Origin of the sequence: Vibrio sp. OPT20 (assembly GCF_963889365.1) — a bacterium.
Taxonomy (GTDB): domain Bacteria; phylum Pseudomonadota; class Gammaproteobacteria; order Enterobacterales; family Vibrionaceae; genus Vibrio; species Vibrio splendidus.
Genome location: NZ_CAWPOA010000058.1, coordinates 13,476 through 71,146 on the forward strand (window position 1 = coordinate 13,476; position 57,671 = coordinate 71,146).

44 protein-coding genes are annotated in these 57,671 nt (G+C 44.8%); 18 read left to right on the top strand and 26 right to left on the bottom strand.

Features of this window, described 5'->3' with window-relative positions; genetic code table 11:
• From AACR09_RS12270 to AACR09_RS12290, 5 genes are all read right to left on the bottom strand, one after another.
• On the bottom strand, positions 1-562 hold a 562-nt coding region (locus AACR09_RS12270; RefSeq protein WP_228010563.1), incomplete at its 3' end, for an ABC transporter ATP-binding protein.
• Entirely contained in the window at positions 562-1,347 is a 786-nt protein-coding gene (locus AACR09_RS12275; protein WP_004732591.1) for an ABC transporter permease, read from the bottom strand. The genes AACR09_RS12275 and AACR09_RS12270, both read right to left, overlap by 1 nt.
• Complete coding sequence (locus AACR09_RS12280) at positions 1,347-2,240, bottom strand: ABC transporter permease (RefSeq protein WP_193835062.1); 894 nt, start codon at positions 2,238-2,240, stop codon at positions 1,347-1,349. Before AACR09_RS12280 ends, AACR09_RS12275 begins: the two co-directional genes overlap by 1 nt.
• Positions 2,237-3,163, bottom strand: a complete 927-nt coding sequence (locus AACR09_RS12285) for an alkaline phosphatase family protein (protein ID WP_193835063.1) — start codon at positions 3,161-3,163, stop codon at positions 2,237-2,239. Before AACR09_RS12285 ends, AACR09_RS12280 begins: the two co-directional genes overlap by 4 nt.
• Positions 3,164-3,224: 61 nt before the next feature.
• The gene (locus AACR09_RS12290) at positions 3,225-4,349 is read right to left on the bottom strand and encodes an ABC transporter substrate-binding protein (protein WP_193835064.1); all 1,125 of its coding nucleotides are present in this window, start codon (positions 4,347-4,349) and stop codon (positions 3,225-3,227) included.
• Between the two features lie 211 nt (positions 4,350-4,560).
• Between AACR09_RS12290 and AACR09_RS12295 the strand changes: the two genes are divergently transcribed.
• The gene (locus tag AACR09_RS12295; RefSeq protein WP_102572349.1) at positions 4,561-5,289 is read left to right on the top strand and encodes a UTRA domain-containing protein; all 729 of its coding nucleotides are present in this window, start codon (positions 4,561-4,563) and stop codon (positions 5,287-5,289) included.
• Between the two features lie 130 nt (positions 5,290-5,419).
• On the opposite strand, the gene AACR09_RS12300 is transcribed toward AACR09_RS12295, so the two are convergent.
• Positions 5,420-7,849, bottom strand: a complete 2,430-nt coding sequence (locus AACR09_RS12300) for a response regulator (RefSeq protein WP_193835065.1) — start codon at positions 7,847-7,849, stop codon at positions 5,420-5,422.
• 88 nt (positions 7,850-7,937) lie between these two features.
• On the opposite strand from AACR09_RS12300, the gene AACR09_RS12305 reads away from it, so the two are divergent.
• Positions 7,938-8,696 (top strand): substrate-binding periplasmic protein, encoded by a 759-nt coding sequence (locus AACR09_RS12305; protein ID WP_193835066.1) that lies wholly within the window; start codon positions 7,938-7,940, stop codon positions 8,694-8,696.
• A 172-nt stretch (positions 8,697-8,868) separates the two neighbouring features.
• Here AACR09_RS12305 and AACR09_RS12310 read toward each other — a convergent pair whose 3' ends face one another.
• The gene (locus AACR09_RS12310; protein ID WP_004732576.1) at positions 8,869-9,354 is read right to left on the bottom strand and encodes an NADAR family protein; all 486 of its coding nucleotides are present in this window, start codon (positions 9,352-9,354) and stop codon (positions 8,869-8,871) included.
• Positions 9,355-9,619: 265 nt separating this feature from the next.
• Positions 9,620-9,814 carry a PA3496 family putative envelope integrity protein gene (locus AACR09_RS12315; RefSeq protein ID WP_004732575.1) on the bottom strand — a complete coding sequence of 65 codons (195 nt, stop codon included), beginning with the start codon at positions 9,812-9,814 and terminating at the stop codon, positions 9,620-9,622.
• A 362-nt stretch (positions 9,815-10,176) separates the two neighbouring features.
• Between AACR09_RS12315 and AACR09_RS12320 the strand changes: the two genes are divergently transcribed.
• From AACR09_RS12320 to AACR09_RS12330, 3 genes are read left to right on the top strand one after another with little or no spacing between them, the layout of a single operon-like run.
• Positions 10,177-11,001 carry an ABC transporter ATP-binding protein gene (locus AACR09_RS12320; RefSeq protein WP_004732572.1) on the top strand — a complete coding sequence of 275 codons (825 nt, stop codon included), beginning with the start codon at positions 10,177-10,179 and terminating at the stop codon, positions 10,999-11,001.
• A gap of 9 nt (positions 11,002-11,010) precedes the next feature.
• Positions 11,011-11,943 carry an ATP-binding cassette domain-containing protein gene (locus tag AACR09_RS12325; RefSeq protein WP_102561816.1) on the top strand — a complete coding sequence of 311 codons (933 nt, stop codon included), beginning with the start codon at positions 11,011-11,013 and terminating at the stop codon, positions 11,941-11,943.
• A complete protein-coding gene (locus tag AACR09_RS12330; protein WP_102561815.1) occupies positions 11,940-12,485 on the top strand; it encodes a transcriptional regulator in 546 nt (181 codons plus the stop codon). Before AACR09_RS12325 ends, AACR09_RS12330 begins: the two co-directional genes overlap by 4 nt.
• Before the next feature lie 445 nt (positions 12,486-12,930).
• On the opposite strand, the gene AACR09_RS12335 is transcribed toward AACR09_RS12330, so the two are convergent.
• Positions 12,931-14,910, bottom strand: a complete 1,980-nt coding sequence (locus AACR09_RS12335) for a replication initiator protein RctB domain-containing protein (protein WP_193835067.1) — start codon at positions 14,908-14,910, stop codon at positions 12,931-12,933.
• Positions 14,911-16,170: 1,260 nt separating this feature from the next.
• On the opposite strand from AACR09_RS12335, the gene AACR09_RS12340 reads away from it, so the two are divergent.
• The 4 genes from AACR09_RS12340 to AACR09_RS12355 all read left to right on the top strand — a co-directional run bounded on the left by AACR09_RS12340 (position 16,171) and on the right by AACR09_RS12355 (position 22,651).
• On the top strand, positions 16,171-17,388 hold the full coding sequence (locus tag AACR09_RS12340; protein ID WP_004732566.1) for a ParA family protein: 1,218 nt from the start codon (positions 16,171-16,173) through the stop codon (positions 17,386-17,388).
• Between the two features lie 5 nt (positions 17,389-17,393).
• Positions 17,394-18,368 carry a ParB/RepB/Spo0J family partition protein gene (locus AACR09_RS12345; RefSeq protein ID WP_004732564.1) on the top strand — a complete coding sequence of 325 codons (975 nt, stop codon included), beginning with the start codon at positions 17,394-17,396 and terminating at the stop codon, positions 18,366-18,368.
• 93 nt (positions 18,369-18,461) lie between these two features.
• A complete protein-coding gene (locus AACR09_RS12350) occupies positions 18,462-20,561 on the top strand; it encodes a GNAT family N-acetyltransferase (protein ID WP_193835068.1) in 2,100 nt (699 codons plus the stop codon).
• 419 nt (positions 20,562-20,980) lie between these two features.
• Positions 20,981-22,651: a DUF342 domain-containing protein gene (locus tag AACR09_RS12355; protein ID WP_054542858.1), complete on the top strand. Its 1,671-nt coding sequence runs from the start codon at positions 20,981-20,983 to the stop codon at positions 22,649-22,651.
• Positions 22,652-22,801: 150 nt separating this feature from the next.
• On the opposite strand, the gene AACR09_RS12360 is transcribed toward AACR09_RS12355, so the two are convergent.
• The 6 genes from AACR09_RS12360 to AACR09_RS12385 form a co-directional block, all read right to left on the bottom strand.
• A complete protein-coding gene (locus tag AACR09_RS12360; protein ID WP_017084947.1) occupies positions 22,802-24,916 on the bottom strand; it encodes a type I secretion system permease/ATPase in 2,115 nt (704 codons plus the stop codon).
• 18 nt (positions 24,917-24,934) lie between these two features.
• Positions 24,935-26,845, bottom strand: a complete 1,911-nt coding sequence (locus AACR09_RS12365) for a bifunctional diguanylate cyclase/phosphodiesterase (protein WP_193835069.1) — start codon at positions 26,843-26,845, stop codon at positions 24,935-24,937.
• Positions 26,846-26,850: 5 nt separating this feature from the next.
• Positions 26,851-27,519 carry a transglutaminase-like cysteine peptidase gene (locus AACR09_RS12370; protein WP_181258301.1) on the bottom strand — a complete coding sequence of 223 codons (669 nt, stop codon included), beginning with the start codon at positions 27,517-27,519 and terminating at the stop codon, positions 26,851-26,853.
• Between the two features lie 59 nt (positions 27,520-27,578).
• Positions 27,579-28,970 carry an HlyD family type I secretion periplasmic adaptor subunit gene (locus AACR09_RS12375; RefSeq protein ID WP_017082895.1) on the bottom strand — a complete coding sequence of 464 codons (1,392 nt, stop codon included), beginning with the start codon at positions 28,968-28,970 and terminating at the stop codon, positions 27,579-27,581.
• Positions 28,971-29,082: 112 nt separating this feature from the next.
• The gene (locus AACR09_RS12380; RefSeq protein ID WP_193835364.1) at positions 29,083-30,378 is read right to left on the bottom strand and encodes a sigma-54-dependent transcriptional regulator; all 1,296 of its coding nucleotides are present in this window, start codon (positions 30,376-30,378) and stop codon (positions 29,083-29,085) included.
• Positions 30,379-30,476: 98 nt separating this feature from the next.
• Positions 30,477-32,399: a sensor histidine kinase gene (locus tag AACR09_RS12385; protein WP_193835365.1), complete on the bottom strand. Its 1,923-nt coding sequence runs from the start codon at positions 32,397-32,399 to the stop codon at positions 30,477-30,479.
• A gap of 166 nt (positions 32,400-32,565) precedes the next feature.
• Between AACR09_RS12385 and pdxH the strand changes: the two genes are divergently transcribed.
• Entirely contained in the window at positions 32,566-33,201 is a 636-nt protein-coding gene (gene pdxH / locus AACR09_RS12390) for a pyridoxamine 5'-phosphate oxidase (RefSeq protein WP_004732548.1), read from the top strand.
• 133 nt (positions 33,202-33,334) lie between these two features.
• On the opposite strand, the gene AACR09_RS12395 is transcribed toward pdxH, so the two are convergent.
• The 3 genes from AACR09_RS12395 to AACR09_RS12405 all read right to left on the bottom strand — a co-directional run bounded on the left by AACR09_RS12395 (position 33,335) and on the right by AACR09_RS12405 (position 37,633).
• Positions 33,335-34,120, bottom strand: a complete 786-nt coding sequence (locus AACR09_RS12395) for a helix-turn-helix transcriptional regulator (protein ID WP_193835070.1) — start codon at positions 34,118-34,120, stop codon at positions 33,335-33,337.
• Between the two features lie 375 nt (positions 34,121-34,495).
• On the bottom strand, positions 34,496-36,325 hold the full coding sequence (locus AACR09_RS12400) for a formylglycine-generating enzyme family protein (protein WP_102489510.1): 1,830 nt from the start codon (positions 36,323-36,325) through the stop codon (positions 34,496-34,498).
• 204 nt (positions 36,326-36,529) lie between these two features.
• Positions 36,530-37,633, bottom strand: coding sequence for a PEGA domain-containing protein (locus AACR09_RS12405; protein WP_114634445.1), 1,104 nt, complete (start codon positions 37,631-37,633; stop codon positions 36,530-36,532).
• A 482-nt stretch (positions 37,634-38,115) separates the two neighbouring features.
• On the opposite strand from AACR09_RS12405, the gene AACR09_RS12410 reads away from it, so the two are divergent.
• The 6 genes from AACR09_RS12410 (at position 38,116) to AACR09_RS12435 (ending at position 46,808) form a co-directional block, all read left to right on the top strand.
• Positions 38,116-38,940 carry an AraC family transcriptional regulator gene (locus AACR09_RS12410; RefSeq protein WP_017075637.1) on the top strand — a complete coding sequence of 275 codons (825 nt, stop codon included), beginning with the start codon at positions 38,116-38,118 and terminating at the stop codon, positions 38,938-38,940.
• Positions 38,941-39,121: 181 nt separating this feature from the next.
• A complete protein-coding gene (gene putA / locus AACR09_RS12415) occupies positions 39,122-42,259 on the top strand; it encodes a bifunctional proline dehydrogenase/L-glutamate gamma-semialdehyde dehydrogenase PutA (protein WP_193835071.1) in 3,138 nt (1,045 codons plus the stop codon).
• An 11-nt stretch (positions 42,260-42,270) separates the two neighbouring features.
• Positions 42,271-42,975: a 1-pyrroline-5-carboxylate dehydrogenase gene (locus tag AACR09_RS12420; protein ID WP_017091972.1), complete on the top strand. Its 705-nt coding sequence runs from the start codon at positions 42,271-42,273 to the stop codon at positions 42,973-42,975.
• Between the two features lie 186 nt (positions 42,976-43,161).
• Positions 43,162-44,652: a sodium/proline symporter PutP gene (gene putP, locus AACR09_RS12425; RefSeq protein WP_026012326.1), complete on the top strand. Its 1,491-nt coding sequence runs from the start codon at positions 43,162-43,164 to the stop codon at positions 44,650-44,652.
• Positions 44,653-44,940: 288 nt separating this feature from the next.
• Positions 44,941-45,831, top strand: a complete 891-nt coding sequence (locus AACR09_RS12430) for a helix-turn-helix domain-containing protein (protein WP_193835072.1) — start codon at positions 44,941-44,943, stop codon at positions 45,829-45,831.
• A gap of 122 nt (positions 45,832-45,953) precedes the next feature.
• A complete protein-coding gene (locus AACR09_RS12435; RefSeq protein ID WP_193835073.1) occupies positions 45,954-46,808 on the top strand; it encodes a nuclear transport factor 2 family protein in 855 nt (284 codons plus the stop codon).
• 616 nt (positions 46,809-47,424) lie between these two features.
• Here the strand turns inward: AACR09_RS12435 and AACR09_RS12445 are convergent.
• Positions 47,425-47,595 carry a hypothetical protein gene (locus tag AACR09_RS12445; protein WP_017078425.1) on the bottom strand — a complete coding sequence of 57 codons (171 nt, stop codon included), beginning with the start codon at positions 47,593-47,595 and terminating at the stop codon, positions 47,425-47,427.
• Positions 47,596-47,874: 279 nt separating this feature from the next.
• On the opposite strand from AACR09_RS12445, the gene AACR09_RS12450 reads away from it, so the two are divergent.
• Positions 47,875-48,363 carry an Lrp/AsnC family transcriptional regulator gene (locus tag AACR09_RS12450; RefSeq protein WP_017089360.1) on the top strand — a complete coding sequence of 163 codons (489 nt, stop codon included), beginning with the start codon at positions 47,875-47,877 and terminating at the stop codon, positions 48,361-48,363.
• Between the two features lie 135 nt (positions 48,364-48,498).
• Here AACR09_RS12450 and AACR09_RS12455 read toward each other — a convergent pair whose 3' ends face one another.
• Positions 48,499-49,203, bottom strand: coding sequence for a DUF445 domain-containing protein (locus AACR09_RS12455; RefSeq protein WP_102547641.1), 705 nt, complete (start codon positions 49,201-49,203; stop codon positions 48,499-48,501).
• 297 nt (positions 49,204-49,500) lie between these two features.
• Positions 49,501-51,351 (bottom strand): ABC transporter ATP-binding protein, encoded by a 1,851-nt coding sequence (locus tag AACR09_RS12460; protein ID WP_017078427.1) that lies wholly within the window; start codon positions 51,349-51,351, stop codon positions 49,501-49,503.
• 646 nt (positions 51,352-51,997) lie between these two features.
• On the opposite strand from AACR09_RS12460, the gene AACR09_RS12465 reads away from it, so the two are divergent.
• A complete protein-coding gene (locus tag AACR09_RS12465; protein WP_004732521.1) occupies positions 51,998-52,972 on the top strand; it encodes an arginine deiminase-related protein in 975 nt (324 codons plus the stop codon).
• 129 nt (positions 52,973-53,101) lie between these two features.
• Here AACR09_RS12465 and AACR09_RS12470 read toward each other — a convergent pair whose 3' ends face one another.
• From AACR09_RS12470 to AACR09_RS12490, 5 genes are all read right to left on the bottom strand, one after another.
• Positions 53,102-53,734 carry an esterase/lipase family protein gene (locus AACR09_RS12470; protein WP_004732520.1) on the bottom strand — a complete coding sequence of 211 codons (633 nt, stop codon included), beginning with the start codon at positions 53,732-53,734 and terminating at the stop codon, positions 53,102-53,104.
• A 188-nt stretch (positions 53,735-53,922) separates the two neighbouring features.
• Complete coding sequence (locus tag AACR09_RS12475) at positions 53,923-54,762, bottom strand: helix-turn-helix domain-containing protein (RefSeq protein WP_108150581.1); 840 nt, start codon at positions 54,760-54,762, stop codon at positions 53,923-53,925.
• 121 nt (positions 54,763-54,883) lie between these two features.
• A complete protein-coding gene (locus AACR09_RS12480; RefSeq protein ID WP_193835074.1) occupies positions 54,884-55,729 on the bottom strand; it encodes a GNAT family N-acetyltransferase in 846 nt (281 codons plus the stop codon).
• A 265-nt stretch (positions 55,730-55,994) separates the two neighbouring features.
• A complete protein-coding gene (locus AACR09_RS12485; protein WP_004732514.1) occupies positions 55,995-56,570 on the bottom strand; it encodes a mechanosensitive ion channel family protein in 576 nt (191 codons plus the stop codon).
• Positions 56,570-57,505 carry a CorA family divalent cation transporter gene (locus tag AACR09_RS12490; protein WP_108209038.1) on the bottom strand — a complete coding sequence of 312 codons (936 nt, stop codon included), beginning with the start codon at positions 57,503-57,505 and terminating at the stop codon, positions 56,570-56,572. Before AACR09_RS12490 ends, AACR09_RS12485 begins: the two co-directional genes overlap by 1 nt.
• Between the last annotated feature and the right edge of the window lie 166 nt (positions 57,506-57,671).

Below are 57,671 nucleotides of genomic sequence, written 5' to 3' on the forward strand. Positions count from 1 at the left end.
TCGTGGTCAGGTTCATCTCTTTTTGAATATCTCGGATCTGTTGGCGAAGGTGTTTACGGATCTTCGCATCCAACGCAGAAAGCGGCTCATCCAACAACAAAATACGCGGCTTGACCACCAAGGCTCTTGCCAAGGCCACACGCTGGCGTTGACCGCCCGATAACTGATGCGGGTAGAACTTTTCTTTGCCCGTTAAGTCCACCAGCCCAATCACTTTCGCGACTTCGCGCTTAATCTCATCGGCGGCAAGCTTTTTCATCTTAAGGCCAAACGCAATGTTGCCTTCAACCGTCATGTTTGGGAACAGCGCATAAGATTGAAACACCATGCCGATACCACGCTGTTGTGGCACTTGGTGAGTAATCTCTTCACCGTTGACCCAGATCTCGCCACCATCGACAGGATTCAGGCCAGCCAAGCTGCGCAGCAGAGTCGATTTACCACAGCCACTCGGGCCAAGCAGAGTAATGAATTCGCCCTTCTCGATGGAAAATTCAATGTCTTCAAACACTGTGTTGTCACCAAAGCGCTTGGTGAGGTTTTTCGCATTTACATAGCTCATTATTTTGTTCCCTGGCTGAAACGACTTGCCAACCAAGTCAGTAAGAAAATAAACAGGAAGTACGTCATCACAAGGGCTGACGTGAAGTGGCCGCTGGTTTGACGCATGTTGTATAGGTAGATTTGCAGTGTCTCGTAGCGTGTTCCTACCAAGATGTTGGCGAACACGAACTCGCCCAATAGGAACGAGAACGACAAGAACAGTGACGCCATTAAGCCTTTCTTAAGGTTTGGCAAAATAATCAGCAAGAATGCCTTGGTGGTACTCGCGCCAAGCAGGTGTGCCGCGTCCATCAAGTCATGCAAGTTAATTGCTTCAAAGCTGTTGGCAATCGCACGATACATGAATGGCAGTGCGATGGTGAAGTAGGTGCCAATCAAAATCCACGGCGTGCCTATCAGTGAGATTTCACTGTCTGCATACAATTGAAGTAAACCAACTGATGACACTACTGGCGGTACAGCGAATGGCAATAAGATCAGAATATTCATTACCTTGTCGAGTTTCGGGAAATAGTAAAACACCACGAAAATCGCAGGCAGAACCAACACCACACTCAATGACAGTGCCGCCACGCAGATAAACAGTGAACGACCAAAGGCTTGCAAGAAGCGAGGATCCGTCAGCAGGTTGATGTACCAATCTAACGTGAAGCCATCCGGCAGGATAGTGGCGCCCCAACGCGAGGAGATCGAGTAGATAAAGGTCGCTAAGATCGGGATCATCATGATGCCGACAATCGAATAGACAACCGTTTTATGAAAGCGAGTATTTACGGTGTTCATTACTTTCTCTTCCCTGCGTAGCTTTTGCTGATCAGCCATTGGTTAATCACGGTGATGAAGGCCAGCATCGCCATCAGAATCACGGAAATTGCGGCGGCTAGGTTTGGTTCTAGGAACAGGTCGCCCGATACCAAGCTCGCAATTCGAATCGTAATCACGTTGTAGTTGCCCGAGGTCAACGCATACACGCTCGCATACGCACCAATCGCATTGGCAATCAAGATGATGAAGGTGCCGAACAAAGCCGGAGATAGCACAGGCAGCGCGATTTTGGTCCAGTACTGCCAAGTTTTCGCGCCAAGCAGTGCCGAAGCTGCTTGCCAGTCGTCACTCAGAGCATCAAACGCTGGATACAGCAACAACACCGCTAATGGGATCTGGAAGTAGATGTAAATCGCCAACAAACCCCACTTGCCGTACAAGTCAAAATCTCCCAATAGCCCGTACTGCTTGAGCAATAAGGTGATCGCACCATTGGTGCCCAAGATGATGATGAAGGCGAACGACAAAGGTACGCCAGAGAAGTTGCTGCTCATGTTGGTGAAGGCAATCACCGCATCGCGGATTTTAGAATCAACGCGGCGCAATGATGAGACCAACAGAGTCGCGATCGCTAAACCAACAATACTCGACCAAATCGACAACCATAAACTGTTGCCAAAAGCCTGCATCATGAAGGCAGAATCGAAGACTTCAGAATAGTTTTCTAGAGAGAGCTCATCGTCATAGAAGAAGCTGTTGATCAGCACCCAAACCATGGGAGCCAGTTGGAACAGATAGAAAAACAGGGCGAAAGGCGCAAGCCACAAAGCGGGCTTGAGGCGTTGAAACAAAGATTTGGTTTTGGGTTGAAGCGCAGAGCCATCGCTCTGCGTGATTACAGAACTGCTCATAGGGCCAACAATTCCTGAGTGTAAGATTTATCGTGTTCAAGGTTGAGTAACTGACACACGCAGCCGCAGATGTCGGTCTGTTTCACTGAACACTCTTGGTGTGTGAACTTATCGCCAATCACAAAGAAAGGCACTTCACGCTCTTCAGGCAGAATGCCACCATGAGACAAGTCATTGTTCATACCGTGGTCACTGGTGATGATCACCTGATAACCATCGTCTACCCATTTCTCAAGATAGTTTGATAGGTAGATATCCGCGCCACGTGCACTATTGCGGTACTGGCGAGAATCCAACCCATGCTTATGTCCCATATCGTCAATGTTCATTGGGTGAATCAGTAAAAAATCAGGCTGATGAGTCACGCGCAGGTGCTCGGCATCCAAGAACAAGGCTTCATCTGGGTAGTGATCCCAGTGGTAGAAACAGCCATGTTGAATGTTCATGGTCTCATCGTTGGTAAAGCGGTCACGCACAGCATCAAATGGCGCTCGGTTATATAACTCGCTCACCCAATGATATGCCGCTGCAGCCGTCACTTTGCCCTGCGATTTAGCCAAGCTAAATATCGACTCGTGATTCGATAAACGCACGATTTGATTGTTAACGATGCCACTCTCGACAGGGCGAACACCGGTCAGAATGCACTCATACAGTGGACGGGACATAGATGGCAGCTCACACTGCACAGGGTAAAGCGTGGCGCGCAGCTTGTTTTTTTGCGTGCTCATGATTTGCAAGTTGCTCTGTTTATTACGCAAATCGCCTTGGTTATTGTGCGAATCGCCCTGTTTTTCATGCATATCGCCCTGTTTTGTCTGCATATCACTTAGTTCTAGAAGACCGTTCAGATAGCCCATGCAATCACGGGCTACCTGATAGTTCAGTCCATCTAGAACAACAAGGATAACCTTATTGCTCATGGTCTAATCTCTATTGCTTGTTTCTATAAGCCACCCGTTACAGGTGGCGTGTTAAGCGGGGTTATTGCTGGTGAATCAATACGCTTTCTTGCCATTGACGTGGCAGGCGACGTGCTGATTTTTCCCATGCTGAGAAGTCAGTCACTGGGTGAACATTGCTGTATTGCTCGTTTGAGATCAGCTTGTCTTGAACTGATTGAGGTAGCGTAATGTTGCTACGGATTGGACGTGCGTAACCTTCTGCTAGGTTGATTTGGCCTTGGTCGCTGAAGATGTATTCACGAGCCAACTTCGCCGCGTTCGGGTTTTGTGCGTATTTATTAATGATGGTGGTGTAACCAGAAATCACTGAGCCATCTTGTGGAATGCTGACGGTAAAGCGCTCACGGTCAATCTTGTCGCGGTAGTTCAGTGCGTTGAAGTCCCACATGATTGCCACTTCCACTTCGCCTTTTTCAAGGTTAGCGATGCTTGGGTCGGTGTAAGACAGACGGCCTTGCTTCGCTAGCTCACCAAAGAATTTAATCGCCGGTTTTAGGTTTGACTCGTCACCACCGTTAGCAAATGCAGCCGCTAAAATCGCGTTGTTTGCTTGCGCTGCTACGCCGACATCACCGACTGTGACTTTGTAGTCACCTTCTAGTAAGTCACTCCAAGTTTTCGGCGCATCTTCAACAAGGTTGTTGTTGGAAATGAAAGAGATGGTGCCAGTGTAAGCCAGAGCCCAATGACCATCTTTGTCTTTTGCCCAGTCTGGAATGTCATTCCAAGTGGTTGGTTTGTATGGCTGAGTGACGTTTTTCTTTACGGCCACACGTGCGAATGCGAAACCCACATCACCAATATCAGCGGTTGCGTTTTTCTTCTCTGCTTCAAATTTCGAGATCTCTTGCGCCGAGCTCATATCGGTATCCTGATGCTTCAAACCGTAGTTTGCTTTCAGGTCAGTCCATGTGCCTTTCCAGTTTGCCCAACTGTCTGGCATACCCACACTGTAAACTGCACCCTCTTTTTGAGCGGCTTCAATCAGTGACTCAAGATCAGCATCCTTCGCCATCGCTGGCATTGAAAGTGTTGCCGTAAGTCCTGTTACACCAATCAATTTAGCGGTTGTGCCTATCAATTTTGCAGGTGAACCGATTAATTTAGCTGGCGATACAGTTGAACGGCTAAGCAAAGTTTTCATTGTCTCTATCCTTCTGGACTAGGTCAGTAAGTTCGTTTTGTATGCTATAGCCGGAATGTGACGGTTTGCCGTAAGTTATTTGACAGTTCGAGTGCATTTACGTGGCAGTTATATTTCACTCATATGACAATAAGCCATTGTTTACTGTCACATTCCTGTTAACTCCATGGTTTACCTTATTAAGCACACGAACTTATGGACTAGATCAGTAATGAGAACATTGGGCACCGGGCAATCAGGGACACAGTTAGGAAGAATTAAGGCGAGTATTCGAGAGCAGCTTCAATCAGGTATCTTCATTGAAGGGCAAAAACTGCCATCAGAAAGAAACCTTAGCGAACTGTTTTCCACCACACGAATCACGCTCAAAGATGCGTTGGTGTCTCTGGAAACAGAAGGTTTGATATACCGAGAAGAGCGCCGTGGCTGGTATGTGTCACCCGAACGTATCCGCTACAACCCGCTGTCTCGCTCTCACTTTCATCAAATGATTCGCGAACAACATCGTATTGCAGAAACCAAGTTGCTCAGCACCCGCACAGAAATGGCCGCAGGCGATTACGCCAAAGCATTAGAAATAGAACAGATAACCCCGATACACGTGATTGAGCGATTACGCTTTATTGATGGCAGAGCGGTGCTGTTTGTTGAAAACGTCTTAAAAGCGCCGTTGTTTGAGAAGGTGTTGTCAGAAAACCTCACCATGTCGCTGACAGGCATCTACCGAGAAAAATACGGCTACGAGACCAAACGATCGCGCTTTGATGTGATACCCACCTCTGCCCCTGCGCATGTCGCCAAGGCATTAAATTTGGCAGAAGGGCAGCCCGTTCTAAAGATCTGCCGGGTGAACTACAAACAGGACGGTGAACTAATGGATTGCGAGTTGGAATACTGGCGACCCGATTCTGTGGTGATTCATATTGATAGTATTGGTTAGCGTCACGTAACCATTTGCCTAGGCTTAGGCTTAAGCTTTGGCTTAGGAAGAAAAAGCGAGCACATACAAAAACTCCGACTGATTCAGTCGGAGTTTTTATTTTCAACGATTACGTTTAATGAGGCACTAACTAAACAATCTTTTGCTCATCTTCTTCTTTGGTCGAATCACTTTCCTTAGATAAAAAACTGGCTACGATCTCTCTCAGCTTTCCTTGATTAACCGGTTTTGGTAAAAACTCATCCATACCTACATCGAAGCACAAATGCTTGTCTCGTTGTACGACGTTGGCCGTGAGTGCGACGATTGGAATATGTTGTGAAGAGCCCTCTTCTAACGCTCGGATCTGTTTAGTGGCTTCGAAGCCATCAAGAACTGGCATCTGGCAATCCATAAAAATCATCTCGTATTCGTTGGCCTGGAATTTCTCGACACCAATTTCCCCGTTATCGGCAATATCAACCTCAAACCCAAGCTTCTTGAGCATCATCTTGGCAACTTGCTGGTTTACTCGAGAGTCTTCAACGACCAATACTTTGCCACTAAACGAAGCGGCCACTGGTTTTGGCTCTTCTTTGATTGGAGCTTGTTTGTCTGTTTGTGTGGTTGTGACAGAAGCCGTTGGTGTAGCTTCAACAGACCTCGTTGGTTTGGTTAATGGTACTGGTTCATTGTCTTTGAACGCGACCTCACCTCTGTTTGGATAGGTAAAGTTTGAGGTATCCGCTGCTCTCGCGAGAACTTCACTCAACGTCCATTTAAGTTGGTTATCTTGATAAGGGCGAGCTATGTAGGCAACAAAACCCACTTGTTTAGCGCGCGCTTCATCTTGCTTGCGTGGGTCGGCAGAGATCATCACCAGCTTAGGACACGCTTTGTCAAAACGCTCAATCAAACTTCTTGCTAACTGGAATCCATCAATAGACGGCATCACTTTATCAATCAGCACCAGATCATAAGGCGATGACTTCGCCACAGACTCCGAAACAAGCTCTAACGCTTGGGTGGCGGTTTCACAACACTCTGACTTAACGCCGAATGATTGAAGCTGTGTTGAGGTAATACGCATATTCAGCTGACTATCATCAACCAGAAGCACCGAGACTTTATTAAAATCGATATTGCTTTCGTCAACGTCCAGGCTCGGGTCAAAGTCAGCGGTAAAGTAGAATGTACTCCCCTTGCCTACGACACTGGTTAGCTCAAGCTTGCTGCCCATTAAGGTCACGATCTTATCGCATATCGTTAGACCAAGCCCGGTGCCTCCGTAAATACGGGTGGTGCTGCCGTCGGCTTGTTGAAACTTATCGAACACCGATTGTTGCTTGTCTTCAGCAATACCAATACCACTGTCAGTCACCTCAAATTTCACTCTGAGCTTTTGTTCTGGTTCTATGACTTCTTCCAAGCGAAGTGAGAGTGTGACATGACCATGCTCGGTAAATTTGATGGCGTTGCCGACCAGGTTATTCAGCACTTGTCTTAGCTGGGTGCCATCGCCAATCACCATGGTTGGGATCTTAGGATCAATCGCCAGTTGGAATCTGAGCCCTTTCTGCTCGGCTTTAACTCTAAACGTCGATTCAACATCGGCAGCAATACCCATCATCTTCATTGGTTCTTGTTGCAGTTCTAGACGACCCGCTTCTATCTTCGAGTAGTCGAGAATGTCATTGATTAAGTCGAGTAGAGTAAGCGAAGAGGTATTGAGCATATCGACATACTCTTTTTGCTCTTTCGGCATATCCATTTCAGAGAGCAGAGACGACAGTCCGATAATCCCGTTCATCGGGGTGCGGATCTCGTGGCTCATGTTGGCAAGAAATTCACTTTTGTTGCGGTTGGCAACCTCAGCGACATCTTTGGCTTTTTCCAGTTCTTGGTATTGTTGACGAATACGTTCAACCGACTGGTTATAGCTACTCTCTAGTGTCGAGATCTCGTCTTTGTAAGTAGAATCGGTTGGCGTTATGAAGCGTGGTTTGTTGTCTTCGACCTGTTGCTGGTTGATCTGGGACGACATAGTCATTAAGCGTTTCACCACGAGACGATAGACGATCGTTAAACAAACCAGAGACAATAAGAAGATTTTAACGGCTTCGAAGGCGAGCAATAGTAGAACTCGTTCTTCAAAGTCGTTGAGGATCATGCTCAAATCAGATTGCACCGTGAGCGTCGCTAATGGGAAATCTGTCCCCCCCATCTGGTGCACCATTTCCCAAGACTGGGAATAAGACTGACCTGAGGTCTTTTGACCTAATTCTAGAATTTTTTCATCGGGACTTTCGATAAGAAGGTAACTAACCGAAGGTAGGCGGGAGATACCTTCGGCTTGCACAAACAGTTGCTCTCGATCTTCAACCCACAAACTGGACGTTAAACCCGAAAGATAGCCTGCCTTAACCTGTTCGATCTGAGAACTGATAAAAGAAACTCGACTTTGGTACTCCACATACAACCCTAGACCTGTCACTATAACTGTGAATAAGGTGCTGATTGCTATGATAGTCCCGATCAACTGTCGGGAGAGTCCAATATAGCGTTTTCCTTTTGTCACCATACACAAATTACCATTATTGTTATCCTAGCAAACTACAATTACTCAACTAGTATAATAGTAGTCATTCATCAAATAACTAGGGAAGGTTATGAAAAAACATCTTATATTTGCATCCATAGTCAGTTTGTTTTCAAGCAGTTATGCTTTTGCAAGCGAACCTGTTCACTACTACATTATTGCGAGCCAAGCGCAACCTTTTCAGATCGAAACTGACGGGTCATCTCACAGAGGAATGGTTTCGGATATTGTTGAGGCCGTATTTGATGACAGCCAATACGAGATCGATTACCACACCTACCCTTTCAACCGCATGATTGACAAGCTCGACGCGAGAGAGAATCCAAACTGGGTAACCTACGGCAGTCCTAGTTGGGGAAATATCCAATCTGTAAACCTGTCTAAAGATCCGATTTACAATGTAAAACACGTGTTACTCAGCAGTGGCAAGGAACCATTTGAGTTCAATACTATCGACGATTTAAACGGAAAAGCGGTGGTCTTGCTGGTGGGGTTCGAATATCCAAACCTAGAGCCTTACATCAAACAAGGTAAGCTCAACGAGATTCGAGTTAAAGATTACAGCGCGGCTTTTCGTGTATTAAACCGAACGCCTGGTGATACCGTTTTTGTTGAGATGGAATCGAGAATCAAATACAACCTAAACGAGCAGAAGTTAAGTATTGATGATTACCAGATGCAAGAGTTTGGTTCAGTGATCAATAACTACCCTATCCATTTGGCGTTTGACCCTGAGATGGATCCTAAGCTGCAAAGCTTCATCAACCAACGTCTCGACCAAATGAAAGACGATGGTCAGCTCAATGACATCGTGCAAGGGTACTTATAGATCCTTCGTTTATCTGTAATAGCGCCTAGTTGACGTTGTAGAGCACTTTTCTACTCTTAGTCACCTTAGCTCGACTTGCAACGAAAAGGCCGCTCTGCTTAATACTAAATTGCAGAGCGGCCTTTAAAATTTAACGTTTAGGGAAACTATCTTTGAACTTGTACTCGATAGGTTAGTGCGAAGCAATCAAATGTAGTTGTTGATTACGAAGCTGTTGTCGCACCGCCATCAAAATTTCACCTAAACGGTTCTCACCAGTTCCATCACCACCATCGCCCCAAAAATGGTCTTTATGAGAATGCTCTTTGATCACCGAATCTCCGGTGTTAGTCAGAAACAGCGCAAACTGCGGGTTCTGTCTGAACTTCTCAGTCACAATGAACTGCATCACTTCAACACGAATGTCATACCAATCTTCTCGAACTTGGTCTTCATAATCACGACTTAAAGAGAACGCTTCAGCAGGGGTACTGGCTTCCAAAATAGTATTGCGTAACGCTTCAGAAGCAAATTTCATCGCTTGATAATAATGTTCGCTGGTTGCCCAAACTTGATCGTTAACCTTAATGGGACAAGCTGCAAAATTTGACAGGTATCCGTTTGGATCTTCAGGTTCATAAAACAGCACTTCTTTGGCTTTCGCCACAGAATTAGACATAGCCTTCTCCTTACCAACGACATCTCATATTTTTGCTTTAACTTTAAAATTAGTGGCGTTGCATATTACTGTCAAACAACTTAGTTCAAGAGTATGCCATGAGCATGTTTTTAGTCGGGAACAAGCAATGTAAAGGCGGGACAATGGATTTAAATGGTGGGAGACAAGGAGCATGGTTTACTTATAAAAAACTCATAGCCCTGTTAAAAAGTTATATAAATCAAAGGGTGGCGGTGCGCCACCCTCTTAAATGCAATAGGGGTCCTTAGTGAATAAGACCTAGTTCCCTCGCTTCTTCCAGACTAAAACCGCTTTCTCTAATTTCTCTTAGAGCTTCAATACGACGACGAGCTTCAGCGGACTTCATTTTCTTTTCTGGTTTGAAAGATACTTCTTCTTCAGCATCCCACTTGTTTGCAATATTTGTCATTTCATCATGGTTGATAGAATTAATGGACATGTTTTCCTCCGAAAAGCACCATGTAATGGACAGGTAATCTGTAGCAAATGCTATTTCACTTGTTAAGACATTCTGTACTGAAATGTGATGATTCCGACGCTTCACAAAGCTAATTAATAAATGCCTCATTTAAACTTTGCCAAAGCCATTTTCTGCAATTACATTTACAAGATTCCCCATAAGAAATGTGGTTTGATCCACCTCTCATTTTCCCCGTTCTCATTTCTTGTTTCCCACTGAAACTTCGTGAAATAACCCAAGATAAATTTCGAGGCACTTCATTCTTTTTGTGCTCATCGCTTTCACTAAATTCACTTCATGTTAATGATAATAGTTATCAATATCATAACTGAGGATTTATCATGTCTAGGGAAAATTCAGATAAACCACTTCTCGAAGTGAAGAATCTATGTGTCGATTACATCACCGATGACGGCGATTTTAATGCTGTAAAATCCGTAAGCTTTAGCATAGGCCAAGGCGAGATTTTTGGTTTGGCTGGCGAATCAGGGTGCGGAAAAAGTACCATCGCGTTTGCCATTAACCGTTTACACAAGCCGCCTGCTTTCATCTCTGGAGGGAAGATATTGTTCAACGGGCAAGATCTGCTCGGTTTATCTGACGACCACTTGAACACCTTGCGTTGGAGCGAAATCGCCATGGTATTCCAAAGTGCAATGAACTCACTCAATCCCGTACTGACCATTGAAGAGCAGTTCGCTGATGTTTTACGTCACCACAAAGGAATGACCAACGAACAAGCTAAAGACCGCGCAGAGAAGCTCCTCGACCTTGTAAACATTCCTCGTAACCGCCTCACCGAATATCCGCATCAGTTCAGCGGAGGGATGCGTCAACGCTTAGTCATCGCCATCGCGCTCGCCCTCAATCCCAAATTGATCATCATGGACGAGCCGACAACGGCGCTTGATGTGGTTGTACAACGCGAAATTCTGCAGCAAATACACCAACTCAGAGAAGAGTTTGGGTTTTCGATATTGTTCATCACCCATGACCTGGCACTAATGAGCCAGCTATGTGACCGCATTGCCATCATGCGCCACGGCCAGATCGTTGAAATCAACCAAGCCTATGAGATTCGTAACAACCCTCAGCACTCCTACACCCAAAAGCTATGGAGTTCTTTCCCTAACATTCACGAACATGCGCACGCGACTACGTGCTAGGAGAGCTCTATGTCACAACCTATTTTTCAAGTGAAAAACCTCGTTAAAGAGTTCACCGTTGGCGGTGGACTCGGCAAAGAAGCGATCTTTAGAGCCCTACATGGGGTGAGTTTTGATTTGCATGCCGGTAAAACATTGGCGCTGGTTGGAGAATCAGGCTGCGGGAAAAGCACCTGCGCCCGATTGATGACCAAGGTTTACCCACCGACAGAGGGAGAGATACTGTTCAATGGCAGAGACATCTCTACCCTAAAAAGCCGCAAAGATATCTTGGATTACCGCAGCCGTGTACAAATGATATTTCAAGACCCATTTGGCTCACTTAATCCAACTCACACCATTGAGCACCACTTAACGCGCCCGCTTAAAATCCATAAGCAAGTTGCCACGAAACAGGCTCTCACAGAGCGTCTCAAAGAGTTATTAACGCTGGTGGAGTTACCCATTGAAACTCTCGCCAAATACCCTCATGAGCTCAGTGGTGGCCAAAGACAGCGGGTTAATTTAGCAAGAGCGCTCGCAGTAGGTGCAGAGGTTATCCTTGCCGATGAACCTACCTCGATGTTGGATGTTTCAATACGACTTGGTGTATTAAACCTGATGCAAAAAATGAAGAAAGAGTTGGGGATTGGCTTTTTGTACATAACTCACGATCTTGCGACGGCACACTACATCGCAGAAGAGACGGCGGTAATGTACAAAGGGCAGATCGTCGAATGGGGATCAACACAGTCGATCTTAACCAATCCACAACATCCGTACACTAAACTGTTGATCTCTGCCGTTCCCGATCCCGATCTGCCATTTGGCGAACTCGTCAAAAATGAGCCAAACTATTCAATAAACGCAGATCGAATTCGAGAGCAGAGCTGTGAAATACAGCATGAAATCAAGCAAGTTGCTGATAATCACTTTGTAAAACAGTGGGATAACGTTGCATGAATGAACTAGACACTTGGTTAGAGCGGATCGGAGATTGGTACAAAGACCGAAAGCATGATCAAGTGGACCGGTTAGAACCTTTGATCTTAACGCCTCCAGACGCGCTCTGGGGGCCATTGATCACGGATGAGCAGAGCAAAGGCATCGCATGTTGGCTAGACGGATGCCTGAGAATCTTTACGTTTTATCGGCATAAAGGCGTAACGCTGACGACATCGACAAAGTTTGCAGCACCAAGCGTATCATCGCTCTCAAACGAGGCTGGTGGTTCGCACAATCAAGAAAAGGCCTATCAATACCTGATGTTTGCCTATAGCAAGCTGCAGGCCGTGTCATGCGACCCAAAATCAGAGCCTGACTTGCAAGAGTGGTGTACGCAGCGGCTCCAGCATTTATGTGTACTGGCTTTGGAATTTACTAACCAACAACAAGAACCTCGCTGGAAAGAAGAATCAGAAAAATTGATCGAATCGCATGTGCGTTTTATGGCAAGCCAACACCAGAACGATGATCAAGGTGCAGCTCTACATCAACTCCACTGATCTACTCCACGGTTTAACCCTGATCGATCAAACACCAAAGCAGAATTCCTTCACAAATAAGATCCGTAGAAAGCATGATCTAACCTTGATCATGCTTCAGGGCTAGCAGTTACAATTAATATGTAAATTATTGAATTTTAATGATTATACGAATTTCAGGCAAAAAAAAGCGAGTCCCTTAGGAACTCGCAAAAATCTATTCAGTATGATGTAACAAAATATGAGCCAATCTATTAATCATAAGAAAGGACAAAGGTTGTCTATTCGGGATAAATAATAATCAACTGGATGCGTTACATTGTCAGAACTTTGTCAGCGTTAGGTGCGGTTTTAATCAGCACCTAATGTGTTCAAACTATCCATTCATCGACCATAAATACGGGCTTCTTGATACTGGGTATTTCTACTGCAAAAATCAGCTCGAAAGATCAACACGCCCTAGTGATTAATGGCCAATCGCCATTTCATCGAGCGCCAGAAACACATTCTCGTCCAAATGACCTTCGTGAACTTGTTTACACACTTTACGACGCACAGCCAAACCAGAAATCAAACGTTCAATGGACAGGTGTCGATTGCTGGTGCTGTCACGGTCGTTGTACAGCTCAATTAAGCGACTCAGTGTTTCGTATGGGATAACATCCTCCCCTACTCTCAACCAATCAAGCTTCTCAATGAGCTCTGAGCACTCTTCTTTGATTGAGGCATGTGAGTGCCCGGTCATAGCAGATAAAGCCGTTATACTGCGTTCTAGAGCCTCTGTGGAGGTATATTTAGAGAGAGTAATCATGATCTCATCAGCGTTGATCTCAACAGAGTGTTTACGCTGTTTAACTCGACGTCCCAATTTGCCTCTTGGCGACGGAGCTTTGCGCTGAATTGGTTCAAACTCACCATCGATAATCTCAGACAGCTCTTCCAGCTTCTGCTTAGACACCATCTCGTTACGCAGCGGGTTCGGTAACGTCGGTGCCATATTACGCTTACCGGCGTTGGTGGTACGCGCTCTTGAATAACGCAACACCTCTTCGACATTACATTTGATATCAACCTGATAATCGGTGGTTTTTCCTTTTTCGATCAACGCCGTGATCGTCAAGTGATAACCCCAAAGATTTACCAGGAAAGTATCTTCTTGATCCCCTACTTCGCCCAATTTTCTGAGTTCGCGGATCAAATCCATCGAGAAGCGACGCCAATCGATATTACGAGCCAACTTCTGGTTCAGCTCGCTCAGTAACATACAATCTGAGTGGCGACGTGCCATACGGCTTCTAAAGTACGAATACATTTGGAAGACCAAGGTATGTTGTTTCAGGATTTCTGGCGGAAATAGGAAGAAATAATCACGCGTCAGCAGCTCTTCGTAGAACGAAGGTTCCCAGACAAGGATATACAGGTTCGGTTTAATGCGAATTTCGCCATCAGAGCCCTCTGTAGGCGCTTCTTCCGATGCCGTAATGGTTCTAGCTAAGAATCGGAAACGATCACTCTTGAAGCCTTCTGGCATGTTCTCGCTAAGCCAACGGCCCGTGAGCTCGTGCAGTTGGAAATCCGTAAATTCGATACGATCAATACTGTCACGGATCGAATCGCGTGCAGGACCGCTGTCTTTCTTGCCACGCAAAGACAAAATATCAGTGATGTAGAGTGGTGTTTTGTTCGGTGTGTGTTTCGCGTCGAGATGATAATCATCTTGGTGGTGATCATGATATTGAACAGTAAGCGTGAATAACGCGAACAGCGTCATTAGATCGTCAACCGTCATGATGTTTTTAGAAGATCTTGTCTCGATCACCGCTCGAGTGCCAGAGATCGAAACCATAGATTTCTGGTAGCTCTTACGTGTTCTAGGTGGCGCCAAAGCTTGATCAATAATCCCCGCCCAATTGGTTGGAGAAACAATGAATTGATCCGCTTCGTCTTTCATCGTCGGTGGTGTATTCAGTCCGTGTTCATTCAGTAAGCGCTTGTTTACTTTGGTTTGAGCTAGTGCTTTAGAACGCTTCTGCTTTTCATTTTGCTTGACGCTTTCTGTCACTAAACTGGAAGCACCCAGTACCGATATCAATTGGTTTGGGTTCACAAAGCGATGCAACATGGTTTTACCCGCGAGGCCTTCTTCAAAACGAACTGGGATTTGTTTGAAAAGACCAATACTTACAGCGGCTCTCAGCCTTTGTTGCAAGGCGGCGCGAGTCACTTGACCATCAGTTGATTCAATAATCTCGGTGGTGGAGACGTATCCATCTTTGCTGCTAAACCCACGTAGTGAAATTAGGTTAAGAAGCTCAACGATGCTTTTGGTGACCCCTTTGAAGTGTTGATATTGTTCTATCCATTCAACGGCTGTTTCAGATACCTCAAATAAATGACCATCTTTGTGGCTTCGTGCCTTAATTAACAATTTCTCTTCTGGTTTCATTTTTGATCCGTATCACACTAACCGTAATTTCACTATAGTTCCTGAATGATAAAGAAAGAATGATCATAAATAAAGAGAATTTATTGGCTTTTAAATAACTGATCTTTTTGATTAATATGATCTTAAATGATTAAGTGATCTAATGATCTGGCGGTGAATTTACTTTTAAGCATCTGAATTATAAGTGTTAAAAAAAATCCGATTGGAAAGCATGATCATAAAGAACCCGAAACGATGATCATTAAATTAAAGAAAGCATGATCACAGAACCTCAGAACGATGATCATTAAGTCATTGTAAGCATGATCATTATCGGTTCGAAAGCATGATCATTATGCTTATACAGCTTATCCACAGTCCGTAATTGATCAAGTTGTATTAAGCGGCTTCTAAGTCACCTATGTGGATATTTTTGACAGCCAATTCATCGGAACAATGATCAAGTAATGCGCCTTTTACATCGTTCTTCCCCTTTAGTGTTTAAAATTCAATCGGTAGTGGTTACATAATCACTGGTTGGGGGCTTTTAGCTCGATACACCATAAATCAGGAAGCATGATCATGAAATTGTCATGTTTCTGTATTTGTAATCCGTGTCGATTGAATTTCCAAGCAATGAGGCCTTATAGAGCTTGAATCCCCATTGCAAAAGCATTTGTCCGTAAGTTAGCTCTATATTTATATGCTTCCGGAACGATATTTACTTGATCATTTTTCCGTGAGTTGATCATTTCTAACATGCACTTACTCCGATCAATATTGGTGAGTTTAGGCCTTGATCATGCTTCATAATTTGGCCTTATCAATTATCTAACTGTTGATGTGCTCCATGATCATTCTTCCGGATAGGTTCCAATCCTCTTTCGTTTTATGGCACTCGATTTTTACTTCGACTTTGAATTTTTTGTCTATTTAGTCTGTTTGGTTATTTTTTATTGAAAATCTGCCAAATTCGAATGAAAATCACACCAACCGTAATCTATGGTTGTATTTCAATCGTTCCGAAGTTTATTTGTTGTAATTACATTTACATTGTAAATAAGTGACGATGTAACATTTTAAATGTAAGCCGGAAATAGAACCGGTTAGCGGTGATAAAAATAGAAGTTTTTGTGTTCATCTAAGCCTATTTTTCATCAAGCTGTAAAAATACAGTCTATTTTATGTGATTTTACTCATAAATGTATGTTCATGTTTTTGTTGTGTTTGTTGTTAATCGCTGTACAATTTGTTCTAGGTTAATCATTACGGAAACTGGCAATGAAAAGAGAACAAACGATTGATAAGCTCTATCAGCTAGCCGAACAAACTCAACAAGTTCAGGCTGACCGAATTGAGATTATTCTGGAAGAGCGAAGTGATGAACATTTCCCTCCAATGTCTAAAGCTATGATGGAGACGCGTTCAGGCTTAACTCGTCGAAAATTGGATGAGGCTATCAACAAGCTTGAAGCGGATGGTCATCAGTTTACAAAGAACAACGCCAATCATTACTCGATTTCATTGACTGAAGCTCACATGCTGATGGACGCAGCTGAAGTGCCGAAGTTTCACCAACGTAAGCAGCATGTAGACAATAAGCCATGGGTTATTAACGTACAGAACCAAAAGGGCGGTACGGGTAAATCAATGACTGCGGTTCACCTAGCGGCTTGTCTGTCTTTGAACTTAGATAAGCGCTACCGTATCTGCTTAATTGACTTGGATCCACAAGGTTCTTTGCGTCTGTTCTTGAACCCACAAATTAGTGGTGCAGAGCACGACAGTATCTATTCTGCTGTTGATATCATGTTGGACAACGTGCCAGAAGGCCAAGATGTTGATCTTGAATTCTTGCGTAAGAACGTACTTTTACCAACACAGTATCCGAATCTAAAGACGATTTCGGCGTTCCCAGAAGACGCGATGTTTAACGCTGAAGCGTGGCAAAGCCTATCTCAAGATCAGTCACTTGATATTGTTCGTCTTTTAAAAGAGAAGCTTATCGACAAAATTGCTGATGATTTTGATGTGATTATGATTGATACCGGCCCGCACGTAGACCCTCTAGTGTGGAACGCAATGTACGCATCGAACGCTCTTCTGATTCCATGTGCAGCCAAGCGTTTGGATTGGGCTTCAACGGTTAACTTCTTCCAGCACTTACCAACCGTGTACGAGATGTTCCCGGACGACTGGAAAGGGCTCGAATTTGTTCGTCTAATGCCAACCATGTTTGAAGACGACAACAAGAAGCAGGTATCAGTATTAACTGAGATGAACTACCTGTTGAATGACCAAGTAATGATGGCCACTATTCCAAGAAGCCGCGCTTTTGAAACCTGTGCAGATACTTACAGCACGGTTTTCGATCTAACGGTTAGCGACTTTGAGGGCGGTAAGAAAACTCTGGCTGTCGCTCAAGACGCAGTACAAAAAAGTGCTCTAGAATTAGAGCGTGTATTACATAGCAACTGGCCTTCACTTAATCAGGGATAACAAGAATGGCAATTAAAACATCTGACTTAAATGCAAAGCTATTTGGTAAAGCAAACAAACGTCGCGTAGCTACGCCACAAGAAGCTCAAACAGCGGCTAAAGAACAGGCTCAAGTGATCGAGCTTTCTGTTGCAGGCGAAGAATTGGTTTCATTTGAACTAGTTCGAATCCCGGCGGCTGACGTAGCAACTCAAACGGTTGTTTTCGAAGAAAATGCTCGTGAGCAATCTTTCTTAAACGAGCACGCGCTTTCTGATGTTCTTACAACATTGAAAGAACGTGGCCAGCAATACCCAGCGGTTGGTCGTAAAAACAAAGACGGTAAGATTGAAGTTCTTGATGGTAGCCGTCGTCGCATGTCGTGTATTTTGGCTGACAAAGAGTTCCTTATCTATGTTGCTGAAAACATCAACGGCGAACACGCTAAGTTCCTATCTGATGTCGCTAACGCTCATAAACCGCTTTCTCTGTATGAGAAGGGTAAAGAGATGCAAGCGAAGCTAGATAAAGGCGAAGCTGAAGACCAGAAAGCACTAGCGAAAATGTTCCAGTGCAGTGAAGCTTTGGTGAGTGGCGCGTTGAAAGCGGCGGCTTTGCCTCTTGAACTGCTACAAGCTTACCCAAATGTGAGCGATCTTGGTCGACCAACCATTGTTAAGCTGCACAAACAATTTGGTGGCCTGACTGGCGAACAGCAGCAAACATTACTGACTAAGTGTGATGCTTCTGAAGGTTTTGTATGGCAGCGTAGCGAAGCACAAGGTGTTACGCGTTTAACTAAAGACGTTACTGAAACTTTGGAAGGTTGGATTCTTGAATTGGCGCCAGCGCCAGCGAAGAAAGCTTCTCCAAAAGTTGAGCTTATTAAAGGCCGCGCTTCATACAGCCGTAAGGGTTCAAACTTGGCGTTGAACCTTAAGAAAGTGGATGATGCGACAATGGAAGAGATTTTAGCCTTCGTTCAATCGAAGCTCGACTAAGTCGACAACTTTCCATTACGACTCTAAAGCCGCATTATGCGGCTTTTTATTTGGCTGTGATAAACTGTGTCTAGATGAATCTGGACGCTAACTATGACAAACCCAACCAACACTTTTCTGCATACACTTTCTGATGTTGCTCAATACAATGATCACCGTTACGGCGTGGTTTTTAACGGTGATGTCGATTGGCAAAACACGGCTATTTCAACTTTCCTTCAAGATAAGAACGTTAAATCCATTTTTCAGATTGGCGGTGTCCCATTCGACGATGTGACGCATGCACCGGTCAAGAAGGGGCAGCAACTTCTGGGTCGTGAATGCCAGATTCTTGTTTGTGATTTTAGAGAGCAGTTTGACGCGAATGGTTTCAGTGCAGCACTGGGGTCGTTAGTGGGTGGCGGTTTGTTGTTGGTGTTGCCGCCAAACGTCAATGAAGCTGAAGAGGGTGGAAGTTCCGGCTTTGGTCAACGTTGGTTAAAACGTCATTTCGATAAACTGATTTCTGTTTCACAACACAATGAAGCCGGCGATGTAGTTCAAGCAACTCACGCTCTTCCTCAGATGCAAAGCGCCCAAAACGGATTGGACAAATTTGAACAGCAAAACACGGCTGTTGAATTAGTTAAAAAGGTAGTGTCTGGGCATCGCAAACGCCCTTTGATTCTCACCGCAGATAGAGGCCGCGGTAAAAGCTCGACGTTGGGCATTGCCGCAGAGCAGCTTCTGGTTGAACGTCATGGATTAGATATTATTGTGACTGCGCCTTCTGTGAAAGCAATCGAGCCTGTATTTTCCCATGCAATACAGCGACTCGAAGTCATCGAAGTGGTTAACGCTACTCACATTCGCCATCAAGGGGGAAGTTTAAGATTCGTGGCTCCGGACGACTTACTTAAATCTAAGCCTGATTGCGACCTGCTATTGGTTGATGAAGCGGCTGCTATTCCAATCCCTATGCTCAAGTCCATGGTCGGCATTTATCATCGCATGGTTTTTTCAACCACGGTACACGGTTACGAGGGCAGTGGACGAGGGTTTGGGATTAAGTTTGAATCTTGGCTTTCTGTACACCGCCCTGGTTGGAAAGGCTTTAAGCTTGAACAACCGATTCGTTGGAACAACAACGACCCACTAGAAGCTTGGTTGTTTGATTGCTTCCTGCTTGGTAACGATGCGTCGCTAAGTGACTCGGCGATTCATGAGTTAGATAACTTTTCTGATCAGACAATCAACCAATTAAATTTAGTTGAACTATCGAAAGCAGATTGCTTGGCTAATCCACACAAGTTACAACGATGTTTTTCTCTACTTGTCGATGCTCATTATCAGACGTCACCCAACGATTTAATGCAGTTCCTCAACAATTCAGCAATCCGTTTGTACGCCGCCTGGCAGCAAGATGAATGCTTAGGTTGTATGTTGGTTACTGAAGAGGGTGGTTTAGATAAAGATTTGATCGCTCAGATTCAAATTGGAAAACGCAGGCCTCAAGGACACCTTGCACCTGTGTTACTGGCAAACCAACTTGGCTGTACAGAAGCGGCGACCAGTCGCTGCCTTCGAGTGATGCGCATTGCAGTTTCAACGCCTCATCAAGGTTTGGGCATTGGCGGTTGGATGTTGGCTAAGTTATCAGAGCAAACTAGCCAAGCGGATTATCTGGCAACAAGCTTCGGTGCGACTAGTGAGTTGATTTCATTCTGGCGCTATAACGATTTTGTACCTGTCCATATTGGCCACCAGCGCGATCAGGCAAGTGGCTGCCACTCGGTACTGATGGTTAAGACGCTTACCTCAAACTCCCAAAGCTGGATTAACCAAGCTCTAAGTCACTTCGAGCGTAGCTACTGCTTTCTTGTTTCAGGTTCTTTAGTTTCACTTGAAACCGAAATGGTGCGCGTACTGCTGCCAAAGAGTGTCAATACCGTTAGCGAGTTTGAAACTCAGTTAGTTAGAAATTACGTGAACGGTGGCAACAGTTACGATGCGATTAGCTTCAGCGTACTGAACTTGATTCTACTTGGTAACGATCGAAACATAGGTATTTCTGACTTACTCATCGCAAAGGTCGTTCAGCAGAAAGAGTGGGGGACTTGTGTTGAACAGTCTAATTTTGTTGGTCGCAAACAAGCAGAGATTCAGTTTCGTAAAGACGTCGATGTTTTGCTAGCAAATTTACAGTGTAAATAGACAAGCCATCATTTAAATAGACTGACCGTTACAAATTAGATTTACAGTGTAAATTAGAATCTTGGATTTACACTGTAAACTGAAGCTCCATATTGAAATCCGTTTTTACCCTGATTATCAGCTTCATCACTTCTGTTCCACCTCTCCACAACAGCCTTTAATCATCTAAAGCTATTCGCCTTTACTATCTTGCTCTAATATCGAATAGACATTCAATCACACGAAATATTCTGAAAAATTTCCCTATGTATTTGTAAAGGCGAAGTAGATCATAAAATGTGTAAGTCTTATTTATGAGTCATGTTTGCAGAATCGAAAGTAAGTGATGTGACGCTGATTATTCTAATAATGTGATACTCAGCGCAGAACGAATTATATAGACTGAATAACAACTGAGTCATTAGGGATACTCAATTCGAATGTGGGATAACATTGTTACATTGTCAGAAGACAAGCAACAAGTGATGGCATGTCTGCCGTCGGGGTTTGTGGTTGAAGCAAGCTTTGATAACACGACGTTGCCACCAACCTTGGAAGCTTTGGACGCATCAAACTATTTTCTTTTTGAAGAAGAGGTGTTGCGCTTCGTCACTCTTGCCAAAGAAGGTAAAGGGGAAGCTTACGAAGGAGTCTTGATTGCCGAAGTTCGTAACGCAAGCGTTGCCGTCGAACTGTCTGATGACGAGATGCTCGCGAGTCTGGTGGTGACAGGACCACATCATGGTCACGCACTGCGCGGGAGCGACATCATTCACTGTTTAGCCCAAGCCCACATAACAAAGGGAATTAATAAGTTAGCGCTCAGAAAAGTGCTGATGATGAGTAACAAGCTTAAACCCGGTGAAAAGTTTACTCAACCCGTCGCGAAAGGGACGCAGCCAGTAAAGGGCAAAGATGCTAAGTTTGCCGCCTTGGTTGAAGACATTACTCGCCAAGTCTTGAAGCCTCGCAGTAAAGACGAAGGCAAGATTGATATGCGAGACTTGGGGCAAACCATTACTGTTGGTCAAAATGATCACTTGATGAAGCGTACTCCCGCGACCAAAGGCATCGCTGGCTTTACCGTCCAAGGTCGAATTATCCCACCGCTTCCTGGACAAGACAGTTTAATTAAGCCTGGAAAGGGCACCTACATCTCCCCTGACGACCCCAATTTATTACTCGCTTCCTTTCCTGGATTACCCATAATCAAAGATAGAACTATTGAAGTAGATGACGCCTTGTGTGTTAGCAACGTAGATGTATCAACCGGACACGTTAAATTCAAAGGCAATGTCTTTGTCTCTGGGAACATTGAACCGGGAATGATCGTTAAAGCGACAGGAAGTGTCACGGTTGGTGGCTTTATTGAATCGGCAGAAGTCCAAGCACAGGGTGACATAAAAGTCGCGAAGGGGATTATCGGTCATACGACTAAAGAGGGTGAGCCGAAAAGCTGCAAGGTGTTTAGCAAAGGTTCTATCACAGCAAGCTACGCGCAGAACGCCGAACTCCAAACCGCCACCGACCTTCGACTGGGTGTGCACAGCATGAGTAATGATATTCGTTGTGGTAACAACCTTATCGTGATGGACAGTTTGAAGAAGCACGGTACGCTCAGTGGCGGCGAAGCTAGAGTCGGTGGGAAAGTGGAGTGTGTCTTTTTAGGCGTAGAAGGAGATACTGCAACCAAGGTACACGGATTTGCACGTTACGATGGTTACCGACAAAAGATAGCTGAGCTGAAAGAAACTTATAAGCATGCTCAAGAGCAGACCATGGATGTGATTCGCCAAGAGCTCGAATTTAAGAAGCGACCAAAAGCGGAACGCAGCGAAGAGCAAGCACTAGAAATTGAGCAGCAAAGAGAAAAAAATAATCTTGCGATCGAAAACACTAAGTCGCAGTTGGATACACTCGAAGCTGAGTTTGAAACCAACCTTGCCGAGTGCACAGTTGAGGCGCATGAAAAGGTGTATACGCGAGTGACGATTCAATTTGGTGATGAGACAGTCACCACCAAGCGAACCCATGGCGGCAGTGTTTTCTCGTTCAACCAATACGAGATTCAATGTTCATTCAAAATGGAACAAGAAGATATCTCGTTGTAATTGAAATACTTTGAAATTGACCGACTCTGAATAGAGCGGTTCGAGCTATTTTCTACTCATTAGAAAAAACAAAAAAAAGGGTGAGCTGATGCTCCCCCTTTGCTTTTGCTGATATTGATTTAGTTAGATTCTTTAAGTCACATGAGCGCTTTAACTTGCTGCTCTTACCTTGCCTTGCTTCAAGTCTGACAGAACTTGTGCTTTCGGGCCGTCGGCAATAATGCTGCCTCTCTCCATCACAATCACTCTATCTACAATATCCAACATCGATGTTTTGTGGGTGATAAGAATCAATGTCTCGCTTGGCAATAACTGGTTGAGTTGATGTTTGATGTGCATCTCTGAGCGATTATCCATCGCACTGGTCGGTTCATCCATCAAAAGCACGGGTGGACGTCCTAAGAAGGCTCTCGCTATGGCAATCGACTGACGTTGACCACCAGATAGCAAAGCACCACCTTCGCCCACTTGGCGTTCTAAGCCTGCTGGATCTTGCTGAGTAAAAGCGGTCACGCCTGCACGGTTGGCTGCGTCCATCACATCACGGTCATCGACCAACGGGCGACCTAAGGTAATGTTGTCTCTTACTGAGCCGTAGAACAGGTTACTGTCTTGCGGTACACAGCCTATATTGCGTCGTACGTCGACATGATGCAGTTGTTCCATGTCAGTGTCATCAATGCGCACATGACCTTCTGTGGGCTTGTATAGGCCCATAATCAAACGTTCTAGCGTGGTCTTGCCTGAACCAATCCGGCCAATGATCGCTACTTTTTCTCCGGGTTTGATATTAAGGGTTAGGTCTCTGATAGAAGCGACAGGCGAGTCTGGGTAGTGGAACGTCACTTTATCTAGCGCAATATGACCCTGAATAATCGGACGGTGGATGTAGCGCTTACCTTCTTCCTGTTCATCAGGCATCGACATTACTTGTTCAATCAAGGTCATCGAAGACTTTGCTTGGTTGTAACGTGTAGAAAGCAAAGACAGTTGAACAAGAGGACCAATTGCACGGCCGCTCAACATGGTCGCGGCAATCAAGCCACCCATAGTGAGTTCACCTTCTGCGATGAGGTACACACCAAAAATGATCATACCTACATTGGTACTTTGTTGAACAAAGCCTGCGGTGTTTTGGATGCTGTCGGTGATGCGGCGACTTTTGATATTCCAGTTTGCCATGTGCGCAACCGCTTCTTCCCAACGGAATTGGAACTGACTTTGCGCGCTGAATAGCTTAACTGTCTCTAACCCAGCCAAGCTCTCAATTAAGTTCGCGTACTTCTGAGAAGCAAGTCGAGAGCCTTCTTCAATAGTACGACGCAGTGGCCCTTGGATTAACAGTGCATAGATAATCAAAATGACCACACCGACGACAGGAACAAACACAAGGTTTCCGGCCATCAGCCAAATTAACGCCAAGAACATCAGCGCGAATGGTAAGTCGATTAACGAGCCAATGGTTGCTGAGGTAAAGAACTCACGGATTGATTCAAATTCTTGCAGGTTTTTCGCGAAAGCGCCTACAGAGGCAGGCTTTGCTTCCATGCGAATCCCCAGAACTTTACTGAACAATTTAGAGGAAATTAGGATATCGGATTTTTTCCCCGCGACATCAATGAAGTAACTGCGCATTAACTTGAGAAGCAGATCGAAAAGGAAGACGACGAAAATACCACTCGCCAACACCCACAGGGTTTCAAAGGCAAGGTTAGGGACTACTTTGTCGTACACCAAACGAGTAAACATTGGCGCGGCAATGGCGAAGATATTGATCAGAATGGATGCTATCAACACGTCACGATAGATGTTTTTAGATTCCCAAATAGTGCTCCAAAACCAGTGACCTTTGCGTGTTTTTAGAACCTCTGGTGAACGTTCATCATAACGGAATTGTTTTTTTACCAAGAAGTAGCGGCCGATGAATTGTTCTTTGAGTTCATCGATTGTAATGACGATAGGCACCATCCCGCTTTCTGCGGTGATGATCTCTGCTTCTTGTTTTTCTAAATCGATACTATTTAGAACACATGCTTCGCCCTGTTTGAGAAGTAGAATAGCAGGCAGAATCAGGTGAGGAATACTTTCTAACTCGGAACGGTTTTCTTTCGCCACTAATCCTGCTCGTTCAGCTGAACGAGGGAATAGGAAAGGGGTTAGCTTTCCATCGGATAGTGGTAGCCCATTGATCAACGCTTCGGGCGAGTTAGCTAACCCGTAATACCGACTAACGTAGATCAGTGAGTTTAATAGTGGATCTTGCATGCGATATAACCCTTACAACTATTTATCAACAATGAAGCCTTGGAACACTTCTACGTAGTTATCAGACAGGATATCTAGCTGAGTCTGAGTTTCTATTCGAGACGCAATGGTGGTTATGCCTAGGTTGTGAGCGGTTCTAGAGATCGACGTTAAGGTGAATTTCTGTTTTTCATCATCAAGGTTGTGCGTAAACAAGTAATCCAACTTCACATAGCTTGGGCGGTACTCGTTGATGTAATCCAATGATTGGAAATTACGTCCGTAGTTATCGACACCGAATACGGACTCAGCGTTACGAATCGTGTTACACAGCAGCGCCGTGTAGTGCGGAACATTGATGAAACAATTTTCTGGAATCTCAAAATGCAACAGGTGAGCAATTGAGGCATTGTGTTCAAGAGTTTTACCAATCCAGCGGATGAAGCTTGGCTGAGAAATACTGCTTGGCGAAATATTGATAGCAACGGGGCTCGTGACTTCATTCGCATTCAGTTTCTCAATCATCTTCTCGATAACGTATTGGTCGAGAATGTGGCTCATTTCTAACTGTTCTAGTGCGTATAGATATTGGTTTGCACCGTAACGAACTCCGTCTTTTTCAATCGCAGAGAACACTTCTTGGTGATACGTTTTGCCAAAGCTATTGTTTGCAGCTTGCAGACGGAAGGTGACAAGGTCGTTGATGATCGCTTCTTCAACCAACATACGCCATTGTTGCTTGCCCATCACCGCACCATGATCGTCTGCCGTTACGTAGCCGTAAGTCAGTTCACGGTTGGCCTTCGCACTTGAGAGCGCGTTATCGACCAATGACATGATTTCGGTGCTGGTTTTTCGCGTGTTGCTGTATGTCACACCTAGCGCGATGTGTGGATTCGCCGTACCTGTTGGGTCTGAGCCTAGGTTTTGAATGCAGTTTACGATGCTGCCAGCAACAAGTTTAAGTTCGCTTTCATCAATGTTTGGCATGATGAAACCGAATTCGTCACTAGAAATACGGGCGATGGTGATATCTGGCGATGAGATTGAAGCTTGCAGCTGTTCAGCCAGTTGATGAACCAAGGCATCACCTTCTTGATAGCCTTTTTCGTCGTACTCTTCACTAATAAATTCGGCTTTTAGTACGGCTAAGCCACCTAAACTCGACTCTTCTAACCATTGAGTTAACTGAGACATGTAGTAAGCGCGGTTGCCTAGCTGAGATACAGGGTCGATATACGCTCTTTCACGCAGCTTTTGAGCTTCTTTCGCTTGGTTTTTAAAGGCCAGTTCAACTTGGGTCGACATGTGGTTGATACCGTCGACAACTAAGGTGAGATCTTTTGTTTTCGGGCGAGCCAGTGGTTCACCAAACTGATTCTTCGCGATCTGATCCATCTTGGTAATGATCAACGAGAGCGGGCGTAATGCGCGTTTAAGGATCCAAGAGATAGACACTAAACCGAGCAAGAAGATCGTGCCAAAGATGCTCAGTAAGCGGATGAACGCTTGCCAAAGCTGATCGTAGGCAGGACCAGGGTGACTTACGATCTCGACTTCTGCCAGTTGCATCCAGCCACTGGTAATCACGCGGCGGTCATGAACAGGCTCAAATAGGTTAAGGTTGGTAAACCACTCTGGTACGCCGGTTGGCTTTACAGGGTATGAACGGAGAATGTCATCTCCGGTGTCTAGGAAAATCAATCGCACGACGGAATAAGAACTGCCATCAAATAGGGCGTTGATAACAGACTCCACTGCCACCTTGTCCTTTTCTTCTAGGTAAGGGGCGAGAGCCAGTCCAACAGTATTAATGGTATTACTTACCTCAGAGCGTTGCTGCTCCTCTAAGTATCCACGGGTGGTATTGAATTCGATCATAAAAACTGACGTCATCAGCAGTATGAATACCGCAACCATCCCGACCACAAGCTGTTTATATAAAGTCATTGTACCTACTCATCGTAATTGATAATGGGTTTGTTTAAATTGAGAGAGCGCTCACGAGAACGTAGGTCGTTCCATAAGCTCAATCTTGAAGATTTCCCTGCCAGCTTACCGCTGCCTGCTGCCGACTTAATTAACCAAAGGTTTTTACCATTGAAACTGTATATCGGTCGCAGGTCTCCGCGTTTAGAACCGCGTTTTATTTCAGGGTTTAAGTTATCCAAAATTAGTGGTTCTGCACTGGGTGTTGAGTAGTATGCCAACACCATATGGAATTGGTTTAACTCAAGCGCTTTTACGTACACCAATCGTAATTTTTTATCTGGGACGCCGAGTTCAAGTAAAGAGAAGTATTTTGCGATAGTGAAGTCTTCGCAATCACCCGCGTTACTGCCTAAAAACTCCAGTGGTGTCGCCCAGTAGTCATTCTTTCCCCACAGTATGTTGTCATCGACAAAGTACATTTGGTTGAAGAACCGGTTTACCGAATCAAGCTTTTCCGTTTCACTTAGCCCTTCGTACGACGTCATATTGGAGCGCCATGTTGCCACTCGTTTTCCGGCTCTTTCCCCGTAGGTTGAAGTAACCGCGTCTATCCATCTTTGGTCGCTCTTGTTGAGCGCCACTGAGGTAAAAGAGGTGAGGACCAGCAACAATAACGAAATCCGAGATTTCATAGCCTCTGCTCTTGTCTGTTCACTGTGTATTGAAAGGCGCTATCAAGCATCAAACGTCCTTACTCTTTTAATGCGTTGTTTTGAGCGCTTAATAGTGGCTTCAACATGTACTCAAGTACCGTTCTCTTGCCCGTGATGATATCGACAGAGGCTGTCATACCAGGAATGATCGGCAACTCTTCGTTGTGTCCAAAGCTGTATTTATCGGTACGTACACGCACGATGTAGAAGCTATTGCCTTCTTCATCTTGAGTAGTATCAGCGCTGATGTGTTCTAGCACGCCTTCCAAACCGCCATATTTTGTGAAGTCATAGGCACTAAATTTAACAATGGCGGTCAGTTCTGGGCGTAGGAATGCGATATCTTGCGGAGCGATTTTAGCTTCAACCAATAGCGAGTCTTCAGTCGGTACAATCTCAACAATGTCCATACCCGGCTGAATAACACCGCCCACGGTATTAATACCGAGTGTTTTGACTGTGCCCGTTACGGGAGAGACCACGATGGTACGGTTTACTCTGTCTTCAAGGCCAACCGAAGATTCGGTCATTGCAGAGAGCTTGTCTTGTGCTTGGTTCAGTTTTTCTTGTTGTTCTGAGCGGAAGCTCAATGCTGCATCGATACGGCTGAGCATCGCTTCTTTGATGGCGGAACGTAGAAGAGGGATTTTGAGTTCGCTCGAGGTCATTTCTCGGCGAGTGTCATTCACTTGTCTTTGAAGCTTGAGGAGTTCAATTCTTGGCACCACCCCTTCATCGGCAAGCGGCTTTGTTATGTCTAACTCTTGGCGGGCGAATTTGTAACTTTGTCTTAAGTTATTGACGCGCGATTTTATTTCAACAAGGTCTTGTTGCTTCTGTTCAACTTGTTGATCAAAAACGGAAAGTTGGTTTCTTAAATTGTTTAGGTCTTGACGATATTCGGCTTTTTGGCGATTAACCAGTTTAGGTTGAAGTTCGTATAGCTTTGGTGGGAAGGCGAGTTTGCCGTAGTCGAGTAACACACTTTGTTTCCAGTTTTCGACGGAGAACTCTTCGTTGATGACCACGCTGTTAAATGAAGCTGAAAGCATTAACACGCTGGCAGTTAAGTTTGCCACTTGTTGTTCGCGCTCTCGGAAGTCAGAACGGAATCGAGTGTCATCGATCAACAGCAGCTGCTGACCTTTTTGAACGCGTTGACCTTCCCTTACCAATATCTCTTTTACGAGGCCGCCCTCAAGGTTTTGCACCACTTGGATTTGGGAAGAGGGGATGACTTTGCCTTGGCCAACGGTGACTTTATCGATCTCAGCCCAAGCGGACCACCCAATAGCAGCAATAAAAAACAGAACGATCACCCATAACATAATACGCGCACTGGTGGGCGTATTGAGTAGTAGTGCCGCTGTTTTATCATCGACATACTCAAGTTCGGTTTCGTTCAATTTGCTGTAATTCTTCTGGCTCATGACAGTCCTTGTTTGCTAAATAAAAGTGCAAGCCTATTGAGTGTATTCTTACTTTTGATAAATGTTAAGATTTTGCTCCTTTAAATCTTTGAATTTATATATTTTTTAAGACTTATCGGTTCTTGAAATCTGTTTTATCCAATTGGTGCTTTCTCAGCTTGTCATACAGTGTCTTTCGCGACACTTGCAGCTCTTGTTGCACTTCTTTTAAACGTCCTTGATGGCGATGTAGTGCCTCAATTAAGATAATTTGTTCAAAGCTATCAGTGCGTTGGTTCAACGACTGCTGCTGCTCCTCAATGCTCACGTCACGGTCATCCGCGTCACTTTGCTCACCAGTATCACCGTCGAGCGACGGCTGCTTAATTTGAGTCAGCACTCTGAGTTCGGCATGTTGGCGAAGCTGACGAATGTTTTCCGTCCAATGAGTCGCAATGAGTCGTTGAATCTCTTTTTCTGTAATGACGGGTGGCGGCAGCTGATATCGACTTGCCGCACCACGAGCAAAATGCTTAAACAGGGAGCCAATATCTTCAGTTCGTTGCGCCAAGGTTAGCAAATCAAATCGGCGGAACTCACCTACAATTGTAGTTGGAACTATTGTGGTTGCTATAATGATACAAGTTGCATTGGTCTTGCATGAGTTTTCACGAAGTAGAGTGGGTTTTAGAGCCGCCAACCAGCGCCATTGTTGTGAAGTTAATGCTTCTGTTTCATGGATATAAAGTGTTCCGCCCTGATATTTTCTGAATAATTGCAAGACAAACTGATCAAACGTAGTTTGGTCATTGCGTGGTAAATTGAACGCAGCGACAGGGCAAAGCTCTGCGGATTGATGACTGTGTAGATCGTGCGTGTACTGCGCCGTGACCCTTTTACCTGTCCCGAGATCGCCGACAAACAGTAGAAGAGGGTGAGTTTGGGTATCTAAAGTGATCAGTTCTCGGCGTAATGCCTGCATGGATGGCGATTGACCAATCAGTTTTGGCCCCACCTGATTCTGCATCGCCAACTCTTTACGCAATAAGTTGTTCTCTTCAACCAGTGCGAGTTTATCTGCGGCTTTTTTTACCGCGGTGAGTAGGCCATCGACCACAAATGGCTTTTCCAGAAAATCGTAAGCGCCAGCTTTCATCGCTGATACCGCGGTTTGCACGTCACCATGTCCGGTAAGTACGATGACCTGAAAATGAGGATTTTGGCTCAGCAACTTTTGCGTTAATTGAATGCCATCCATTACCGGCATGTGAATATCGGTGATGACAATTCCGGCTTGCGTGGTATCTATTTTCTTCAATGCCTCAATAGCATTGGGAAAGCAGACGATATCGATGCCTTCAATGAGCATGGCTTGTTCTACGGAGTCTCGGATTGCGGGTTCATCGTCGACAAAATAGAGTTTAGGCATAGAGTGCAAAAGTCGAGTCCTTAACAGTATGTGATTTTCTGTATGTCAGATTAGCAGTATGTAACGTTCGTTTTCTAATCAACAATAACAACAGCCCGTTAGCCCTTATCGTTATATAACGGGATGTTTAGCGAGAATACCATGCCTGAAGGCTCTAATCGGTTCGCGCTGATCGTGCCGTGATACGCCTCAATAATCCGTTTCGATATTGAGAGCCCTAGCCCTAAGCCTTCCGGTTTAGTGGTAAAAAACGGGTCGAACAACTTTTCTAATTTGTCGTCCTGCATGCCAATTCCGTTATCCCAAATGATCACCTGACAAGAGTCATGATGCAGTTGCCATTCGATGCCTATCTGCGGGCTAGCCTGTTGGTCTACGTTTTCCAGATTTTGTTGCTCCTGCAAGACTTTCTGTTCAAGAACTTGTTGTTGAAGCGCTTGAGTCGCGTTGTGAATCAGGTTAACCAGCACTTGTTCGAGCTCGGTTGGGTGAATCGCAATGTTAATGTCGTCTGGCACTGTGCTTAACCTTAGCGTGATGCCTTGTTTGATCATTAGCGCACTAAGAATACTGGTCGCGTTGTTGATCGATTGATGCAGGTTTGCGACGTGATGTTCTTGCTTGGTTACCTTGCGAGTGAAGACTTTAAGACGCGCGATGATCTCGGTAATTGAGGTATTCAAAGCAATCATCTTATCGAGATTGCTTTTGACCAAGTCAGTCCGTTCCATTTCAAGCAGCTTTAAGCTGTTCTCACTGTATGTTCGCAGCGCTGCAAGTGGTTGGTTGATTTCGTGGTTAATGCTGGCTGACAGCTCACCGAGTACTGCTAATTTTGCGGTTTGTGTCAGCTCTTGTTCTGTCTGTTTCAACTTCGACTGCGACTCTTGGTATTGAAAAAGGGTTTGTTGCAGCTGTTGATTGGATTGCTTCAAGTAGTGAGTGCGTTTATCAACGGTTTGCTCTAGGTTTTGGTTGAGTCGGGTCAACGCCACTTTCGCGAGATAAGTCTGGCGCCACGACCAAGCGATGAGCATCACCAAGCTGTAAATCACCACGAAGATGACATCGATCTGCACGACTTTAATAAGCTCAGCTCTGGTCTCTTTTAGGGCGACGACTTGGTACTGGTTGTTGCTGACCGTTGCAGGGTAAAGATTAAAAGCACCAAGCTTGAATAGCTGGTTAGCGGTGAGCTCTTTTCGGATTTCATTGGATTGAAGGTTCTTAGATTGATTGACGTTGCTAGCTTCTGACTGAGAGCTTGAAGAACGGAAGGCTTCGATGATCGAAATTTCGCTTTGACCGTATTGGCGTTGAAGTGCGATATCCGTTTGTTGTTGCTGAGTTAATGGCAACAATGAATGGTAAAGCCATGGAGCTTGGCTTGATAGAAACACCACTTGGTTAGAGTCGAGTACCACGATCTCATAGTCGTCGCTGGTTAGGATGTTTTCGAGGTTCTCTAAACTCACCTTTACGGTGATAACACCAACAATGTCATTCTCAACATACAGTGGTGAAGATAAAAAATAACCGCGTACATTCGAGCGAGCGCCTAGCGCGACATATTGTGTATTGTTGCCTTGAATGGCTGCAGCAAAGTAGGGACGAAACGAGAAGTTCTCACCCACAAAAGTACGAGGCTTTTGGTAATTACTGGAAGCGACTACAGTGCCGCTCGGGTCATGAATATAGATGGTGTCAGCTTGGCTTTGGTTTGACCATTCAAACAGTAATTGATTGAGTTGAGTGGCGGAAATTTTGTCTGTTTGTGGTGATGAGTCAAAATAAGAGAGCAGACGCGGGTCATGGCTGAGTAAATCCGGGATCTGTTTGAACTTATCCAGTTCAGAATCGATTTGTAGATTGGCTTTATTGGCCGCTTCATTGAGTTGCTGAGTGACGATTTTTTCTTGGAATTGTACTGCCATAAAGTGGGTTGCAGTCAGTCCTGCAGTTCCCAATAATAATGAGAATAAAACAAAAGGAGTCATTAGGTTAGGCAGTATCTTGGTCACTTGGATCTCAGCGTGTAATCGGTTTGTATAAAGATTATCAATATGATTGATTGAGTACCGAGATCTTGTTAACACCGAACACCTTCTGTGAGACAAAACCATGGCTTAGACTTGTGTTTCAAAGGATTACAGCGCAAAATCACAAAAAATTGAAAGGAGCAACGAAATGGAACTGACAGATATTCGTCGTGAATATGCTAAGGGTGGACTGAGACGTAAAGACTTAGCCGCAGACCCTATTGAGCAATTCAATCTATGGTTAGAGCAAGCCATCGAAGCTAAGATGACTGACCCTACTGCCATGACAGTTGCCACGGTTGATGAAAATGGTCAGCCATTCCAACGAATTGTTTTGCTAAAGAATGTTGATAAAGACGGTTTCGTTTTTTACACCAACTTAGGTAGCCGTAAAGCGCATCAGCTTGAGCACAACAGTAAAATCAGTTTGCACTTCCCTTGGCATCCTCTAGAACGACAAGTTCACATTACTGGCACCGCTGAAAAGCTGACAGCAATGGAAAACATGAAGTACTTCTCGTCACGTCCAAAAGAGAGCCAATTGGCCGCGATTGCAAGTAAGCAGAGTAGCCGTATCTCAGCTCGTGGCATTTTAGAAGGTAAGTATCTAGAGCTTAAACAGAAGTTTGCTAAAGGAGAGATTCCGGTGCCTTCTTTCTGGGGTGGCTTCCGAGTTCGCGTGGATAGCATTGAGTTTTGGCAGGGTGGTGAACACCGCTTGCATGACCGATTCTTGTTCTCACGCCAAGACAATAGCTGGGATATTGATCGTCTAGCGCCTTAGGCTTACGGATCTTAAGTAGTCTACACCGAATAGAACATACAAAAATACCGCTGACTTGGTGATTAGAAACATCAAGCAGCGGTATTTTTTTATCTGTACATTCCTAGGTTCATCGACGAGTTGGTCATTCAACTCATTTATCACTGTGCAGCACAACGGAGATCTGTTTATTGAGCAGAGTTTCTGGGATCACGGAGCCTAAGCCCGAGTCCAATGCATACTCAATCAATTGACTTTTGCTGCGTGCATCGAACTTCTGTTTCAATCTGGCGACATGACCTTCGACCGTTTTGATTGAAATGTCTAACGTAGACGCAATGTATTGAGGCTTCTTGCCGAAAAGCAGTAAGAACAACACCTCTGATTCTCGCGAAGTCAGCCGCTTTTGCAGCTTAGACACGCGCGGCTCTGATCCCGCAAGTGATGCTTGATTACCTTTCGCTCCTGTTGCCTGACAAACCCAGTGGCCGACTTCTAAGATCGCAGTATCAGTGAGCTCTTGCCCATAGAAGATAGTGCCTTGGACATTGTCGTTATCATCAAGCCAAGGGGTTTTGGTAAAGATATGGGCGTGCCAGCGTCCGTCTGGATAGGGGTGAATATCGAGGATTTTAAGGGTGCTGCGTGTGTCCATCACATGTTTGTCTTGAGCCCTGAAATCTTGCGCGCACTCAATGGTTTGACTGGGCATGTCGAAGTCGGTCAAACCAGTACAAGTCTCATCGGGTTTTAAGCCAATCAGTTTGTTGTAGTCAAGGTTTGCGTACACGAAGACCGAATCAGTATCTTTGCAGCCCCAGCAACCTGGAAGTTGTTCAAATAAAGAACGATGTATGGAGTTGAATGGATCTGGCAAGGTTTTATCTCGTAAGCAGAGGTATAGCAATAATATCAGTTTCTTATAGCGCTGCAATGGCAATTAGAGTTTGTACTCTGCTCGAAAAATAGGGGGTGAATGACAGTTAAACAGATTGTTGACTAACTGCTTCAATCACGGGGAATAGGTGGGCAGAAAGGGTGATAAACAGGCAAAAAAAAGCCAGCCTGAAGAGGGGCTGGCTAAAGACAAGATATGCCTTGTCGACATGTAGAAGATTTTCAGCTTAATTTACGAGGGTCAGGTAAATTAAACTGAGGCATCAATTTGATACCCAGAGTGACTTACTACTCTATCGACGAATCTACTCCTAGGAATGCTTATGCATAAGGGGGGAATTCCCCTATAAATGCTGCTCAATGTGATAATTGAGAACTTAGAGTAAATATTTGAGATGCTGAGCCTGTGATTGAGAGCCTACAGCTCTCGTACTACTCGGAATCCTAGATAGTTCGCTGCCGTTGAAGGCGGTACGTACAGTTCGTTAAACACTTTTGCCTCTTCTGGAGAGAAGCTCCACGCGCCACCTTTCGCTAAACCTTTCTGAATGGTTGTCCATTCCCATACGTTACCCACCATGTCGTAGAAGCCTGTTGGTGTTGGCAGGAATGATTTAACTGGAGATGTGCTAACGTTTGACCAAGGCGTACCCGCCCAGCCAGTGTTGGCCTTACCTGAGCGGAACTCGTTACCCCACCAGAAGTTGGTGTCTTGACCTGCTCTTGCTGCAGCTTCCCACTCTTGTGGTGTAGGTAAACGGTAAGTGAAGCCGGTATTTTGAGATAACCAACGAGTATACGCTTTTGCATCATTTTGGCTGACACATACAACGGGTGAGTTATCTGCTTGTTTAAAGCCAGGGCTTTGCCAGTCATTGTCCGAAACGGTTGTGATCTCTGCATTCACGAACGTATCGCAGGTGTTCATCAGCTCAGCGTCTGTCTGGTAGCCAGTGCTGTCAACAAATGTTCTAAAGTCTTGAACACGGGTTGGAGTTGCGGCTAATGCAAACGGCTGTTTGATCGTCACTTGTTGTGCGTTGTTTTCACCGAGTAGGTAGCGACCTGAGCCGACAACAATCATTTCAGGGCTCTGAATGTTGTTTCCCATCGGGTCTGCAAACTTGGTACCGACATTCAATGAGTTCTGCTTGGCCTGTAATACGGCTCGTAGGTTGTGATCGCGGGCTATCTTCAGCTCTTGGTGGAAAGAAAGGTAACCCTCTTTCTCGATCGTGACCATGTGCTGGCCTGTTGGTAACATCACTTCAACGGGTGTGCTGCCATAGTTCACGCCGTTGATAGAAACCTTGTCGTTGTATTGATTTGAACGAACCACCAAGTTAACCCAAGCGACTTCTTTTTGCTGGTCGTTGGCTTGTTGCTCGCTTTGAGTGAAACAGTTTGATGACTGAATACCAAGCAGACGACAAGGTGTGTTCTTATCTGGACGAGTTTCTAGGTTCGCCGCAATCACCGCTCGGTAACGGTTATCTTCAGAGAAGCCTGAGGATTTCACTTTGTGTTGCAGAACGTGAATATTCAATGAAGCAGACGCAAGGTGTTCTTTCACTGTTTTCGATTCGGTCGCGTTGTCCACCAGGCTGTGCTGGAATTGTTTTACCGCTTTTTGAAGTGCCAAGGTCACCGTTTGGTCTGAACATTGCGCCAGTGTCATATCGCTGCTGCAACGGTTCGTAAAGCTAACGGTTTGCTCTTTCGTCTGAGTGATCTCGTTTCTGAGTCGCTCAGCTCTTGCTCTTAGCTTATTTTGGTTCAGATTAGCGATTGAAGCTTCTGCCGCCGTTTTCTCGGCTTGGATAGCCTCAAGCTCCATCATTAAGCCTTGCTGTTTCTGTTCAGAATCAGACATCGCAAGCTTGTTCTCTTTTACGGTTTTCCAAGCGTCTTGGAAGCGGTTTTGAGCCGGCGAGATATCGAAATCGGGCTCATCAATCATGCGCGTGTAATCTTGCTCTAGGCTGGCTTTCGCTTCGGCGAGTGTTAGCTCTGCTTGAGCCGATAACTTGGCTAGACGTGCCGTTTGCTGCGCTTGATTGTCGACTTCATTTTGTTTGTCAGCTAGTTTCTTCTCAACAGCCGTTAACTCGGCATGCTTTTCGAAAAGTGAGCTTTCAATGTCGCTGACAGAAGACGCGATCGCTGGTGGTGTCGCCTCAGCGAAAACAGCAGGAGTCATTAGGCAGGGAGCAAGTGCAAATAGTAGAGTAGGAAGACCTTGGCGCATGATGGGCTACTTCAATCGTAATTTAGGTTAATCGAATATTCTAAACGAAAACGCCATTTCGTCTGCAGCTACTGTTTATAACGATCAAACAAGGTTATAACGACCGTACAGATTATAACTACCAACAAAATGGCGAGTATTCATTCAGCTTTGTGAAATAGGCACGGCTATCTTAATTAGAGCGCTGAGCTATTCATACTGGACTTAGCTTTCCTTGCTAGGAAGAAGCTTAACCCAAATAGTGTCGCTACCGTTGATGGTAACTGTGCGGTTGTAAGACTCGTAACCTTGTTTTGAAATGGTTACTTGGTGACGACCACTTGGTAGCGCAACCTCAAGAGGGGTGCTGCCATACTTAATGCCGTTGATGGTCACTGAGTCATTGTACTGATCAGAACGTACCGTCACGTTAGCCCATTGTTTGTCACTCTTCTTAACGACTGCTGCGTCACTGCCCGTTAAACAGTAGCGCGTTGAAACGTTCAATAAGTTACATGCTGCAACCGCTTCAGGTTTTGCTTGAAGCTGAGCCTGCATCTGCATGAAATAAGAGTTGTTACCAGAAAAGCCACTCTTGATCGCTTGGCTGTCTTGAACATGGATGTTCAGTTGAACACCTTGCAAGTTCTGTTTTGCTAATGAACTTTCCGTGAGCTGCTCAAGTAATTGGCTCTTGAACGTTTTCACCGCTTTTTGATTGGTCAGGTGTTTACCTTGAGCAGTACATTCACCCAATGTCATCGTTGATGAACATGTGGTGGTGTAGCTGGTTTCAAGAACGGTACTTTCGCGAAGTTCTGATGCAATACGTTTAACGCGAGCTTCAACTTTCGACTCTCTCAAGTTAGCTAGCTCATTATTCAGGCGAGCTTGCTTTTGCTTGATTTGAGAAAGGTGAATTTCGCTCTCGTTCATCGCTTGTTCGTTATCTAGCTGAGACGATTGATTCTCTTTAACCGCAGCCCAAGCGTCTTGGTAACTTTTCTGGAAAGAGACCAAATCCGTTTCTGGATCTTCAAGCAAGCGACTGTACTGTTTGTCGAGTACAGACTTGGCTCTGTTACGTTTTGCCTTAAGTTCTTCACCTTCGCGTAACAACTTGCTGTTCTTATTTTGAAGTTGTTTTAGGTTTTCAGTCGCCGATACTTTGGTTGCTGAAATACGCTCAATATCTGAGTTTTTCTCTGTTAGCTTTGCATCGATAGCTGAAACGGGATCGACTTGATTCAGTTCTTCAGCGGATACCGATGCAGATACCCAAAGTGGGGATAGCGCGAGTAAAAGCGCTGAAATTCGAAAGTTAGTCATAGGTCCCTGCAACTTGTAGATTGAAAATTGGCTCGTTAATAAAGTGTCTACTTCCTAGTTGTGAGTCACTAGTTATTAGCAATTAACACAGTACCCGTCTTTATACCGTTTTATTGCTATCCAATCTACTCAAAAGCCAAGTTTCGGTACTTCGGATACACTTTTTGCAGGTTTATCGCCAATTATTTGAGCTATATAAGAAAATTTATTCATTATGTTGCGGCGACAAAGTATTTATTGGTGGCACGGTTTGCTTGTCGGTGTGATTGCTTGTGAAGCCCCTAAACTCACCGGAACGATTGGTTTTACAATGCCCGTAGTTTGTGCACTCTTGATCATCTTTCCGGAGGCATGATCAAGACGATCTCGATAATGATCTTTTGTTTAAGGCGAGGAAATGACTCTCATGATCATTTACAAATTCATCTTATGCAGATTTCAGAGTATTATTCTTACTATGTCGACCTGAGTATTTTGATGTTATGCCTAAACCGTTACCCTTTCCGAACTTTGACTTGTCCCCGCTAAGCCTTACTGGCCCTCGCCCTGCGGAGATCATTACTTTGCCTTCGCATATGGATTGTCACGATCACCATTATTCGCAGGTAGTCATTGGTTTAAAAGGTCAGGCGGAATTTGAAGTGAGCGGTAAAGGTAATCTTGTCGGTCCAGGGCAAGGCTGTGTAGTCACGGCTCGCTCTGATCATGCTTTCGGTGGAGTGGTTGGTCAGTCGGATATTCTCGTACTCAACATGCCTATGCCAACCGATGATGACCCTCTGATGCTAGAGAAGATTAACCAGTTAGAATCATCGAACGTCTACTTCCAATTAGATGCGCAAATTCAAAAGCTTATCCATATGTTGGTGCAAGAGATGCAGGCCAGTCCTGATGACCTGTTGTTGAGTCGAGCTTGTAATGACACGGTGATTGCGTTGATGCAAAGACACATCTCGGCATTTGAAACCTCGATTAAAGATTCGCGTTTCGATCTTGAGTCGTTGGATCGCTACATCGAACAACACTTGGCTAATAAGATCTCAGTCGCGCAGCTTGCAGGCAGTGTGTTCTTGGGCGAAAGCCAATTTCACATGCTATTTAAAGATCAAATGGGCATTACCCCTCACCAATATGTTTTAGGAAAGCGTATCGACCGCTCTCGACGCCTTATTGAACAAGGTAATCTAAGCCTTGGTCAGGTCGCAGAACTTGCTGGTTTTTCCGGTCAATCCTCCTTTACTCACACCTTTTCTCGCCTTCAAGGCATGTCACCATCTCAATACAAAAAGCAAATTTCTGTTAAATAAAAAAACAAAACGGCATTTTATATTAAAGTTTCATATGTGACCTTGTGTTTGTTTTGTTAATAAAGCGAGTTTTTAGCAAAAAACTCGGAGTTTTTGACAAGTAATCCTTATATACTCTAAATACACTGCAGCCATTGTAGAGATCCCGAACTCTTTTCGGGTGTGAGATTAAGGAAAACGCATGTTTACAGCTACTGATGTGTTAAAGCCAGAATTCAACGAGCAGTCGCTTGATGATCTTTGGACGCTTATCTCACCATTATATATGGTGGATGAAACCCAATGGCTAGAGCAACTTCTGCCGCTAGCTACCCCTTCTGAGTCTGAAAAGCAGCAAATCACAGACAAAACGACATCATTGATCGAAGCTATCCGTGCGGATAAGACTTCTATCCAGATGATCGATGCACTGTTGCTTGAATACAGTCTAGATACTCAAGAAGGCATCTTGCTAATGTGTCTGGCGGAAGCCTTGATGCGTATTCCTGATTCGGCAACCGCTGATGCACTGATTCGCGACAAACTCAGCGTTGCGGATTGGAAATCTCACCTAAAGAATTCTGACTCAGTGTTTGTTAACGCATCCACTTGGGGCCTAATGCTAACAGGCAAGGTTGTTGGACTTTCATCTAACGAGCAGAGTGCGGGTCAAGCCGTTAACCGCTTAGTGAACAAGCTTTCTGAGCCGGTGATTCGTAAAGCGATGCACCAAGCGATGAAGGTGATGGGTCACCAATTCGTTCTTGGCCGTAGCATTGCTGAAGCGCAAAAGAACGGTAAGTCTATGCGTGACAAAGGTTTTACCTACTCATACGACATGTTAGGTGAAGCAGCACTGACCACGGCAGACGCAAACAAATACTTCAAAGATTACCTAATGGCGATTGAAGCCGTAGGTCGAGACACGTATGTCTCTTCAAAATCGAGCCCTGCGCCATCGGTATCTATCAAGCTTTCTGCGCTTCACCCACGTTATGAAGTGGCGAACGAAGACCGCGTACTGACTGAACTTTGCGACACGCTAGAGCAGTTATTGCGCCGAGCAGTAGAGCTCGATGTTGCAATTACGATTGATGCGGAAGAAGCGGATCGCTTAGAGCTTTCTCTTAAATTATTCGAAAAACTGTACCGCACTGACCTTGTAAAAGGTTGGGGTAAATTTGGTTTGGTTATTCAAGCATACTCAAAGCGTGCACTTCCGGTTCTAGTATGGCTAAACCGCCTAGCGAAAGAGCAGGGTGATTTAATCCCGCTTCGCTTAGTTAAAGGTGCTTACTGGGACAGCGAAATCAAATGGTCACAGCAGGCTGGTTTCACTGATTACCCAGTTTACACTCGTAAAGAAGCGACAGACGTAGCTTATCTTGCTTGTGCGCGTTACCTATTGAGCCCAAGTGTTCGCGGCAATATCTTCCCGCAGTTTGCGAGCCACAATGCTCATACGGTTTCAGCTATTGCCGTAATGACCGAGCATAAAGACTTTGAATTCCAACGCTTACACGGCATGGGTGATTCTCTGTACAACCATGCGATGGAAGCTTACCAACAGTCGGTACGTATCTACGCACCGGTTGGCAGCCATAAAGATTTACTGCCATACCTAGTACGTCGCTTGCTAGAGAACGGCGCAAACAGCTCGTTTGTACACCGTTTAGTTGATGCTCGTTGCCCTGTGGCAGAGCTGACCCAACACCCTGTCGATATGCTTCTTGCATTCGATACGCTGCACAACACTAAGATTCCTCTGCCTCCAGCGGTATTCCCTGAGCGTAAAAACTCTTACGGTGTGAACATCGATATTGAAAGTGAAGCGCATCAGTTTGAAGAGCAAGTAAAAGGCTTCTTAAACAACCAATGGACAGCGGGCCCTGTGATCAACGGTGAATCTCTTACCGAAAGCATGATCAAGGCTGATCAGAATGTTGAGCAAGTGACTGCACCTTATGATCGTCGTATTAATGTAGGTCAGGTGGCTTTCGCTAACCTTGATCATGTTTCCGTAGCGATCACTGGCGCAGATGCAGCATTTGCTGATTGGAACGCAACTTCAGTTGAAACCAAAGCGGCAGCGCTTGATAAGCTGGCTGACCTGATGGAAGACAACCTTGCTGAGCTGGTGGCAATTTGTCATCAAGAAGCAGGTAAGACGATTCACGACAGCGTTGATGAAGTGCGTGAAGCGGTCGACTTCTGTCGTTACTACGCAAAACAAGCGGATAACCTACAAGGTTTCGAACTAAAAGGTTTTGATGACCAAACACGAATCGCTTCACGACAAGGTCGTGGTGTGTTCGTTTGTATTAGCCCTTGGAACTTCCCTCTAGCCATCTTCCTTGGCCAAATTACAGCAGCTTTGGTTGCGGGTAACACGGTTGTGGCTAAGCCTGCCGAGCAAACAAGCTTGATTGCAGCTCGCGCGGTTGAACTGATGAATGAAGCGGGTTTCCCTGCTGGCACCATTCAATTACTACCGGGTCGCGGTGCTGAGATCGGCAGTGCACTAACAAGCCATGATGCGATTGCGGGCGTTGCCTTTACGGGTTCTACGCCAACGGCACAGCGTATCAATGTGTCATTAGCTACTCGTAACGCTAAGCCAGTTCCGTTTATTGCGGAAACAGGTGGCCAAAACGCGATGATCGTCGACAGTACCGCACTGCCTGAACAGGTTGTTCGTGATGTTATTCGTTCTGCATTCGCTTCAGCAGGTCAACGTTGTTCTGCGCTGCGTGTGCTTTACATTCAAGAAGACATCGCAGACCGCGTGGTTGCATTGATTCACGGTGCAATGGACGAATTGAGTGTGGGTATCCCACATCTTCATAAAACGGATGTTGGCCCTGTTATCGACCAAAATGCGAAACAGAAGTTGTTGGCGCACTTAGAAAACATGACCAATACCCAGAAGAAGGTGGCTCAACTTTCTCTAGGTACGGATTGTGAACATGGTGATTTTGTTCCACCAAGTGCTTTTGAAATTGATGACATCAGCTGCTTGAAAGAAGAACAGTTTGGCCCTGTGCTACACATCGTTCGCTTCAAAGCGAGTGAGTTGACGCAAGTTGTAGACCAAATTAACCAAACGGGCTTTGGCCTAACCATGGGTATCCACAGTCGTAACGAGACAACTTATCGTTGGATCGAAAAACACGTTCGTGTGGGTAACTGCTACATCAACCGTGACCAAGTGGGCGCCGTTGTTGGGGTTCAGCCATTTGGTGGTCAAGGCTTGTCAGGTACTGGCCCTAAAGCGGGTGGTCCTCACTACCTATACCGTTTTACAGATGTTCATTTCTCTCAATCACAAGACAAGGCATAAGGAGCAGTATCATGGTTCATCAAGTGACAGGTTTTTCTGATGCTTTGCTAGCGTGGGAACAATGGAATCTTACCGACTTTGATTACAAGAGTGCTCAGGTACTTGCGCTGAAATCAGAGATCGAAAGTCAATCTGTGCCTTTGGCTGCAGTGGCAACTTATCATCTAGAGCAAGCGTCTGCGCTGCTTTCTGAACATCACCTAATGGCAGGTCCTACGGGCGAAACCAATGAGTTGTATGCCGCAGGCCGCGGTGTGGCTTTGGTGATTGTTGATGATTGCGAAGAGAAGGTGCCCGCACTGCAAACTGCAACAGCGATGATTACTGCTGCACTATTGGCAGGTAACAGCGTTCAATTGTGCAGTGATGACGTGCAGTTCAATACCTTAATTGCAGATGCCGCGAAACAAGCGAATCTACCAACCAACCTGGTGCAGGTTGCCTCGTACGACGCTGCTCAACAGCTATTGTCTTGCGATGTGCGAAGCGCGGGTTACGTAGGTAATTCACAAACGGCACAAGCTATCAATTTACAGCTTGCTAAGCGTGACGGTGCAATCGTCGGTTTAGTGGCTGAAACGGATCTGACCGCAATGAATGTTGCTAATGACCCACACCTATCGCTGCGCTTCATTACCGAGCGTACGCGAACTATAAATATAACAGCCGTGGGCGGTAACGCGACCTTGCTCGAACTTGGAAGCGAAGCTCACTAACCTTCAGTAAAATTGGCTCTAAAGACTTTTGGTTTTCTCCATTTTTGGGTTTTCCCATTTTTGGATTTAACCCTGAGTGCTTTGGAGCCTCAATACCTAACTCAATGCACTTGCTTGCCTTTACGGTGAGTACCTTGCATTGAATTAGGCATGGAAGGCTTTCTACAAAATGAGGACTATCAAATGATAGAAAACAGTTTTGCAATAACGACGACGTTCATTGCGTATCTAATTATGATGCTAGCGATCGGTGTTATTGCTTACAAACGTACATCTAACTCAACTGACTACTTCCTAGGTGGTCGTTCGTTAGGCCCATGGCCTGCTGCACTTTCTGCTGGTGCATCAGACATGAGTGGTTGGTTGCTACTTGGCCTGCCTGGTTACGCTTACGCTGCTGGCTTTGAAGCATTTTGGCTTGCTGGTGGCCTACTTGTTGGTACTTGGGCAAACTGGTTAATCAGTGCAAAACGTCTACGTACTTACAGCATTACGACTGAATCACTGACGCTGCCTGAGTTCCTATCTCGTCGCTTCAACGATAATTCTAAGCTGATCCAAACAATTTCTGCTTTCTTTATCCTTTTATTCTTCCTTTTCTACACAAGTTCAGGCTTGGTAGCAGGTGGTAAATTGTTTGAAACGGTATTCGGCCTAGATTACACAACTGCGGTAATCATCGGCACGGTATGTGTGGTTTCATACACCCTGTTTGGTGGCTTCCTAGCGGTATCTTGGACTGACTTAGTTCAAGGCCTGCTAATGTCGGCTGCGCTATTGATTGTACCAATCGCGGCAATGAACGGTGGCCTTGGTCAGCTATCTAGCGACCTGCACAACATCAACCCAGAGCTTCTAACGCTATGGAATGATGCGAAAGGTGAGCCACTGTCTGCTATTGCGATCATCTCGCTAGCGGCATGGGGCTTGGGTTACTTCGGTCAACCACACATCTTGGCTCGTTTTAAAGCAACTCGTTCAAACAAAGATCTTGTGACAGCACGCCGCATTGCGGTTATCTGGACTGCATTGTCTATGGTTGGTGCAATGCTAGTGGGTCTTGTTGGTCTAATCTACGTGACTAACTCTGGCGCGCCTAAGCTAGACGATGGCGAGAAGATTTTCATGCTTCTTGTTAACGCAATGTTCCACCCAGTAATCGCCGGTATCCTACTTGCTGCAATCCTAGCGGCAATCATGAGTACTGCTGATTCACAGCTTCTTGTTTCTTCATCTGCAATGGCAGAAGACTTGTACAAGCAAATTCTGAAGAAAGACGCAACGTCAGAAGAGATTGTTCGTGTTGGCCGTTTCGCGGTTATCCTAATTTCTCTGATTGCTCTTGTGCTAGCGATGACGCCAGACAGTTCAGTACTTGGCCTTGTATCTTACGCATGGGCTGGTTTCGGTGCTGCGTTTGGTCCAGCTATCGTATTGAGCCTTTACTGGCCTCGTATGAACCGTAACGGCGCTCTAGCGGGTATCGTGGTTGGTGGTGTTACGATTGTTCTTTGGAAGCAGTTCACGGGCGGTTGGTTCGATGTGTACGAAATCGTACCGGGAATCATCCTATCGACGCTTTCTATCGTTATCGTGAGCCTAATTACTGGCGAGCCTGAAGACGAAGTTAAGAAGCAACACGCTGAGTTCGAGAAGAACCTAGTTGAGCTAGACTAATTTACATTGTAAAACAGATGTGAATTAGCATAAGAACATTAGCTAAAAAGCGATTGTAAAAAGAAATTGAAAAATAAAAGCAATAGAGTCACTTCGGTGGCTCTATTTTTTTGACTATACCTAAATGCTTTGACCTTTTGTTGCGTCTGACAAGTTGAGAGTATTAAGCATGTTTAGCTTGTTGGTGACACTGGCTAAGTCATACTTCTAGGCTCGGAACATTTCAGTTCCCTCTGGGATACATTACTCTTGCTAAGAGCTGTTGAGTAAATGAATAGGAAGGTAGTAGTGCCTCAAGTAATCCCGAATATTGGCTTTAACCATGAAAAAACGGCGCAAGCTGAGCTGGAGTTGGTGCCCTTGTCTCGGCTCTATTTAGAAAGCAATATTAATCACGACCCTCAACTGCCACATCGTGTCAGCTTTTTCCTGATTCTGTTTATCGAGCAAGGCTCGGGCACACACATGGTCGACTTTGAGGACTACCCTTTTAGCCAAGGGAGCGTGTTGTTCATTCAAAGAGAGCAGGTGCACGCCTTTGATTTTAGTAATAAGCCACAAGGCACTGCGGTTTTGTTTACTCAAGCGTTCTTAGACAGCGTTCACGCTAACATGAAGTTGCCGAACTACACGCCTACTCATTTGAACAAGGCACATTCGGTACTGTTGTCACTTGGCGAATCCCACCAAGATCGAACGCAGAGCCTGTTACAGCAAATTACGATGGAACTGAATCAACCCGAATCTGATCCCTTGATCGCGATGTATCTGTTCTCGGCATTGGCGCTGATTCTTCATCGCTTGCGACCAGAAGTGAAGCAGGATGCCTTGAGCTTGCAGCAGAACATTAAGTTTGCCCGCTATTTTGAGCTTCTTCAAAACAACTACCTGCGCGTGCGAGATGCAAACTGGTACGCCAATCAAATTAACACCACCTACAAGACGTTGAACCAAGTGTGCAAAGTCGCAACGGGGTTAACTGCCAAGCAAATCATCGATTCTTTTACCGTTTTAGAAATGAAGCGTCAGCTGGTGGTAACCAATATTACGTCTCAAAAAATGGCGTCAGATTTTGGTTTTGAAGACGCCAGTAATTTCGTTAAGTACTTTAAAAATCATACTCAAATGACGCCTAGCGAGTTTCAAAAGAAGTATTCCAAGCCTTCCCTCTCTGAATAGTGAATGGGTCGACACGAATCATCTAAGGTTCGATATCTACCATTTTTCTGCCTAAATCCACTCTGCCGTGAGCCTCTCTCGTTGATTAATATAGTTTCCAAGCCAACGAGAGGACTTTAAAAATGAAAACAATAACTAAATCTACATTACTAGCGGCAAGCGTATTTAGCGCTTCTACTTTCGCAACCACTGCGACTGCACAAGAGCTGTCAATTCAAGAAAAAGCGGTAGCGGTTATTTCGAGCATTGAAACGGGCGACGCAAAAGCGGTGAGCTACATTAGCCCTGAAAAGTACATTCAACATAACCTAGCAGTTGGCGATGGCTTAGCGGGCTTTGGTGAAGTGCTACAAATGCTGCCTGAAGGATCTGCGAAAGCGCAAGTGACGCGCTCATTTCAAGATGGCGACTATGTTGTCGCTCATACCGAATATAACTTCTTTGGCCCGAAAGCCGGCTTTGATGTGTTCCGCTTTGAAGATGGGCAGATAGTTGAGCATTGGGACAACCTGCAAGAAATTGCCAAGCCAAACGCAAGTGGACGAACTCAATTAGATGGCGCGACTAAAGTCGTAGATCTCGATCAAACGGAAAAAAATAAGCAGTTGGTCAGTGGTTTCGTTAAAGACATCCTGATCGGCGGTGATATGGCGAAGATTAATAACTATATCGATAATGAAGACAGTGCTTACTTACAGCACAACCCAGGAGTAGCCGATGGTCTAAGTGGTTTGGGTGAAGCTTTGGGTGCGCTAGCAGAAGCGGGTATGCCAATGGTTTATACCGCCAACCATAAGATTTTAGGCCAAGGTAACTTTGTGTTGTCGATCAGTGAAGGCCAGTTCATGAATAATCACGTTGCTTTTTATGATCTATTCCGTGTTGATAACGGAAAAATCGTAGAGCACTGGGATACCATTGAAACCATTCCTGCTCGTTCAGAGTGGAAAAATGACAATGGTAAATTTGGCTTTTAAATTGTGAGCTAAATTTAACCAAACATGGTTTGCTTAAGCGGTACTTTCGCAGAGGAAGTGCCGTTTTTTTATCGATCAATTTGATGACTAAGACGGGGGAAGTACTGTCGCTATAGGGTTTTACAATGTAAATCGAAACCGCATGAACGAGGGAGGATAAATGGAAGAAGAAGGATCTTGATGGCGTTTGATGTCAAAAAACGAAAGAGAAAAATGGCTATTTTTTGAACTTGGCGCTCACTTTTGTGATTAGCTCGGTGAATAGTGCAACCAAATTCGACATGATGTGTCAATTGTCAGTAACCACTAAAGACCTATAGGACAAAGGTATGCCTGATCTCTATTGCAAAGGATGTAAAAAAACAACACTACATAAGTCTATAATGAAACGTTGTGAATCTGAGCCCGAGACAACCTCTGGCCGTATGATGCAATGGACGTCAAAGCTATTTAGTGGAAACCTGTATTACGATATGGAAACTCAGCACTTCTGTCGAACGTGTAATTGTCGTTGTGAAACAGGAAGTACAGTTCCCCAAGTTGGAATGGCTTAACTTATAGTAAGTGCTTACCAACCTAGATAAAAAAAACCTCCTTTATGGAGGTTTTTTCCTTTCTATGCGGCTTTGAGTGCAAGTTTTGTGTCAATGGCGTTGCCATCAATCTTCACTTCCCATCCATAGTTCGAGTATTCACTTGCGAGTGCTTCAGCAACATCTTTTGATACCGTTACGTGTGTCCATGAGCCAATACCGTATGGTTTGTAGGCGAGTTCTTGTGTCTTCATAATAGAGTTATCCTTTCTCTTTGATAATCCCATTATTCACTTTGGCCTATATGCTTTCTTTCGTTTCTGGCTCAACTTATTTGTTATCTGGGTCATTTCTATAATAATTTGTTAATAGTCAAAGATTGATTTATAAGGGGTCTTATCGTTCCATATTGATTTATATTTGATGTGAATACTAAAGGCATATTTAGTTTTTTAAATGTGTGAGCGAGGTTTTCTTCGATTGTTCGTGGTATGGAATATACTGAACGGAATTTAGAATGTTTAAGGAATGTTATGTCTCAGCATCAACTCGATCGTATCGATAAAGAGATACTAAGAATTCTGCATATGAAAGGGCGTTTGCCTGTTGTTGAGTTGGCAAAGCAGGTCAACCTAACGACGTCCCCTTGTTCTGATAGATTGAAGCGATTGGAGAAAGAAGGCTACATAACAGGCTATCATGCCGAGCTCTGTTCAGAAAAGCTGGGACTCGATGTCCAGGTCTTTATCCATATTCGTCTCGACCAGACCAGCTTTTCGATTTTCGATAAATTCGCCCAAGCGGTTGAAATGATGCCTGAGGTGGAAGAGTGTTATTCGCTGTCGGGTGATTTTGACACCATGATCAAGGTTCGAGTGAAAGACATGAAAGCATACCAAGCGTTTATGTCAACCAAGCTGGGTACACTGCCGGGCGTGATTCAGACTCGCAGCGAAGTGGTGATTGAAGAGCACAAGAAAGGCTTTGGTGTTAACCCTGAGTTGTTGGCCACCCTAAAATAGTGGCCTGCTTTCGCCTTACCAAGGTGATTTAGATATAAAAAATGGAAGCTCGTGAGCTTCCATTTTTTATTGAGTGCCCGAGAAAAGGTCAATCAGATTAAGTTAGAGCAGTTAGAGTGAGAACAGATAAACCGCTTACAGCGTAATTGCCGCAGAGATTAAGCCAATCACACCGCCAAACACACCGCCCCAAACCACTAGCCAACCAAGGTGCTTCTTGATCATGGCTTGAACCATCTCTTTAACCAGTTTAGGTGTTAGTTCATTCAAGCGCTGATCGATGATCGCTTCAATATTCTCTTTGATTTCATCCATCATTGCAGGCGATTCAAGTTCATCCTTGATGGCATTTTTTACAGAATCACTCTTGCTGATTTCAATCACAGACTCTTGCATCTTTTCCACGAATGGCGCTTTCATTGGCTGTAGTGCTTCAGTTCCGCCAACCATCGCTAACATGCCACCAAATTGTGAGTTCTCGATAACATGCACCAGTGAATCGAATGCAGGGTTAAAGTCGATCTTCTTAATCACGGGTTCTAGGTTGAGCGACTTACCGCTCATCTCGCTGCTTAGGAAGCGGTCGATATTACCTTCGGTAAAGAATTGTTCCATCATCAATTGCTTGATGGCTGCCTTGAACTCTTCAAAACGAGCCGGAATAACGCCAGAACCGTATAGGCCGGGTACTTTTTCGAACAACATGTGAATCGCAAGCCAGTTGGTGATGGCACCAGAAAAGGCGAATAGGCCTGCATAAAGCAAGTATTGGTTTGCTGTCGCATAGCCGCCAGTAAGCATTGCTAACGCGATTACGTTAGTTAAGACACTTTTGTTCATGGTTGATCTCTAGAAAGAATACTGCGCGCATTTTAAGAAAAAAACGCCAAGAAAAAAACAAAAGGATCGATGAAGTTTATGGGGCAGACGAAAATAGATGAGAAAGGGGCGAAGAATAACAGGCATAAAAAAGGCTAGCCTCCCCCCGAAGTCTAGCCTTATTCCAGAACGCGCAAGCGAGGCGTCTTTGGTGTTAATGTCATTATATAATTACGACATAACATTCTGCCACGTGTAATTTACCATTAATTAACAAATTGGTGTGAATTACGCCGCACTTTTAAAGTAGCACATAAATTAAGCACTCGACGCTTGGTCAAGATTATCGGCAATGAAGCCTCCGGTCTGGTGATTCCACAATTGAGCATAGATGCCATTTTGTGTAATCAGCTCTTGGTGAGTGCCTTCTTCAACGATATTGCCTTGGTCGAGTACGATTAAGCGATCCATTGCTGCAATCGTCGATAAACGGTGTGCAATTGCAATTACAGTCTTGCCTTCCATGAGCTCAATCAAGCTCTCTTGAATTGCGGCTTCTACTTCTGAATCAAGTGCTGATGTTGCTTCATCCAGAACCAACAGCGGTGCATTCTTCAGAAGTACGCGTGAGATAGCAACACGTTGACGCTGACCACCCGAAAGCTTAACGCCTCTCTCACCAACTTGAGCATCGTAACCAATGTTACCAAACGGGTCGGTGAGCGTTTCAATGAACTCGTGCGCGTGCGCTTGTTGGGTTGCGGCATACACTTCTTCATCTGTCGCGTCAGGTCGACCGTAAAGGATGTTCTCTTTGATTGAACGATGAAGCAGTGAGGTGTCTTGAGTCACCATGCCGATGTTGCTGCGCAGTGAGTCTTGCGTGACATCTGAGATCACTTGGTCATCAATCAGGATGCGGCCGCTTTCTACATCGTGGAAACGCAGTAGCAAGTTAACTAAGGTTGATTTACCTGCACCTGAACGGCCAACCAAGCCGACTTTTTCACCCGGTTTGATGTTGAGGTTTAGGTTGTTAATTACACCCTTATTCTCGCCGTAGTTAAAGCTCACGTTATCGAAGTTGATGCCACCTTGTGGTACATCCAAAGGCTTAGCGTCTTTTTTGTCTTCAATAGCGATGGGTTTAGACAGCGTTTTGATGCCATCAATCACAGTGCCTAGGTTTTCAAACAAGCCACCAATTTCCCACATGATCCATTTCGACATACCGTTAATACGCAAAGCCAAGCTGACCGCTATTGCAATTGCACCCACGGTGATCGCGTTGTCTAGCCATAAGTAGATAGAGATGCCGGCAATACTGAACACCAACAAGTAGTTAGCGAACTCAACGCAGATGTTGAAGCCGGTCACTAAGCGCATTTGGCGATGGACGGTATCTAAGAAGCCTTCCATGCCTTCTTCGGCGTATTCTGTTTCTCTTTTGCTGTGTGAGAACAGTTTGACCGTTGCGATGTTGGTGTAGCTATCCACAATACGACCCGTCATCAACGAGCGAGCATCGGCTTGCTCAGAAGACACATCTTTGAGTTTCGGTACGAAGTGCAGCTGAATGCTGACGTAAATGAACAACCAAACCAGCATCGGAGCCATCAAGCGCCAATCTGATTCTGCGAGTATGAATAACATTGCCGTAAAGTAGACCGTCACATAGACGAATACATCGACCATTTTTGTCACGGTTTCACGTACTGCGAGCGAGGTTTGCATCACCTTGGTAGCGACACGTCCGGCAAAGTCATCTTGATAGAACGACAAGCTTTGCTTCAAAAGGTAGCGGTGCGCTAACCAACGAATCGACATTGGGTAGTTGCCCAGCAAAGTTTGGTGAAGCAATAGCGAGTAGACGCTGATCAAGATTGGCATCACGACCAACAGTAGAACGCCTAGCCCCATCAGTGTTGATTTATTATCAGCAAGGAAGGTTTCGGGATTGCTTGTTGATAGCCAGTCAACCAGTTGTCCCATGTAGCCGAACAGCGCGACTTCGATGATCGCGATGGTCATGCTCATCAACCCGAGCAAGATCAACGGCTTTTCGAAACCTCGAGTGTAATGGCGGCAGAATGCCAGTATTCCAGTAGGAGGTTGTATCGGCTCTCCCTTTGGAAAGGCTTCAGTAAAGCCTTCAAATTTCTTGTACATAGATTTCCCTTTATAAACTAGTGCATCTATAAGCGACTGCATCGTTGGTGCAGCTTTGTTTTTATAGTCTTGATTTGAAATTTTACCGTCTTAGTTTGAAATTATATAAGCGCCCATGGGTTCTTATAAGCATTGAGTCATTCGATGGGTGTTGTTCTAGCTCTTATCTAAGTACTTGGTTTAAGCGCTTAGCTTTAGTTACTTGGCTTTAATCACTTGGTTTTAACGTTAAATGCTTAGTTTTAAAGTTCATTACTTTGTTTAAGCGACGAAGGAAAGATCCAAAGAGTGTCTTTCATGACGCTTATTTTAGATTGAATTAGACAGGAAAAGTTAAGCTTATTTCAAACGTAATTGATGGTTATGCAACGATGATAATCCTAACGTTAAATGGATTGAATTGTAACCAAAACTCGTGGTGAGCGAGAAAATGAAATCGGAATATTTATCCATAAAGCGACTTAACGAATATGCATACAGTTGGTTCTTTCTGATGTGCTGTTATCTCGCAGTAAAAATTACCGATTAATCTAAGATCTGCAGTGATTGTTTGGGATAAATATTCAAATCATTATTATTTTCAGTGAATCTTGTCGTAACAAGTTGTTTACAATTCTGAGGTAAATAAAAGATAGGGACGGTTGAAATGTTAAACCTACACAAAAAATCACTTCATATTACTAATGTTCAAAACGCCAATTGCGTTGTTATGGTTCCGCCCAAAGAGTTTCGATTTAACGAAGAGACAGCACGTGATAACGAGTTTCAGCACAGAGTCAATCTGACCGAAGCTGAGGTGAAGCTAGAAACGATGGCCGAATTTAAGGCTATGGTGGCTTCGTTGCGTAAAGAAGGTGTGCAAGTTGTAGAGTTTGATTACCCAGAATTGGGTGTCGAAACCCCTGACGCAGTGTTCCCAAACAACTGGTTCAGTACTTGTAGTGATGGAAGTTTATTCACTTTCCCTATGGCCTGTGAAAACCGTCAGCATGAAGTTAAGCCTACTGCTCTTATTGAAGTACTGGAAGCGTCTGGTCGCATTGTTAACCACAGTGAGTCTATGGAGTCGTACGTTGCTCAAGGTTCTTATCTAGAGAGCACCGGTGTGATGGTTATCGATCACATCAATAAGACGATTTATGCGGCGCTTTCTCAACGTTGCGACCGTGAAGTATTAGAAGATTATGCGAAGCGTATTGGTTATTCTCGCGTGGTTTCGTTCCAAACGGCGTTACCGTCTGGTCAGCCGATTTACCACACCAATGTGATGATGGCGATTGGTGATAACTTCTGCGTGATCTGTGATGAAGTGATTCCTGAGTTTGAACGCCGCTTTGTGGTGAAATCTCTTGCCAAAGACAAGCAAGTTATCTCGATCTCGATCGATCAGATGAACCGATTCTGCGGCAACATTCTGCAATTGGAAACCGTGAATGGCGATAAGGTAATCGCGATGTCTCAATCGGCTTACGATGCATTTTCTCCAGCTCAGTTAGCTCAGCTTTCGACACACGGAAAGTTACTACCGTTTAACGTGAAAACGATTGAAGACATTGGTGGTGGTTCGGTGCGATGCATGTTGGGTGAGGTATTTTTACCAACGCGAGTGAATCGTCTGTAACAAGTATAGAAAGTATAACAAGCACTCACTTCCAGCATTGAATTTTTGAATACCACTCTCATCGCAGAGTGGTATTTTTATTATCTTTGTATCGGTCTACCAGCAGTAAGAAAATAGCTAACGCAAAAGCTATGAAGCGTCCTTAAAAGCTCTGTGTTCGATGAACTGAGCCGACAGTGCCACGACTTCCTTGGAGTAGACAAGCGCCGTGTGGTTGAGTTTGAGAGCGTAAGTATCCGTTGCCCCTCTCAGGTTTGCGTCTTCGAGTGTTACCGTGCCATCCCCCGGATTTTTTCCTAGTACAATACGTCCAACTCCGGCGTCGTAAGTGCCTGTAATCACGCCAATCGGCACATCAATATCGTAGTCACCCAAGCCATCGCTTAAGATCATTTTGCTCGAACCAAATATAAATCCAAGCCCATGATTCGACAGTGTTTTGGCTATGGTTGCCCCATTGTGCGGTGTGCCTGCTGTAATAATACAGGTGTCTGCAAAGTCGGGTTGGTAGAACTTAAAGTAGTGGCGAATCAGCAAGCCACCGAGTGAGTGACCAAAGAAGTAGACCTCATCGTACTCATCGAAACGGGCATTAATGAAACGATTGAGACGTTTAGCAGCCGAAGGGAAACGCAGCGAGTTGTAGGCAAACTTGTGCGTAGTAAAGCCGCGTTTTTTGAAGTTTCTATCCAGATATTGCATGATCAACGCAGGCATATATAGACCATGAATTAAAACTATATGTTTGTTTTTATTATTCATTTTTGTCCTCCGTCTGATGATATCCCCAGTATATTTAGTCGTAAATCTAAACTCAATAAAACTTGCTACTAATGGGACACAAAAGACAGAGGTGTACGTTATAAACAGGACGTTTGTTATAGATAGAGCGTTCGTTATAGAAAGAATGCGCGTTATAGACAAAGAGTGCTTGATGGACAAAAGGTGGGTTAGTCCGATCTCACTCCACCATAAACATCAATAGTTAAACCGCCTTGTTTAGCGTAAGTATTGGGTGTTAGACCGATGGTTTTCTTTAGGTAACGAATCAGGTGCGGTTGGTCGCTAAACCCAAATTGAAAGGCGACGTCCATCCAGTCGATGTCATCCAAATTTCGCTTATACAAGTATTCCAACATCGCTTCGAGTTTGTTCATCGATTGGCACTGTTTTAATGTCAGCCCAGTTACCTTGTTGAAGCTTCTTTCCAATGTTCTTTGCGAGCAAAACAGCTTGTCGCCAAGCTCTGCAATCGGTGTCGAACCAAGCACAGCCAACACCTTACGTGTCAGTTCGCTGTGCCTATCCGTTTTAGCTGTCGATAACCAAGGAAGCAGCAAATCATCTAACTGCTGACAGCAGGCCTCAACATCGGTTTGAGCGAGCTTGATCAGTGACGTTGCATCAGCGTTTGGCTTGTTTAGCAAACCTGCGAGATTGACTGGACTCACCCTGTCCAAGCTAGGGTGAGGGCAATCTGGGATAACCAGTGAATACAAGGCACCGACATGGAATTTAATGCCCAAGTGAACAAAGGGCTTCGAGTGATCCAATTCGATGGCTTTATGGTGTGGTAACAGCAGATGGCTGCCAACGCCTTGATCGACCTGTTGCTCAATCGTGTAGTGATATACCTGCTCGCTTGGCGATAAGATCAGGTGTGCCGATGGATCGGGATTGAGTATCGGAAATTGATGAGTTTGAGCGTCGGGCGTCTTTTCAATCAGCCAGTAGCAATCAATGAACTGAGCAACTACAGGGGACTTTGGAGACTGTAACCAATTGATCATTAAACCTTCTATTTCAGATGATTGTCACCTCCAACTATATGTGGATATCGTTGGAGGTGACAGTTTTTATCAGTATCAATTGTTAGAACTTAGTCTTGATGTTTGTTAATCCGAATCAAGGCTAATCAGTTTCCTTTAATTCGCTAAAATCAAACTGCAAGATACGATGCTTTGATGATAACCCAGCGCGTGTGATGGCCTTTTGTGCGCCAATATTACTGCTTTCCGTAGAGCACATAGCTTCTAACCCTTGGCTATTAGCGTGTTGCTTTAGAAAGTGAATAACACGCGTCGCTAAGCCTTTACCGCGTTCTTCTTGTGCGACAATCATACCTAGGTCGGCAAACTGTGTTTGATGCTCATCGAACTTACGGCACTCTCCAGTAGCGAGAATGTCGTCACTTTCCCAGTAGCCCCATAGCTCTTGACGGGCAATCAAATTACCGTAGTAACGGGTGAGCCACTCTTTTGGTGCGCCAATCGCTGATGAAGCAAACTCAACGAACTGCTCCAGTTGTTCTTCTGTCGCGAGGCTCATCTCTATCTCTTCAACGCGGTCTGAATCACAATCAGATCTGGCTTGATAGTTTTGGCGGTACATCATCGCATTCACTTTAAATGACTCTGTGTTGTCGACACACAGTGATAAATATTGTGGTTCAGCGGTGCTCACGAATGCGCCTTTCACCTTACCAATCACAGAGCTGTTGTTCTCTACGATTAAGGGGAACAAGTCTTCAATATGAGTACTGGCTGTTGGTGCTAGGTAGAACTGAAGTAAGTAGCCTTCGCCATTAAATACGCAATAACCGACAAGATTACCGTTTTCGTAAAAACCAAAATGGTCAGACATTGGTACAAAACCAAAGTGCCACATGCCATCGAGTGGCGCTGTTGACTCAGCAAAGTAAGCCGTTTTAAGTTCGCTTAAGTCGCTAAGTGTTGAGATTTTTTTGATGTCTAACATCGCTTGAATTCCTGCTGTCTTGATTCGGTAGAGTGCGTGGTCGTCATCTTGTTCTCAGGTACGTCAATTGACGATGAGGTAATTGATTAGCTGAGCCACGTTTCAATAACAGCAATTGTAGGCGACGGCTTGAGGCTGGTATTGAATAAAAACGACAGTTTTGAAAGGTGTGTGGGTGTTAACAGAAGAGCTGATGTTAATTGAAAGAGGGCAAGATATTTTGCCCTCTGCTGAACTTATTTATTGGGACGTTGAATAGGGCGCATTACTTTCCTGAGTCTTCAGCTTTGATGAGTTTTGAATCGACAGTTTCACTCTTTAACTCAGGATCAACTAATACCTTTATCACGCCTTTTTGTAGGATCAGGTTATTAGGGTAGGTGATGATGTTGCCCGAACTGTGTCGAAGAATAACGTGGAACATGGTGATATCGATGATCACACCGCTGATGTCTTCGTCTTTCTCCGCGACTCTTACTCTGTCGCCAATGCGATAAGGGAATACGAAAAATATTAGTACGCTGGCTGTGAGGTTACTTAGAATCGACCATTGCGCGAATAAAGCGACACCCAGCACCGCAAATATGGATGATAAGAACAGCGAAATATCACCAAAACCCAAGTTAAGAACAATCGTAAACACAGCGATGAAGAGTAGAAACAGAACGATATTGAAACACTTAATCACGAACTGCTTTCGCTTCAATTCAACGCGTTTATTTTCCGCTAATGTTTCTATCCAGTTTTTCCCCAAGCGTTTTATCACCCAATACACAGTGATAAGAAGTAAACCTAAACCCACTTGTTTAAGCCACATATTGGATTGCAAAAACTCAACCATTAAATAAACCTCAATTTTTTCAAAATAATGACCTCTGCCGCTATGACCACGAGCAGCCCAACGCAAAATAGTGGGAATGCTATTGGGTTATCTGTTCCGGGTATTCCTGCAATATTGACACCCAGCAAACCGGTGAAAAACCCAGCAGGGAGGAAAATACCCGCAATGATAGAAAATAGGTACGTATTTCTGTTCATTTTTTCAGCTTGTTGCTGACTTAGGCTCGCTAAAAATACATTAATTTGTTCGATGTAAAACTCAACAGACTCATTAATTCTCAGGATGGTATCAAGGCTGTTCTTTATATGACTGTTGTGCTTACTCAATGGTGCAGGCAGGTCACTCATTAAATCCTCAAAAACGTATTTCTGTGGCTTCAAATAACGCCTTAGTCTAAGTAGCCTTGAATGCAGAGCGTTAATGGATCTTATGTCGATATTGGATGTAGATTCTAACTCGTCAATCAAGAGTTCGACGGGTACTAGGAAGGTTGAAATACTGTGGTTGATTCCACGTATCATGCCCAGTAATACATCAGGTAATGATGTCGGGCCTTGGTTTTGTTTGAGATCGGATATCAGATTACTGACCGCTTTTGAAGGAACTTTGCGTGTCGATATTAAAGTGCCTTTGTACCATAAGATGCGTAGGCTAAGCATGTCGTCAGGGTTAGCACCTTCGTTTAGATTAATACCTCGCAGAATCATCAAAAAACAGTCGTGGCCAAACTGTTCGAACCGAGGACGGGTGTCATCGGTGAGTAATGAATCGATGATGGCATTTGGAACCGTATTACTGTGGAGCCATTCTCTCAAACCGTCAGCATCTCTTTGGCAGTGATACCAAGTTGATTGCTCGAATGAGGTTGGGCTGGTGGTGTGTTCATGTGCCACACCCTCAGAAAATTGCCAGCTTGAAATTATGAAAGCGTCCATTCATTTGTCCTTAATGATATGACGTAAACATTGATATTGCGGCGCCATTCAGGTGCCGTATTGAATTGAGCTTAATCGTGGTAAGTTCAATGAGCGATGTGAGTGAGATAAAGTCTAATAAGACTAGTTGGTCTTTGGAGCACGACGGACTCTTCCATTATTGTGT

Excerpts from the sequence above, each read along its gene's own strand:
- AACR09_RS12465 (WP_004732521.1), top strand. The coding sequence starts at position 51,998 with ATGTTAAACCTACACAAAAAATCACTTCATATTACTAATGTTCAAAAC.
- AACR09_RS12280 (WP_193835062.1), bottom strand. The coding sequence starts at position 2,240 with ATGAGCAGTTCTGTAATCACGCAGAGCGATGGCTCTGCGCTTCAACCC.
- AACR09_RS12470 (WP_004732520.1), bottom strand. The coding sequence starts at position 53,734 with ATGAATAATAAAAACAAACATATAGTTTTAATTCATGGTCTATATATG.
- AACR09_RS12480 (WP_193835074.1), bottom strand. The coding sequence starts at position 55,729 with ATGTTAGACATCAAAAAAATCTCAACACTTAGCGACTTAAGCGAACTT.
- putA (WP_193835071.1), top strand. The coding sequence starts at position 39,122 with ATGTTTACAGCTACTGATGTGTTAAAGCCAGAATTCAACGAGCAGTCG.
- AACR09_RS12325 (WP_102561816.1), top strand. The coding sequence starts at position 11,011 with ATGTCACAACCTATTTTTCAAGTGAAAAACCTCGTTAAAGAGTTCACC.
- AACR09_RS12455 (WP_102547641.1), bottom strand. The coding sequence starts at position 49,203 with ATGAACAAAAGTGTCTTAACTAACGTAATCGCGTTAGCAATGCTTACT.
- AACR09_RS12360 (WP_017084947.1), bottom strand. The coding sequence starts at position 24,916 with ATGCAAGATCCACTATTAAACTCACTGATCTACGTTAGTCGGTATTAC.
- AACR09_RS12315 (WP_004732575.1), bottom strand. The coding sequence starts at position 9,814 with ATGTCCATTAATTCTATCAACCATGATGAAATGACAAATATTGCAAAC.
- AACR09_RS12365 (WP_193835069.1), bottom strand. The coding sequence starts at position 26,845 with ATGACTTTATATAAACAGCTTGTGGTCGGGATGGTTGCGGTATTCATA.
- AACR09_RS12405 (WP_114634445.1), bottom strand. The coding sequence starts at position 37,633 with ATGACTAACTTTCGAATTTCAGCGCTTTTACTCGCGCTATCCCCACTT.
- AACR09_RS12420 (WP_017091972.1), top strand. The coding sequence starts at position 42,271 with ATGGTTCATCAAGTGACAGGTTTTTCTGATGCTTTGCTAGCGTGGGAA.
- AACR09_RS12355 (WP_054542858.1), top strand. The coding sequence starts at position 20,981 with ATGTGGGATAACATTGTTACATTGTCAGAAGACAAGCAACAAGTGATG.
- AACR09_RS12380 (WP_193835364.1), bottom strand. The coding sequence starts at position 30,378 with ATGCCTAAACTCTATTTTGTCGACGATGAACCCGCAATCCGAGACTCC.
- AACR09_RS12475 (WP_108150581.1), bottom strand. The coding sequence starts at position 54,762 with ATGATCAATTGGTTACAGTCTCCAAAGTCCCCTGTAGTTGCTCAGTTC.
- AACR09_RS12350 (WP_193835068.1), top strand. The coding sequence starts at position 18,462 with ATGACAAACCCAACCAACACTTTTCTGCATACACTTTCTGATGTTGCT.
- AACR09_RS12275 (WP_004732591.1), bottom strand. The coding sequence starts at position 1,347 with ATGAACACCGTAAATACTCGCTTTCATAAAACGGTTGTCTATTCGATT.
- AACR09_RS12305 (WP_193835066.1), top strand. The coding sequence starts at position 7,938 with ATGAAAAAACATCTTATATTTGCATCCATAGTCAGTTTGTTTTCAAGC.
- AACR09_RS12330 (WP_102561815.1), top strand. The coding sequence starts at position 11,940 with ATGAATGAACTAGACACTTGGTTAGAGCGGATCGGAGATTGGTACAAA.
- AACR09_RS12285 (WP_193835063.1), bottom strand. The coding sequence starts at position 3,163 with ATGAGCAATAAGGTTATCCTTGTTGTTCTAGATGGACTGAACTATCAG.
- AACR09_RS12320 (WP_004732572.1), top strand. The coding sequence starts at position 10,177 with ATGTCTAGGGAAAATTCAGATAAACCACTTCTCGAAGTGAAGAATCTA.
- AACR09_RS12410 (WP_017075637.1), top strand. The coding sequence starts at position 38,116 with ATGCCTAAACCGTTACCCTTTCCGAACTTTGACTTGTCCCCGCTAAGC.
- pdxH (WP_004732548.1), top strand. The coding sequence starts at position 32,566 with ATGGAACTGACAGATATTCGTCGTGAATATGCTAAGGGTGGACTGAGA.
- AACR09_RS12490 (WP_108209038.1), bottom strand. The coding sequence starts at position 57,505 with ATGGACGCTTTCATAATTTCAAGCTGGCAATTTTCTGAGGGTGTGGCA.
- AACR09_RS12300 (WP_193835065.1), bottom strand. The coding sequence starts at position 7,849 with ATGGTGACAAAAGGAAAACGCTATATTGGACTCTCCCGACAGTTGATC.
- AACR09_RS12290 (WP_193835064.1), bottom strand. The coding sequence starts at position 4,349 with ATGAAAACTTTGCTTAGCCGTTCAACTGTATCGCCAGCTAAATTAATC.
- AACR09_RS12485 (WP_004732514.1), bottom strand. The coding sequence starts at position 56,570 with ATGGTTGAGTTTTTGCAATCCAATATGTGGCTTAAACAAGTGGGTTTA.
- AACR09_RS12335 (WP_193835067.1), bottom strand. The coding sequence starts at position 14,910 with ATGAAACCAGAAGAGAAATTGTTAATTAAGGCACGAAGCCACAAAGAT.
- AACR09_RS12435 (WP_193835073.1), top strand. The coding sequence starts at position 45,954 with ATGAAAACAATAACTAAATCTACATTACTAGCGGCAAGCGTATTTAGC.
- AACR09_RS12340 (WP_004732566.1), top strand. The coding sequence starts at position 16,171 with ATGAAAAGAGAACAAACGATTGATAAGCTCTATCAGCTAGCCGAACAA.
- AACR09_RS12295 (WP_102572349.1), top strand. The coding sequence starts at position 4,561 with ATGAGAACATTGGGCACCGGGCAATCAGGGACACAGTTAGGAAGAATT.
- AACR09_RS12445 (WP_017078425.1), bottom strand. The coding sequence starts at position 47,595 with ATGAAGACACAAGAACTCGCCTACAAACCATACGGTATTGGCTCATGG.
- AACR09_RS12375 (WP_017082895.1), bottom strand. The coding sequence starts at position 28,970 with ATGAGCCAGAAGAATTACAGCAAATTGAACGAAACCGAACTTGAGTAT.
- AACR09_RS12400 (WP_102489510.1), bottom strand. The coding sequence starts at position 36,325 with ATGCGCCAAGGTCTTCCTACTCTACTATTTGCACTTGCTCCCTGCCTA.
- AACR09_RS12345 (WP_004732564.1), top strand. The coding sequence starts at position 17,394 with ATGGCAATTAAAACATCTGACTTAAATGCAAAGCTATTTGGTAAAGCA.
- AACR09_RS12310 (WP_004732576.1), bottom strand. The coding sequence starts at position 9,354 with ATGTCTAATTCTGTGGCGAAAGCCAAAGAAGTGCTGTTTTATGAACCT.
- AACR09_RS12370 (WP_181258301.1), bottom strand. The coding sequence starts at position 27,519 with ATGAAATCTCGGATTTCGTTATTGTTGCTGGTCCTCACCTCTTTTACC.
- AACR09_RS12460 (WP_017078427.1), bottom strand. The coding sequence starts at position 51,351 with ATGTACAAGAAATTTGAAGGCTTTACTGAAGCCTTTCCAAAGGGAGAG.
- AACR09_RS12450 (WP_017089360.1), top strand. The coding sequence starts at position 47,875 with ATGTCTCAGCATCAACTCGATCGTATCGATAAAGAGATACTAAGAATT.